39 protein-coding genes and 1 rRNA gene (2 of these 40 running past the window's edge) are annotated in these 42,386 nt (G+C 60.1%); 15 read left to right on the forward strand and 25 right to left on the reverse strand.

What is annotated here, in order from left to right; translation table 11 throughout:
- A protein-coding gene (locus tag J3D60_RS21740) for a homoserine kinase (RefSeq protein WP_253492721.1) crosses the window boundary here: on the reverse strand, window positions 1-62 show its 5' portion. The gene continues 892 nt to the left of window position 1, outside the view; 62 of the gene's 954 nt are visible here — the first part of the coding sequence; it begins with the start codon at window positions 60-62; the stop codon falls past the left edge of the window.
- Window positions 63-118: 56 nt separating this feature from the next.
- Window positions 119-409 carry a DUF2782 domain-containing protein gene (locus tag J3D60_RS21745; RefSeq protein WP_060756492.1) on the reverse strand — a complete coding sequence of 97 codons (291 nt, stop codon included), beginning with the start codon at window positions 407-409 and terminating at the stop codon, window positions 119-121.
- A gap of 74 nt (window positions 410-483) precedes the next feature.
- Here J3D60_RS21745 and polA point away from each other — a divergent pair, with 74 nt between their 5' ends.
- Window positions 484-3,267: a DNA polymerase I gene (polA, locus tag J3D60_RS21750; RefSeq protein WP_065937863.1), complete on the forward strand. Its 2,784-nt coding sequence runs from the start codon at window positions 484-486 to the stop codon at window positions 3,265-3,267.
- A gap of 269 nt (window positions 3,268-3,536) precedes the next feature.
- On the opposite strand, the gene yihA is transcribed toward polA, so the two are convergent.
- Window positions 3,537-4,178 (reverse strand): ribosome biogenesis GTP-binding protein YihA/YsxC, encoded by a 642-nt coding sequence (gene yihA, locus J3D60_RS21755; protein ID WP_027608030.1) that lies wholly within the window; start codon window positions 4,176-4,178, stop codon window positions 3,537-3,539.
- A gap of 192 nt (window positions 4,179-4,370) precedes the next feature.
- Here yihA and J3D60_RS21760 point away from each other — a divergent pair, with 192 nt between their 5' ends.
- The 6 genes from J3D60_RS21760 to J3D60_RS21785 all read left to right on the forward strand — a co-directional run bounded on the left by J3D60_RS21760 (window position 4,371) and on the right by J3D60_RS21785 (window position 9,953).
- A complete protein-coding gene (locus tag J3D60_RS21760) occupies window positions 4,371-4,673 on the forward strand; it encodes a cytochrome c5 family protein (protein ID WP_027608029.1) in 303 nt (100 codons plus the stop codon).
- 33 nt (window positions 4,674-4,706) lie between these two features.
- The gene (locus tag J3D60_RS21765; protein WP_253492723.1) at window positions 4,707-5,333 is read left to right on the forward strand and encodes a cytochrome c4; all 627 of its coding nucleotides are present in this window, start codon (window positions 4,707-4,709) and stop codon (window positions 5,331-5,333) included.
- A 168-nt stretch (window positions 5,334-5,501) separates the two neighbouring features.
- Window positions 5,502-6,137, forward strand: coding sequence for a thiol:disulfide interchange protein DsbA (gene dsbA / locus J3D60_RS21770; protein WP_027608027.1), 636 nt, complete (start codon window positions 5,502-5,504; stop codon window positions 6,135-6,137).
- 10 nt (window positions 6,138-6,147) lie between these two features.
- Window positions 6,148-7,026: an endonuclease/exonuclease/phosphatase family protein gene (locus J3D60_RS21775; protein WP_027608026.1), complete on the forward strand. Its 879-nt coding sequence runs from the start codon at window positions 6,148-6,150 to the stop codon at window positions 7,024-7,026.
- Window positions 7,023-9,089 (forward strand): GGDEF domain-containing protein, encoded by a 2,067-nt coding sequence (locus tag J3D60_RS21780; RefSeq protein WP_253492725.1) that lies wholly within the window; start codon window positions 7,023-7,025, stop codon window positions 9,087-9,089. Before J3D60_RS21775 ends, J3D60_RS21780 begins: the two co-directional genes overlap by 4 nt.
- A gap of 87 nt (window positions 9,090-9,176) precedes the next feature.
- Entirely contained in the window at window positions 9,177-9,953 is a 777-nt protein-coding gene (locus J3D60_RS21785) for an N-acetylmuramoyl-L-alanine amidase (protein ID WP_027608024.1), read from the forward strand.
- Between the two features lie 8 nt (window positions 9,954-9,961).
- On the opposite strand, the gene J3D60_RS21790 is transcribed toward J3D60_RS21785, so the two are convergent.
- Both J3D60_RS21790 and algB read right to left on the reverse strand, forming a co-directional pair.
- Window positions 9,962-11,749 (reverse strand): KinB sensor domain-containing domain, encoded by a 1,788-nt coding sequence (locus tag J3D60_RS21790; protein ID WP_253492727.1) that lies wholly within the window; start codon window positions 11,747-11,749, stop codon window positions 9,962-9,964.
- Between the two features lie 10 nt (window positions 11,750-11,759).
- Window positions 11,760-13,106, reverse strand: a complete 1,347-nt coding sequence (gene algB / locus J3D60_RS21795; protein WP_065937857.1) for a sigma-54-dependent response regulator transcription factor AlgB — start codon at window positions 13,104-13,106, stop codon at window positions 11,760-11,762.
- A 378-nt stretch (window positions 13,107-13,484) separates the two neighbouring features.
- On the opposite strand from algB, the gene J3D60_RS21800 reads away from it, so the two are divergent.
- The 5 genes from J3D60_RS21800 (at window position 13,485) to J3D60_RS21820 (ending at window position 17,874) form a co-directional block, all read left to right on the forward strand.
- Complete coding sequence (locus J3D60_RS21800; RefSeq protein WP_065938050.1) at window positions 13,485-13,769, forward strand: hypothetical protein; 285 nt, start codon at window positions 13,485-13,487, stop codon at window positions 13,767-13,769.
- 83 nt (window positions 13,770-13,852) lie between these two features.
- Window positions 13,853-14,017: a DUF1328 domain-containing protein gene (locus J3D60_RS21805; RefSeq protein ID WP_003170804.1), complete on the forward strand. Its 165-nt coding sequence runs from the start codon at window positions 13,853-13,855 to the stop codon at window positions 14,015-14,017.
- 2 nt (window positions 14,018-14,019) lie between these two features.
- A complete protein-coding gene (locus J3D60_RS21810; RefSeq protein ID WP_027608020.1) occupies window positions 14,020-14,487 on the forward strand; it encodes an inhibitor of vertebrate lysozyme family protein in 468 nt (155 codons plus the stop codon).
- Between the two features lie 727 nt (window positions 14,488-15,214).
- On the forward strand, window positions 15,215-16,546 hold the full coding sequence (gene gltP, locus J3D60_RS21815; protein ID WP_253492730.1) for a glutamate/aspartate:proton symporter GltP: 1,332 nt from the start codon (window positions 15,215-15,217) through the stop codon (window positions 16,544-16,546).
- A 98-nt stretch (window positions 16,547-16,644) separates the two neighbouring features.
- Window positions 16,645-17,874 (forward strand): nucleoside recognition domain-containing protein, encoded by a 1,230-nt coding sequence (locus J3D60_RS21820; protein ID WP_027608018.1) that lies wholly within the window; start codon window positions 16,645-16,647, stop codon window positions 17,872-17,874.
- Between the two features lie 89 nt (window positions 17,875-17,963).
- Here the strand turns inward: J3D60_RS21820 and J3D60_RS21825 are convergent, their stop codons facing one another.
- The 20 genes from J3D60_RS21825 to J3D60_RS21920 all read right to left on the reverse strand — a co-directional run bounded on the left by J3D60_RS21825 (window position 17,964) and on the right by J3D60_RS21920 (window position 38,459).
- On the reverse strand, window positions 17,964-18,575 hold the full coding sequence (locus tag J3D60_RS21825; protein ID WP_253492733.1) for an ABC-type transport auxiliary lipoprotein family protein: 612 nt from the start codon (window positions 18,573-18,575) through the stop codon (window positions 17,964-17,966).
- Window positions 18,572-19,510 carry an MlaD family protein gene (locus J3D60_RS21830; protein WP_027608016.1) on the reverse strand — a complete coding sequence of 313 codons (939 nt, stop codon included), beginning with the start codon at window positions 19,508-19,510 and terminating at the stop codon, window positions 18,572-18,574. Before J3D60_RS21830 ends, J3D60_RS21825 begins: the two co-directional genes overlap by 4 nt.
- A gap of 1 nt (window position 19,511) precedes the next feature.
- Window positions 19,512-20,306, reverse strand: coding sequence for an ABC transporter ATP-binding protein (locus tag J3D60_RS21835; protein ID WP_162844280.1), 795 nt, complete (start codon window positions 20,304-20,306; stop codon window positions 19,512-19,514).
- 5 nt (window positions 20,307-20,311) lie between these two features.
- Entirely contained in the window at window positions 20,312-21,460 is a 1,149-nt protein-coding gene (locus J3D60_RS21840; protein ID WP_065937853.1) for an ABC transporter permease, read from the reverse strand.
- Window positions 21,461-21,513: 53 nt separating this feature from the next.
- Window positions 21,514-22,545 carry a DUF5924 family protein gene (locus J3D60_RS21845; protein ID WP_065937852.1) on the reverse strand — a complete coding sequence of 344 codons (1,032 nt, stop codon included), beginning with the start codon at window positions 22,543-22,545 and terminating at the stop codon, window positions 21,514-21,516.
- Between the two features lie 72 nt (window positions 22,546-22,617).
- Window positions 22,618-24,000 (reverse strand): pitrilysin family protein, encoded by a 1,383-nt coding sequence (locus tag J3D60_RS21850; RefSeq protein ID WP_115488285.1) that lies wholly within the window; start codon window positions 23,998-24,000, stop codon window positions 22,618-22,620.
- Between the two features lie 57 nt (window positions 24,001-24,057).
- Complete coding sequence (locus J3D60_RS21855) at window positions 24,058-25,716, reverse strand: Na/Pi cotransporter family protein (RefSeq protein WP_092356058.1); 1,659 nt, start codon at window positions 25,714-25,716, stop codon at window positions 24,058-24,060.
- 212 nt (window positions 25,717-25,928) lie between these two features.
- The gene (locus tag J3D60_RS21860; RefSeq protein ID WP_027608010.1) at window positions 25,929-26,696 is read right to left on the reverse strand and encodes a TerC family protein; all 768 of its coding nucleotides are present in this window, start codon (window positions 26,694-26,696) and stop codon (window positions 25,929-25,931) included.
- Window positions 26,697-26,764: 68 nt separating this feature from the next.
- Complete coding sequence (locus J3D60_RS21865; RefSeq protein WP_003170826.1) at window positions 26,765-28,072, reverse strand: CitMHS family transporter; 1,308 nt, start codon at window positions 28,070-28,072, stop codon at window positions 26,765-26,767.
- Window positions 28,073-28,385: 313 nt separating this feature from the next.
- Window positions 28,386-30,347 (reverse strand): DUF4105 domain-containing protein, encoded by a 1,962-nt coding sequence (locus tag J3D60_RS21870; RefSeq protein ID WP_065937849.1) that lies wholly within the window; start codon window positions 30,345-30,347, stop codon window positions 28,386-28,388.
- Window positions 30,344-30,664: a DUF2388 domain-containing protein gene (locus J3D60_RS21875; RefSeq protein ID WP_027608008.1), complete on the reverse strand. Its 321-nt coding sequence runs from the start codon at window positions 30,662-30,664 to the stop codon at window positions 30,344-30,346. Before J3D60_RS21875 ends, J3D60_RS21870 begins: the two co-directional genes overlap by 4 nt.
- Window positions 30,665-30,690: 26 nt before the next feature.
- Window positions 30,691-30,999 carry a DUF2388 domain-containing protein gene (locus tag J3D60_RS21880; RefSeq protein ID WP_027608007.1) on the reverse strand — a complete coding sequence of 103 codons (309 nt, stop codon included), beginning with the start codon at window positions 30,997-30,999 and terminating at the stop codon, window positions 30,691-30,693.
- A 105-nt stretch (window positions 31,000-31,104) separates the two neighbouring features.
- Window positions 31,105-31,425: a DUF2388 domain-containing protein gene (locus J3D60_RS21885; protein WP_027608006.1), complete on the reverse strand. Its 321-nt coding sequence runs from the start codon at window positions 31,423-31,425 to the stop codon at window positions 31,105-31,107.
- A 136-nt stretch (window positions 31,426-31,561) separates the two neighbouring features.
- Window positions 31,562-31,747, reverse strand: a complete 186-nt coding sequence (locus J3D60_RS21890; RefSeq protein ID WP_027608005.1) for a DUF1127 domain-containing protein — start codon at window positions 31,745-31,747, stop codon at window positions 31,562-31,564.
- Window positions 31,748-32,007: 260 nt separating this feature from the next.
- Complete coding sequence (locus J3D60_RS21895) at window positions 32,008-32,223, reverse strand: DUF1127 domain-containing protein (protein WP_003187413.1); 216 nt, start codon at window positions 32,221-32,223, stop codon at window positions 32,008-32,010.
- Window positions 32,224-32,541: 318 nt separating this feature from the next.
- Complete coding sequence (locus J3D60_RS21900; RefSeq protein WP_065937847.1) at window positions 32,542-34,035, reverse strand: acetyl-CoA hydrolase/transferase family protein; 1,494 nt, start codon at window positions 34,033-34,035, stop codon at window positions 32,542-32,544.
- Between the two features lie 179 nt (window positions 34,036-34,214).
- Window positions 34,215-35,651, reverse strand: a complete 1,437-nt coding sequence (locus J3D60_RS21905; protein WP_065937846.1) for an NAD(P)(+) transhydrogenase (Re/Si-specific) subunit beta — start codon at window positions 35,649-35,651, stop codon at window positions 34,215-34,217.
- Window positions 35,651-35,971, reverse strand: a complete 321-nt coding sequence (locus J3D60_RS21910) for an NAD(P) transhydrogenase subunit alpha (protein WP_003220416.1) — start codon at window positions 35,969-35,971, stop codon at window positions 35,651-35,653. Before J3D60_RS21910 ends, J3D60_RS21905 begins: the two co-directional genes overlap by 1 nt.
- A gap of 15 nt (window positions 35,972-35,986) precedes the next feature.
- On the reverse strand, window positions 35,987-37,108 hold the full coding sequence (locus J3D60_RS21915; RefSeq protein WP_065937845.1) for a Re/Si-specific NAD(P)(+) transhydrogenase subunit alpha: 1,122 nt from the start codon (window positions 37,106-37,108) through the stop codon (window positions 35,987-35,989).
- Between the two features lie 415 nt (window positions 37,109-37,523).
- On the reverse strand, window positions 37,524-38,459 hold the full coding sequence (locus J3D60_RS21920) for a LysR family transcriptional regulator (RefSeq protein ID WP_253492735.1): 936 nt from the start codon (window positions 38,457-38,459) through the stop codon (window positions 37,524-37,526).
- Between the two features lie 157 nt (window positions 38,460-38,616).
- Here J3D60_RS21920 and J3D60_RS21925 point away from each other — a divergent pair, with 157 nt between their 5' ends.
- From J3D60_RS21925 to J3D60_RS21935, 3 genes are all read left to right on the forward strand, one after another.
- Complete coding sequence (locus J3D60_RS21925) at window positions 38,617-39,798, forward strand: acyl-CoA dehydrogenase (protein WP_065937843.1); 1,182 nt, start codon at window positions 38,617-38,619, stop codon at window positions 39,796-39,798.
- Between the two features lie 12 nt (window positions 39,799-39,810).
- Complete coding sequence (locus J3D60_RS21930; RefSeq protein WP_092488064.1) at window positions 39,811-41,031, forward strand: CaiB/BaiF CoA-transferase family protein; 1,221 nt, start codon at window positions 39,811-39,813, stop codon at window positions 41,029-41,031.
- A gap of 641 nt (window positions 41,032-41,672) precedes the next feature.
- Window positions 41,673-42,386 (forward strand): 16S ribosomal RNA (locus J3D60_RS21935); it runs 823 nt beyond the window's last position.

The following is a 42,386-nucleotide window of genomic DNA, read 5'->3' on the forward strand; positions in this document are numbered from 1 at the left end:
AGCCCGTAGGGGGCGAGAAAGGTTTCCAGCTCGGGCCGAGCCAGGGGGGTGAACACAGACATGGTTAAAACTGCCAGTACGGGCGCCGCAGTGGGCGGCGCCAATTGAAGTTAAGAAATCATTTCCATTCGAAGATCTTCCATGACGGGATCAGCATATCCGGCTGGTCAGAGCGGATGAAGTTCGCGTCGGTTCCATCCGCGCGTACCAGGAAATACGGAGGCGCGCCTTTTACGGTCACCTTGATTGCATACAGGAAACCGTTCTGACGGTACTCCTGGATAGTCCGGTCGCCTTCCGTGCGAATGGTCACTTCCGGATCACCCGAAGGCGCGCTGTCTGCCGCCATGGCAGCCATCGGAGCGAGTGCAATCAGGCCGGTCAACAGCAGGCGATTGAATGTACGCATGATAACCTTGTCCCTTTGTTTTCATTGGTCCGGCTATTCTAGCGCCTGACCCGCCGAAAAGGTTGATCCTGCTCATGAGCCAAGCCCCCCTCGTCCTGGTGGACGGTTCGTCTTACCTGTACCGCGCGTTCCACGCGCTGCCACCGCTGACCACCTCCAAAGGCCTGCCGACCGGTGCGGTCAAGGGCGTGTTGAACATGCTCAAAAGCCTGCGCAAGCAGTACCCGGACAGCCCGTTCGCGGTAGTGTTCGACGCCAAGGGTGGGACGTTTCGCGATGACATGTACGCCGAATACAAGGCCAACCGCCCAAGCATGCCCGATGACATGCGCGTGCAAATCGAGCCCCTGCACCAGAGCGTGATCGCCCTGGGCTTCCCTTTGCTGTGCGTCGAAGGCGTCGAGGCCGATGACGTGATCGGCACCCTGGCCCGCAGCAGTGCCGCCGCTGACCGTCCGGTGGTGATTTCCACCGGCGATAAGGACATGGCGCAGTTGGTCGACGGGCACATTACCCTGGTCAACACCATGACCGGTAGCTCGATGGACATCGAGGGCGTAAAGGAGAAATTTGGCGTCGCTCCGGAGCAGATCATCGACTATCTGGCGTTGATGGGCGATTCGTCCGACAACATCCCGGGCGTTCCGGGCATTGGTCCGAAGACCGCTTCCGGCCTGCTGGTAGGCGTGAACGGCGGCCTCAAAGAGCTTTATGAACAGCTGGACATTGTGCCGAGCCTGCCGATCCGCGGTGCCAAGACGCTGCCGGCGAAGCTGGAAGAGCATAAGGAGATGGCATTCCTCTCCTATCAGTTGGCGACGATCAAGATCGATGTGCCGCTGGACGTGGGTCTGGACGATTTGCACCTGATTGAACCGGATCGCGAAAAGTTGCTGGAGCTTTACACCCTGCTGGAGTTCAAGAGCTGGTTCGATGAGATTCAGCGCGATGCCAAGCGAGTGGAGCTCAAGGCCGCGCCTGTTGCCGAAGAGGTTATTGAAGCTACGCCTGCGGCACCTGCAGAAACGACCTACACCACGATCCTCGACCAAGCCACATTCGATGCCTGGCTGAAGAAGCTCAACGGCGCGACGTTGTTCGCTTTCGACACCGAAACCACCGGGATCGACGCTCAACAGGCGCAACTGGTGGGGGTTTCCTTCGCCGTGCAGCCCCATGAAGCCGCCTACATCCCGCTGACCCATTCCTACATCGGTGCGCCGCAGCAGCTGGATCGCGACACCGTGCTGCTGGCCTTGAAGCCATTATTGGAAGACCCGAGCAAGCTCAAGGTCGGCCAGCACGCCAAGTTCGACATGAATATCCTGGCCAACTGTGCCATCGGCGGCGACCCGGCGAATGGCATCAGCGTGCGCGGTATCGCGTTCGACACCATGCTTGAATCCTACGTGTTGAATTCCACTGCGACCCGCCATGACATGGACAGCCTGGCCAAGAAGTACCTGGACTACCACACCGTCAGTTTCCAGGACATCGCCGGCAAAGGCGCCAAGCAGCTGACCTTCGACCAGATCCCGCTCGAGCAGGCTGGCCCTTATGCTGCCGAAGATGCGGACGTGACGCTGCGCCTGCATCAGGCATTGCACGCACAGCTCACCGCCATCCCGAGCCTGGCAAGTGTGCTGACGGACATCGAAATCCCCCTGGTACCGGTGCTGGCGCGTATCGAACGCCAGGGCGCCCTGGTGGATGCGCAGTTGCTCGGTGTCCAGAGCATCGAGTTGGGCAACAAGATGGTTGAGCTGGAGCGCCAGGCGTTCGAGATCGCCGGCGAAGAGTTCAACCTGGGTTCGCCCAAGCAGCTCGGCGCGATTCTCTACGAGAAACTCGGCCTGCCGGTGCTGAAAAAGACGGGCAAGGGCCAGGCATCCACGGCAGAGGAAGTGCTGGCCAAGCTGGCCGAAGATGACTATCCGCTGCCCAAGGTACTGATGCAGTACCGCAGCATGAGCAAGCTGAAAAGCACTTACACCGACCGCTTGCCGGAGCAGATCAACCCGCGGACCGGGCGTGTTCACACCTCTTACCATCAGGCGGTGGCGGCGACCGGGCGGCTGTCTTCCAGCGACCCGAACCTGCAGAACATCCCGGTGCGCACCGCCGAAGGGCGACGCATCCGCCAGGCATTTGTCGCGCCCAAGGGCTACAAACTGCTGGCGGCGGACTATTCGCAGATCGAGCTGCGGATCATGGCGCACCTGTCCAAGGACGAGGGGCTGATGAATGCGTTCCGCAACGACCTGGACGTGCATACCGCCACCGCGGCCGAGGTGTTCAAGGTCGAATTGGCTGAGGTCACCTCCAATCAGCGTCGCAGTGCCAAGGCGATCAACTTTGGCCTGATCTACGGCATGGGGGCACAGAAGCTCGGCAAGGACATCGGTGTCGATACCAAGACCGCAAAGGCTTACATCGATGTGTACTTCGCCCGCTACCCAGGGGTTCGCGAGTACATGGAGCGCACCCGCGCCCAGGCTGCCGATCAAGGCTACGTGGAAACCTTCTTCGGACGTCGGCTGTATTTGCCGGATATCAACTCCAACAAGCCCCAGGAGCGCGCGGCCGCAGAACGCACGGCGATCAACGCGCCCATGCAGGGCACGGCGGCGGATATCATCAAGAAAGCCATGGTGCTGGTGGATAACTGGCTGACCGCGTCGGGCCTGGATGCCAAGGTGATCCTGCAGGTACACGATGAACTGGTGCTGGAGGTGCGTGAGGATCTGGTGGCAGAGGTCAGCGAGAAGATTCGCGAGCACATGAGTGCGGCGGCGCAGTTGGATGTGCCGTTGGTGGTGGACGTTGGCGTTGGCGACAACTGGGACGAAGCGCACTGATTTGGCGGCGCCGCCACCACCGGGCGTGGTGGCGGAATGCTTTAGATCGGAAATCCGCTGCAGTTATTTCCAATAGTTTTTTGAACCTGCCGGAACTTAACCTGTGAACTGCTACTCAGAGTTACTGAATGGGTGGTGAAGCCCTTCAATGCTCCTATGTTGTGTTAAGTGTTGGCAGATATCCGGACCCCGCCCTAGCGGTCCGGTACTTGAACCCCGAACTTCCCCTCCCCATACGAAGTCCGGGGTTTTTTTTGCCCGCAGAAAAGTTACTCGGCGAGTTCCGCGCCTTTATCAGCCAACTCCATCCAGCCGGCCAGCACGGTATAGGCATCTTCCAGGCCCATGCGCTTGGGGGCCGAGAACAGCTGGATGGTGATTGTGTCACCCCAACCCTTGCGGATTTCGGACTGCACTTTAAGCAGGGTGTTCTTGGCGGCGCCGTAGGTGAGCTTGTCGGCCTTGGTCAGCAGGATATGCATCGGCATGCCGCTGGCGACCGCCCAATCAAGCATCAGCAGGTCGAAGTCGGTCATTGGATGACGGATATCCATCATCAGGATCAACCCCTTCAAACTCTCCCGGCCACCCAGGTAAGCCTCCAGGTGACGCTGCCAGTGCAGCTTCAGCGGGATAGGTACTTTTGCATAACCGTAGCCCGGCAGGTCGACCAGACGCCGATCATCGTCTAGCTTGAAGAAGTTGAGTAACTGCGTGCGGCCCGGGGTTTTCGAGGTGCGCGCGAGGCTGGCGTGGGTCAGGGTGTTCAGTGCGCTGGATTTACCGGCGTTGGAGCGACCGGCAAAGGCGACTTCAAAGCCTTCGTCATCGGGGCATTGGTCAACTTTGGCGGCGCTGAGCATGAAGGTGGACTGTTGGCACAGGCCGAGGATGGGGTTCTTGAGTTGCATGAGATTTCCGATGTGGGCGGTGCCGAAAAAGGGTGCGGCAAGCGGTGTCGTTTCCGTTTCAGTAGCGCCAGTATATAATGCCGCAGATTTTGTGTGTGCTTTGTCCCAGCGAAGGATGAAGTTCACGGGAGCGATAGACCTTTATTGCGCATTAGAACGCAAAACGCTCTCAAACCCTGAACAGGTCGATGTATGACCCGATGGTTGCTCGCTTTCGGTGCCCTGGTTCCGCTGTATGGCGCTCAGGCTACACAGGATCCGGAAGCGGTGTACAACCGAGTTTGCGTGGCTTGCCATGCCGGCCAACTGCCGAACGCCCCGAAACGGGGTGACCAGGCAGCCTGGGCGCCAAGACTGGCGCAGGGCATGGACACGCTGGTGCAACACGTGACCCAGGGTTTCAAGGCAATGCCGCCGCGTGGTTTGTGCATGGACTGCAGTACCGAGGATTACCAGGCCATCATTGAGTTGATGGTGAGTAAACCCGGTAGATAACTCTTAAACCCTTAGCCGTAGTTGGATTAGCTGATGAACAAACTGATCGTGAGTCTGCTGTTGACCTTGGGCATCACCGGTGTTGCCGTCGCCGCAGAGGGCCCCCTTAAAGGTGATGCCACTGCCGGTCAAGCGAAAGCCGCCGTATGTGGTGCCTGCCATGGGCCGGATGGTAACAGCCCGGCGCCGAACTTCCCCAAATTGGCCGGCCAGGGTGAGCGTTACCTGACCAAGCAGATGCACGACATCAAGGATGGCAAGCGCACGGTCCTGGAAATGACCGGCCTGCTGACCAACCTTAGTGACCAGGACCTGGCAGACATCGCGGCTTATTTTGCCAGCCAGAAAGGCAGTGTGGGAGCTGCTGATCCGAAACTGGTGGCCCGTGGTGAGAAACTGTTCCGCGGCGGTGACCTGGATAAAGGCCTGCCTGCCTGCACCGGTTGCCACTCGCCCAATGGCGCGGGCATAGCCGCCGCCGGCTTCCCGCACCTGAGCGGCCAGCACGCTACCTACATTGCCAAGCAGCTGACCGATTTCCGTAAGGAAGAGGCCGGGCGAGTTAATGATGGCGACGCGGCAATCATGCGCACCATCGCTCGCAAGCTGAGTGATGAAGACATTGCGGCGGTCTCCAGCTACATCCAGGGCCTGCACTAAGGTGCACGCAACGTTAACGCTCGATTAATCCATCGATGCAAGCATAAAAAGGGTGGCTTAGGCCGCCCTTTTTTGTGGCCGCTGCCGTTACACTAACGAACTCATGCCCGCGTAGACCTGTCACAACAAAGGTCGCGTGAGGCGACTTTATTTGTCCAGGAGTAAAGCATGCGTAATCTGATCCTCAGCGCCGCTCTCGTCACTGCCAGCCTCTTCGGCATGACCGCGCAAGCTGCCGATGTGCCGCTTGAAGCCGGTAAAACCTACGTTGAATTGGCCAACCCAGTGCCGGTTTCGGTACCGGGCAAGATCGAGGTGGTGGAGCTGTTCTGGTACGGCTGTCCGCATTGCTACGCTTTTGAGCCGGTCATCAACCCTTGGGTCGAGAAGCTGCCCAAGGACGTGAACTTCAAGCGCATCCCCGCCATGTTCGGCGGCCCATGGGATGCCCACGGCCAACTGTTCCTGACCCTGGAAGCCATGGGGGTGGAGCACAAGGTCCACAACGCGGTATTCGACGCCATCCAGAAACAAGGCAAGCGCCTGACCAAGCCGGACGAAATGGCTGACTTCATTGCCACCCAAGGCGTCGACAAGGACAAGTTCCTGGCCACCTTCAACTCCTTCGCCATCCAGGGCCAGATCAAGCAGGCCAAGGAGCTGGCGCAGAAGTACGGCGTGCAAGGCGTACCGACCATGATTGTCAACGGCAAGTACCGTTTCGACCTGGGCACCACCGGTGGTCCTGAAGCGACCCTCAACGTTGCCGACCAGTTGATCGCCAAAGAACGCGCAGCCAAGTAAGGGGCTCCTCATGCGCCGCTGGGGTACTGAACGTGTGGTTGGCCTGCGTGAACCGCAGGTCAACGAACATCACCTGGAGTCCACAGGTTTGCCGGCAGACAACCGCCTGCGCCTGCTCAGCTTCAATATCCAGGTGGGCAACAGCACCGAGAAGTACCGGCACTACCTCACCCGTGGCTGGCAGCATTTGCTGCCCCACAACGGCCGGGCCGGTAACCTGCAGAAGATCGGCGACCTCTTGAATGATTTCGACCTGGTCGCCCTGCAGGAAGCCGACGGCGGCAGCATGCGTTCCGGCTATATCAATCAGGTCGAACACCTGGCGCACCTCGGGGCCTTCCCCTACTGGTACCAGCAGCTCAATCGCAACCTCGGGCGCCTGGCGCAGCACAGTAATGGTGTGCTCAGCCGTTTGAAGCCCACCTCCATCGAAGATCACCCATTGCCGGGCCCCAAGGGGCGCGGGGCGATTCTCGTGCGGTTTGGCGAAGGCCCTGAGGCCTTGGTGGTGGTGATGATGCACCTGGCGCTCGGGGGGCGTACGCGCAACCTGCAGTTGGCCTACGTGCGCGACCTGATTGGCAACTACAAGCATCAGGTGTTGATGGGTGACATGAACACCCATGCGAACGACCTCCTGCTGAATTCCCCGTTGCGTGACCTCGGGCTACTGGCGCCGCAAGTCGAAGCCACGTTCCCCAGCTGGCGCCCGCAACGCTGTCTTGACCATATCCTGCTCAGCCCGACCCTCACACTCGAGAGTGTGCAGGTATTGGCGCAGCCCATCTCCGATCACCTGCCAGTCGCGGTAGAGATTCGTCTGCCGGGTTCGCTCACGGCTGATGCATTGCCCGCGTTGAGCCCCGGCCCTCGCGGACCCCTTGCATGAGCGACGACGCCCAGCGCTGGAAAGAAAAATACCTGTTAAGCATCGAGCAACAAGAAAAGCTTGAACGCCGTTGGGCTGCTCGCCTCGACCTGCTGCGTCGTGGGCTGGTGCGCAGCACACTGGCGGCGGAAGGCACCGACCGCGCGGTTGACCAATGCATGAAGGAAATGCGCGACGTCGTGCGTACCGACGACATGGATGCCGCCCTCGCCGCCTTGCTGCCGCGCCTGGAGAAGGCGGTACTGGATTCGGAGCAACGCCGCGAAACCCGGATCGAGCAGATGAGCACCGCACTGACCTCCCTGGTCACGCAGTTGCAAAAGCTGCCGCTGCCCCGTGAGGTCGCCCGTCCGCTGAAAACCTTTGCCAAGCAGTTGGATGGCCGCGTCAGCCAGGCGCGTGAGATTCCCTTGTTGCTCAGCGAGTTGAGCAGCCTGCAAGGGCAGGCGCTGGATAACCTGGAGCCGGACGGTGAAACCGTGCGTCCCGGGCCGGGTTTGTTGCAACGCCTGTTTGGTGCCAAGGACGCTTCGAGCGAGGCGCCGGCCAGCGAGCCCATCCCCAGTCCGCCGCCGGCCCCTGTTGCCCCCAAGCCCGCCGCCGAGCCCCAGGAGCCCGAACAGTCCGACGAATTGACGCAAGCGTTGCGAGCCTTTGCGCCGCAGCCTCAGGCGCCGGTTTCCGCGCAGCCCGAAGCCGCAGCGCCCGCCAAGGCTGCCGATGTCGCCAGTGAAAAGTTTGTGTACGAGGCGCCTGCCCAAAGGGCCGCAGTAGCTGCGCCTGCCGACCTATCTCCAGCACCTGTCGAGCCCTGGGAGCCTGAGCCGCAGGTGGAAGAGCCCGCCTCTGAAAACGCGCTCGCCGCCTTTATCGAAACGCCGCAGGTTGCCGTCGAGGCGCCGCAGGAGACGGTGATCGGCAGCCTCTCGTTCCCTCCGGTTCTTGACGTCGAAGAACCGGACCCCGACGAACTTCAATCGGATGGCCTCTACTCCCTGCCGGATTCACCAGAGCCATCGTACAGCTCCGTGGCCAAGCACATCGAAGACACCCTGATCGGTCTGCTTGAGGAGTTGGCCTTGCCCGAGCGCCATCGGCCCCAGGCCGAAGCCATGCGTGAGCGCTTGGCCCACGGCTTGAATTGGTACGAATTGCTGCCGATCCTCGATGACCTGGCGGTGCTGATGCTGGCGATCACCGACAGCGGCCAGCACGAGTTTGAGGCTTACCTCAAACAGCTCAACGAACGCCTTGAAGCCTTCCAGGGCCATCTGCAGGTGGCCAGCGACGGCCATGCCGACAGCCGCTCCGCGGCCAGGGAGCTGGACACACAGATTCGCGAACAGGTCGACGGCCTGCAAAGCAGTGTCCAGGAAGCGGCGGACCTGGACAGCCTCAAGCAGGTGCTCGAAAGCCATCTGGAGGGTTTGCTCGGGACCATGGACGAGCACCAGCAACAACGTGACCAGCGCGAGCAGGAAGTGGCGGCGCGTCTGAAAGGCCTGGCCGAGCGGGTCGCCAATATGGAGCAGGAAGCCCAGGGTTACCGTGAGCACCTGGAGGTGCAACGCCAGAAGGCCCTGGTCGATCCGCTCACCGGTTTGCCTAACCGTGCGGCCTGGAGCGAGCGTCTGGACCATGAGGTCAATGCCTGGCACCAGCGTGGCAATAGCCTGTCGCTGGCGATGTTGGACCTGGATCACTTCAAGCGCATCAACGATGGCTACGGCCATCTGGCGGGTGACAAGGTGCTGAAAATCATCGCCAACGTCCTGCGCAAGCGCCTGCGCCCCAATGACTTTATCGCGCGTTTTGGCGGTGAGGAGTTTGTGTTGCTGATGCCTGACTCGTCCCTCTCGGACGCCCTGGCAGTGGGTGAAGTACTGCGTGCTGCGATTGCCGCCTGCCCGTTCCACTTCAAGGGCGAGCCGGTGACGATTACCGTGTCCATGGGCGTGGCGCAACTGCAGCCGGGTGAGCGCAGTGAGCTGGCGCTCAAGCGGGCCGACGAAGCGTTGTATCGGGCCAAGGCGGCTGGGCGTAATCAGGTGCAGGCCGCGTAAAAGGCGTTCCATCGTGTAATTTGACCGCTGGCCACAAACGGTACGTTACACTGTTGCATTATCGTCTTCAGCGTACTGTCTTCCGCCATGAAATCCTTGTACTTCGCCTGTGTATTTCTTCTGCTCGCCGGCTGCGCCAGTGGTCCGCGCCTGGACACCCGCCACCCTTCGGCGAATCACGACAACCGCGTGCAGTTCGTGGTCGTGCACTACACCTCCACTAACCTTGAGCGTTCCCTCGCCCTGCTGACCCACGGCCAGGTCAGCGCTCACTACCTGATCGGTGACGATGCCGGCGCCACCATCTACAAGCTGGTGGATGAGAGCCAACGTGCCTGGCATGCGGGAGAAAGCGAGTGGATGGGGCGTACCTGGCTCAACTCCAGCTCCATCGGCATCGAGATCGTAAACCCTGGCTACAAGGACACCCCCACAGGCCGCTTGTGGTACCCGTACTCGGAGGCCCAAGTGAAATCATTGGTGGTGTTGCTCAAGGACATCAGCAAGCGCAATGGCATCGACCCCAGGAACATCATCGGCCATAGCGATATCGCACCCCTGCGCAAGCTCGACCCGGGGCCGCTGTTCCCCTGGAAGCGCCTGGCCGATGAAGGCCTGAGTGTGTGGCCGGATGCCCAGGCCGTCGCCCGTTTCCAGGTGCAGTACGCCGCTGAATTGCCGAGCATTACCTGGTTCCAGGAAGAATTGGCGCTCCTCGGTTACCCGACACCCCAGACGGGTGAGTTGGATGTCGCCACGCGCCATGTGATCGCGGCGTTCCAGATGCGCTTCCGGCCATCCCGGTTCGATGGCGTGCCGGATGCCGAAAGTGCTGCCATCCTGCGTGCCCTGAACCGGCGCTAAGCTGGCGCCTACAAGGGCAGCGCCATATAGAACTGGGTGCCCTGCCCCGGCCGCGAATACACCCCCATGCGGCCGCCGTGCAATTGCACGATCTCCTTGCACAGCGCCAGCCCCAGGCCGGCGCCGCCCTTCTTGCGCCCAACCTGGACAAAGGGTTCGAAGATACGCCCTTGCTGGCCATAAGCGATACCTTCGCCGTTGTCTTCGACGCTGATAATCACCCGCTCGCCATGACGTCGCGCTTGCAGGCGAATCTGCCCGCCGTCGGCGGTATGACGCAGGGCATTGCCCAACAGGTTGTCGAGCACCCGTTCCAATTGCGCCTGGTCGGCATACAGCCGTGGCAGGTCGGATTGCACTTCTACCAGCAGTTCGATGTGTTGCGCATTGGCGGGCTCCGCAAAGCGCGCGCGGGCGTGTTCGAGCAGATCGGTCACGTCGCAGGGGCCCAAGGTGAGTTTCTGCAGGCCATTCTGGTAGCGCGAGAAATTGAGCAGGTCGTTGATCAACTGCATCAGGCGCTGCATTTCTTCATTGACCGTATCCAGCAGGTCCGCTTCACGGGAGTCCGGCGGGAACTTCGCGCGTTCACGGAACAGGCCGAACGCCATATGCATGCCGGTCACCGGCGTGCGCAGTTCATGGGAGGCGCGCAAGACGAATTCGCTGCGTACCCGCTCGAAGGCGCGCTGTTCGGTGACGTCGTGCAGCACCATCACCGCCCCAAGGATATGTCCCTGGGTATGGCTGACGGGGGTGAGGCTGTAGGTCAGCAGACGCAGTTCGCCCTCGACTTCGACTTCCAGATCCTCCGGCGCGCGCTCCAAATTGCCGCCGCGCAACACCAGTTGCAGTTGTTCATCCAGCTCCGGGCGCACCAGGGCTTCGCCAAGGCCTTGGCCGAGGCGTTCCTCGTCCCAGCCCAATTGGCGCTGTGCAACGGGATTGAGATGCTCCAGGCGGCCTTGGCGGTCGATCATCAGCAGGCCGTCGTCGATGCTGTCGAGCACGGCTTGCAGGCGTTGCTGGCCGGCCAGCAGTTCGTCAACGTTAGTCGCCTGATGCTGGCGCACAGCCTCGGCCATAAGGCCGAAGCGGCGGGTCAACAGGTTCATTTCCGCTGCCGAAGAAAGCGGCAGCGTCACTTCAAAATCGCCCTGGCCGATCTTGTCCGCTGCTTTTGCCAGCGCTTCGATCGGGCCGCCAAATCGCCGGGCGATGCCATGGGCCGTGACAAATCCGATGATCAGCACTGCAAGGCCCACCAACCCCAGCAAACCGGCGATCAGCAAGGCGCGTGCGCGGGATTTGTGTTCGCTGGTGCTGATGTTTTCCAAGGCCTGCTTATGTTCGGCAATCAGCCCGTTACGCAGCACATTGAAGGTTTCGGTGAGTTTTTCCTTGCTGCCCGGTGGTGGCGAAGCCTGCTGGGATTGCTCGAAGGCGTCCAGCAGGTCCTGGTATTGGGCTCGCGCCTGGCTGAAGCCGTGGCTACGGCCGTCGCGTTGCTCATGGGCGATGCCTTGGTCCAGCAGGTCGAAGTAATGCTGCTTGGAGCTTTGCAATGCCTGCGGATCGGGGCGATGTTCCAGCATCATGATCAGCTGGTCGCCCAGGCTTTGGCGCAGTTTGAGCCCCAGGTCCAGCGTGACGAAGTTGCTGCGAATCAGAGACTCCTGGGTCTTGGCCATTTGCATGACGCTGACCAGACCCAGGATCAGACCCAGCAGGGCGACGGTGATCAGCGCTGAGATACTCAGGAACAATCGAGTGCGCAGTTTCATCGCGAGCTTCATAGGGTGCAGCTCACAGGTTGTACTGTTTGCGTTTGCGGTACAGGGTCGACGCGTCGATGCCGAGGGTGCGGGCGGCCTGGTCCAGGGTATCGCTGGTGGCCAGTACGGCGCCGATATGGGCTTTCTCCAGCTCGTCCAGGCTCAGCGCCGCGCCAATGCGCGGGGCGTTATTGGTCGGTTGTTCGGCCATGCCGAGGTGGATGATTTCGACCTTTTCCTGTGGGCAGATGATGCTGGCGCGTTCCACCACGTTGCGCAGTTCGCGGATATTGCCTGGCCAGCGATAGTTGAGCAGCGCTTCGCGCGCCTGATCACTGAAGCCTCGTGCCGGGCGGGCGTATTCCTTGACGAAGCGCGCCAGGAAACGGTCTGCCAGGGTGAGGATGTCTTCACTGCGCTCGCGCAGCGGGGGCAGGTGCAAGGTGATGACATTGAGTCGATACAGCAAGTCTTCACGGAAGCGGCCGTCGCGCACCATGTCTTCCAGGTTCAGGTTGGTGGCGGCCAGGATACGCACATCGGCGCGACGGGTGACCGGGTCGCCCACGCGCTCATACTCCTTGTCCTGGATAAATCGCAGCAACTTGGGTTGCAGAGTGAGGGGAAAGTCGCCGATCTCGTCGAGAAACAGCGTACCGCCGTCCGCCTGGTTGACTCGGCCCAACGTGCTCTCACTGGCGCCGGTAAAGGCACCACGGCTATGGCCAAACAGCTCGCTTTCCATCAGTTCTGCCGTCAGCGACGGACAGTTGATGGTCACGCAGGATTTCTTCGCGCGCTTGCTCCAGCCGTGAATGGCCCGGGCCAGTTCGCCTTTACCCGTGCCGGACTCGCCGAGGATCAGGATGTTGGCATCGGTGCCCGCCACCTGGCGTGCGGTTTCCAGCACAACCATCATTGACGGGCTGTGGGAGTCGAGGCCGTCTTTCTGCTGGCGTACCGCGCCTTCCAATGCTTCCAGGCGCGCAGAAAGTTGGCGTACTTCCAGCTGTTTGGCGGTGGCCAGGCGAAGTTGGTCAGGGCTGCAAGGCTTGACCAGGTAGTCGGCGGCACCGGCCTGGATCGCGTCCACGGCGGTATCCACGGCGGAATGGGCGGTCACGATCACCACGCGCATCCACGGCGCCTGGATACGCATCTGGGCCAATACCACCAGGCCATCGTCTTCACCCAGGCGCAGGTCCAGGAAGCACAGGTCGAACACCTGGCGTTGCATCAAGGCATCGGCTTGGGCGGCGCTGTTGGCGGTGGCGACGGTGTAGCCTTCATCTTCCAGGCAATAACGGAAGGTGCGGAGGATCGCGGACTCGTCATCCACTAAAAGAATGCGGCCTTGAAGTTCCTTGGCTGATTCCATCTGTCCCGCGCTCCTTAACTATATAAATGATGGTGTTTAGTCCCGGAATAATCGGGCAAGTTGCATGGTTTATTCTGATCGATAAAAGGCGATGTCGTGCAGCTATCTGCGCGGCTTCCTACGAAGTCCCGCCGGATAGCGTTTTGATGCTGCCTTCCCCTTCGGCACCACCCTCTGTGCTTTCTATCCCTTCATCCGACCACTGACCATCGTGCATTTCGCACGGCGTAGTGGGGGGCATCGTGCAGGATGCTGGGCGATTGACCTAACGCATATATTTAACGTCTTGATTTTATTGGTTTTTATTTTATAAAAAAGCTGGCATGCGCTCTGCAATAGCTATCCCAACGAATAATCAGAATGTGGGAGAAATGCAGCATGACTCGCCAAAGCCTCAGCCAACTGCGTGTATCGCCACTGCGCTTGCAACAAGGGCTGTTTGCCAGCTTGGCCCTGATGGTCACGCTGATTGCAGGCCAGCAGTTGCAGCAATGGCAGCAGAGTCAGCAGCAAGCCCCATCGTTCGACCGTCCGGTAACGACCCAGACCCATTTCAGTTCCATTGGCACCCGTAGCGCCGATGTAACCGCCCCGCAATTGCGTGTGGCCGACCAGGATTCCACCCTGGGCGAGCTGCCGACTCAAGAGCGTTGGGTGTTTTAAGCAAGAACGTCGGTCGCTTGATGTCGAGCGCCCGTCCGGCACTACCGCTGTTACCTCTTAAAAGAAGCGTAAGGAGAATCACCATGTTGAGTTGGGCAATCACATTTCTGATCATCGCCATTGTGGCTGCAGTCCTGGGCTTCGGTGGTATCGCGGGCACCGCCACGGGTATCGCCAAGATTCTCTTTGTCGTCTTCCTGGTGATGTTCATAGCTTCGTTCTTCTTTGGTCGTCGCGGCCGAGGCTGAATATGACCACTTTGTCCCTCAAAGCCATTGCTGCCGCCCTGCTCTTGGGCGGCAGCGGCTTGGCGATGGCCGCCAATGATGGCCAATCCCGAGCCAACGAATTGCTCAGTGCGGACCCGCAATACCGCGAGACCTGGCAAGGCGTGGTGAAGAAAGAAGAGCGCCTGCCGGAATGGGTGATGAACCTGTCGGGCACGGCCGAGCAAATGAATGCCGTGGAAGAAGATGGCGACAAGTACCTGGTGGGGCCGCTCTGCGAGACTGCGGATACATGCCTCCAAAAGCGCCTGATCGTCGCCTTCAGCCTCGACAAGGAAGATGCCTACGCCATGTTGGTGGAAGTCCCGGCCGGTTTGCCGGCGGACAAGTCTCCGACCCGGCACGCCGATTATCGGTTTATCGGTAAGCCGGACGAAGGCATGCAAAAGCTGCTCATGGAGCAGCTGAAGAAAGATCCGAATTGGTACTAGGTTGCGTCTGACGCGTCTGTCGTCTGCGCAATCAGCGTCCATGGAAAGAAGCCCCGCGCTTCTTTCTGTCTGCATTGCCCGCCAAGGGTGATGCATGACCAGGGGGCCGGGTTGCTCTGATCAATCGGGATCGGCGTGACCTACGGGCACAGGGAGTGCCTGCGCAAGGGCCGGGTCAGGCGAAAAGCTGCGACGCAGGTTCACAAGCCCACGGCTTGCTGAACTTGCGGCGGGCTTGTGACTCTTATTCCCGCTTCATATGCCGCCCATAGCCGCAAATCCTGATTTTGCTTTCGACCAACCATTTCTGGGTGTGTCGGGGCGACCATCTATCGAGAAAGTTTTGCCCGCGCCATAGGACGTTTCCGACGCTCGACCGCAGAGTTCTCGGGCATTTCTGCCAACCTTTCGAAGACGTGCTGAATCTCTGCGCGAGCCTGAATTGGCCGGTTCACGGCATATTCACCGGACAAAATGTCACATTTGAACTGACCGTTCGGACAGTTATTATGAAAAAAAGTCATGCCGATTTGGCATGGGGTAGGCGTTTACGGCATTAGACGTCGTCCCCTTGCATGGGAATAGTTGCGCCTTTTTTCGCCTGCCAGTAAGCCATTTCGGCCATGCTGCGGTGACCTTCCATGGAGGCAGATGCACACACTTTTTCGCTCTCGAGCGTTGCAGCTGGCGCATTTGCCTTAAGTTCACTTGAAGTAAGGGTAATGACATGAAGAAGGCAAAGCTAAGCCTCGCCTGGCAGATCCTCATCGGTTTGGTATTGGGGATCGCAATCGGCGCAGTGCTCAACCATTTCAGTGCTGAAAAGGCCTGGTGGATCAGCAATGTGTTGCAGCCAGCGGGCGATATCTTTATCCGCCTGATCAAGATGATCGTGATCCCGATTGTGATTTCCTCGTTGATCGTCGGCATTGCCGGTGTCGGTGACGCGAAAAAACTCGGGCGCATCGGCGTCAAAACCATCCTTTACTTCGAAGTGGTCACCACCATCGCCATCGTGGTCGGCCTGCTGCTGGCCAACCTGTTCCACCCGGGTGCAGGCATCGACATGAGTACCCTGGGTACCGTCGATATTTCCAAGTACCAGGCGACCGCCGCCGAGGTGCAGCATGAGCATGCGTTCATCCAGACCATCCTCAACCTGATCCCGTCTAACATCTTCGCCGCTGTAGCCCGTGGCGAGATGCTGCCGATCATCTTCTTCTCCGTGCTGTTCGGCCTGGGCCTGTCGAGCCTCAAGCCTGATCTGCGCGAGCCGCTGGTGACCATGTTCCAGGGCGTGTCCGAGAGCATGTTCAAAGTCACCCACATGATCATGAAGTACGCCCCCATCGGCGTATTCGCGCTGATCGCGGTGACGGTGGCGAACTTCGGCTTCGCTTCGTTGCTGCCATTGGCCAAGCTGGTGATCCTGGTTTACGTCGCCATCCTGTTCTTCGCCTTTGCAGTGCTGGGCCTGATCGCTCGCCTGTTCGGCTTCTCGATCCTCAAGCTGATCCGCATCTTCAAGGACGAGTTGGTGCTGGCCTACTCCACCGCCAGTTCCGAAACCGTGCTGCCGCGTGTGATCGAGAAAATGGAAGCCTACGGCGCGCCGAAGGCCATCTGCAGCTTCGTGGTACCGACCGGCTACTCGTTCAATCTCGACGGTTCGACCCTGTACCAGAGCATCGCGGCGATCTTTATCGCCCAGTTGTATGGCATCGACTTGTCGATCGGCCAGCAACTGATGCTGGTATTGACCCTGATGGTTACCTCCAAAGGCATCGCGGGTGTACCGGGCGTATCCTTCGTGGTGCTGCTGGCCACCCTGGGGAGCGTGGGCATCCCATTGGAAGGCCTGGCGTTCATCGCCGGTGTCGACCGCATCATGGACATGGCCCGCACCGCCCTGAACGTGATCGGCAACGCCCTGGCCGTGCTGGTCATCTCCCGTTGGGAAGGCATGTACGACGACGCCAAGGGCGAGCGCTACTGGAACTCCCTGCCGCACTGGCGCAGCAAGGAAGCGCTGCCGGCCGGCGAGATCACTCGCGGCTGATCGTACGATTGCGCTGACACAAGCCTCGGATAATTCCGGGGTTTGTCGTTTCTGCCAGCCCCGCTATCATTCGCCCCATCTTTCGGGGGATTCAACTGATGCTCAATGGCCTGTGGCTTGGCTTCTTTGTCGTGGCAATGGTGTCAGCACTGGCGCAATGGCTGGTGGGCGGTAACGCCGGGATTTTCGCGGCGATGGTCGAAAGCATTTTTGCCATGGCCAAATTGTCGGTGGAAGTGATGGTGCTGTTGTTCGGCACCCTGACGTTATGGCTGGGCTTCTTGCGCATCGCCGAAAAAGCCGGGATTGTCGAATGGCTGGCCAAGGCCCTGGGTCCGCTGTTTCTGCGCTTGATGCCGGAGGTGCCGGCCGGTCACCCGGCCATTGGCCTGATCACCCTCAACTTCGCCGCCAACGGCTTGGGCCTGGATAACGCAGCAACACCTATCGGCCTGAAGGCCATGAAGGCGCTGCAAGAGCTCAATCCCATCCCTAACACGGCGACTAACGCGCAGATCCTGTTCCTGGTGCTCAATGCATCCTCCCTGACCCTGTTGCCGGTGACGATCTTCATGTATCGCGCCCAGCAAGGTGCGCCCGATCCGACCCTGGTATTCCTGCCGATCCTGCTGGCCACCAGCGCTTCCACATTGGTGGGCCTGCTGTCGGTGGCGGTGATGCAGCGCCTGCGGCTGTGGGACCCGGTGGTGCTGGCCTACCTGGTTCCAGGCGCATTGGTACTGGGTGGGTTCATGGCCCTGCTGGCGACCCTCTCGGCCACCGCATTGGCCGGGTTGTCGTCAATCCTCGGCAACCTGACGTTGTTCGGCCTGATCATGCTGTTCCTGCTGATCGGCGCGCTGCGCAAGGTGAAGGTCTACGAAGCATTCGTCGAAGGCGCCAAGGAAGGCTTCGACGTCGCGAAGAACCTGCTGCCATACCTGGTGGCGATGCTCTGTGCAGTGGGCGTGTTGCGTGCCTCCGGCGCGCTGGACCTGGGCCTCGAAGGCATTCGCCATGTGGTGGCCTGGACGGGCATGGACACGCGCTTTGTCGACGCCTTGCCGACGGCGATGGTCAAGCCCTTCTCCGGCAGCGCGGCCCGGGCGATGTTGATCGAGACCATGCAGACCCAGGGGGTGGACAGCTTCCCGGCGTTGGTGGCGGCGACGATTCAGGGCAGCACGGAAACCACCTTTTATGTGTTGGCGGTGTACTTCGGTTCGGTGGGCATCCAGCGGGCGCGGCATGCCGTAGGGTGCGCGTTGCTGGCTGAGTTTGCTGGTGTGGTGGCGGCGATTGCGGTGTGCTACTGGTTCTTTGGCTGAGGCTTAAATAGCTATCGGGAGCAAGCCCCCTCCCACATTCTGAATGTGTTCACAGATCCACATGTGGGAGGGGGCCCCCGATGAGGCCCTCAGCGTTTCCCCGCACCATTGCCCTGCTGAACAACCCACTCCACCACCTGCCTGTTCAACTGATCTCCCGCCAACCCAAACCCGGCCACCACCGCCGGTACTTTGGTGTCAGTCACCGCCTGCTGCACTTCAAACCGCCGGCTGGCAATAATCCGCTGATCACTCCCACGCACCAGGCGTGCGTCGAGGCGGATCACCACCGCCACCGCACTGCCCCGGTACTCGCTCTGAAACGCCTGCAACTGCCCGCCCAACTCATAGTCGGCCTGCAGGTTGGTGTCGTCGGTGCTCAACAGCGTCACGCGTCCATCGCGCTGGAACCCGTCCATCAGGCGATTTCGCAGCAGCACCGGCACCGGGTCGCTCCAGCGTGAGTTCGCATAGCTGCTGATCAAATCGCCATTGGGCACCACGGCGATGCGTGGGCTGTCGAGGAACTCACTGGTCTGTGGCTTGGCCAGGCGCAGCGACCAATTGACTGGCGTGCCCTGGGTCGTGCCCTGGGCCGCAGGCAGTCGATAGACGTCCGATGGATCCGCCTTGGGCAGGATCGAACACGCACTGATCAGCGCCAAGGCCACAGGGGCGATCATTTGGTAAGCACGCTTCATGGCGTGAACTCCTTGTTCTTGTCACTGCCCAGCAGGTAACCGCTGGGGTTGGCTTCCAGGCGGCGGGAGATGGCGCGCAGTGAACCGAGGGTTTCGCGCAGTTCGCGCACGGCCGGCGCCAGTTCGTTGAGGCCCTGCATGCCGCTGTTCACCGAGTCCTTGTTGTTGGTCAGCAAGGTATTGATGGTGGCGGTGCTTTGTTCAAGGGATTTCATCGCCTGTTCGGCGCTGCCGAAGACCTGCTTGCCTTGATCACTGAGCAGGCCATTGGCGTTGCGCATCAGCGCCGTGGTTTGCTCCAGGGCGGCCCCGGCCTGCTTGCTTACCTGCATCAATTGCTGCATCACCACCTTGATATCCCCGCGCTGGTCGGCAATCGCGCCGGTGGTTTGTTCCAGATGGTCCAGGGTGTTGCTGAGGCGCTCGACATTCTGCGCGGAGAACATGTCGTTGGCGTTGTGCAGCAGCAGGTTGATGCTGGTCATCAGGTCGTTGCTGTTATTGAGTAGTCGCGCGATCGGCGATGGCGAGGCGATGATTTCCGGCAGGTTGCCGTCCTTGCCCTTGAGCTCCGGGCTTTGCGGCGTGCCGCCGCTGAGTTGGATGATCGAGGTGCCGGTGATGCCGGTCAGCGCGAGTTTGGCCTGGGTGTCTTCCTTGATCGGCGTCTGGCCGGCCAGGCGAATGCGCGCGAGTACGCGGCGCGGATCCTTGGGATCCAGGCGCAGGCTGATGACATCGCCCACCTTGATCCCGCTGTATTGCACCGAGCTGCCCTGGGACAGGCCGCTGACCGCTTCGTTGAAGATCACTTCGTAATCCTGGAAGGCGCTGTCGACGCTGGATTTGGCCAGCCACAGGCCAAACAGCATCGCGCCGACCACCACGATCACGCTGAACAGACCGATCATCACATGATGGGCTCGGGTTTCCATGTCATACCTCGTTGAGCGGTTGAGCGGCATCCAATGCCGCGCGGCCACGGGGGCCGTGGAAATATTCGTGAATCCAGGCGTCGTCCGTTTCCGAGACGATATCGATGGCATCGGCCACCAGCACCTTCTTCTGCGCCAGCACCGCCACACGGTCGGTGATGGTGTAGAGCGTGTCCAGGTCATGGGTGACCAGGAACACGCTCAGGCCCAGCGCATCACGCAGGGTCAGGATCAGTTGGTCGAATTGCGCCGCACCAATCGGGTCGAGGCCGGCGGTGGGTTCGTCGAGGAACAGGATGTCCGGGTCCAGTGCCAGGGCGCGTGCCAGGGCCGCGCGCTTGATCATGCCGCCGGACAGCGAGGCCGGGTATTTGTCGGCCGCCGACAGCGGCAGTCCGGCCAAGGCCAGCTTGACCGCAGCCAAGTGCTCGGCATCACGGCGGCTGAGCCCGGCATGTTCGATCAGCGGCAGCGCGACGTTCTCGGTCACCGTCAGCGAGGAGAACAGCGCGCCCTTCTGGAACAGTACGCCAAAGCGCCGTTCCACCAGCGAGCGTTCATGTTCCGGCAGGCTCGGCAGGTTCTTACCGAACACCCGCACTTCGCCTTCACTGGGCCGGCGCAGGCCGACGATGCTGCGCAGCAGCACCGACTTGCCGCTGCCGGATCCGCCGACCACCGCAAGGATTTCGCCTTTGTACAGATCCAGGTCGAGATGCTCGTGCACGCGTTGGCTGCCAAAGCGATTGCACAGGCCACGCACTTCAATCACCGCCTCGGTGGGCGCACGGTGCAGACGACTCACCAGCCCATCTCCATGAAGAACAACGCGGCCACCGCATCCAGCACGATCACCACAAAGATCGATTGCACCACGCTGGAGGTGGTGTGGGCGCCGACCGATTCGGCGCTGCCGCTGACCTTGAAGCCTTCCAGGCAGCCGATGGCGGCGATCAGGAAGGCGAAGAAAGGGGCTTTTACCATGCCCACCAGGAAGTGCTGCACGCCAATGTCCGATTGCAGCAGCGAAAGGAACATCGCCGGCGAGATGTCCAGGGCCACGGCGCACACCACGCCACCGCCGACGATCCCCGCCAGCATCGCCATGAACGTCAGCATCGGCAGTGCCACCAGCAACGCCAGCACGCGCGGCAATACCAGCAACTCCATCGGGTCCAGGCCCAGGGTGCGGATGGCGTCGATTTCTTCATTGGCCTTCATCGAGCCGATTTGCGCGGTAAAGGCGCTGGCGGTGCGACCGGCAATCAGGATGGCGGTGAGCAATACGCCGAATTCCCGTAGGAAAGAGAACGCCACCAGGTCCACGGTAAAGATCGTTGCGCCAAAGCTCTTGAGCACTGTAGCGCCGAGGAATGCCACGACGGCACCGACCAGAAAGGTCAGCAACGCGACGATGGGCGCGGCGTCGAGGCCGACCTGCTCAAGATGGGCGACCATCGGCGTCAGGCGCCAGCGCTTGGGCCGGAAAATGCCCCGGGCGAAGGTTTCGAGGATCAGGCCGATAAAGCCCAGCAGTTGCTTGCTGTCTTGCCAGACCTTGTCCACGGCCGCGCCGATACGCGCCAGCACCTGAATGCCAGTGGCTTCTTCCGGCGCTTTGTCCGGCACGCAAAAATCGTTGAGGGAGCGGTAGACGGTCTTGAGCAGCGCGCGGTCGGCGGCGGACAGGCTACAGTCGGTCTGCTCGGCGGTTTGCTCGATCCGGGCAGGCCCCAGCAGCTCCACCAGCAGCGAGGCGCCGGCGGTATCCAGGGCGCCGAGGCCATTGAGGTCGATGCGCGCGCCGGCGTCGTATTGGCCGTCGAGCTTGTCTGAAAGCTTCTTCAGGTTTGCGTAGTGGGCAAGCGTCCAATCCCCGGTAATCCGCAGTAACGGGGGAGCGGTGGACGTATCGAGGTGGGCTGTGCCGGCCGTGGTGCTACTGGTCATAAGCTCCGAGCTTGTTTGCTATCCACAATTCCTACGTAATAGCACGATCCTGCCTACTTTGGGTTGTCCGTTTGTGCTGCGTCAGTCACTTTGAAGCGCAGCACACCGATGACCTGCCCGTCTTCGGTCAGCACCCTCACCTGCCAGCGGCCGACCGCATCGGGCGGGAAGTTCTGCTTGTGGGTCCAGGCGCGATAGCCTTCCTTGCGCCCGCCGTGGATATCCAACGCGATGCGGTCCACCTCTTTGCCGTTGAGTTTCCACACGTGGTAGATCCGCTCATCCAGCCCGCGCGGCGCGTTGATTGCGGTGTAGGCATAGAGCCCGCCGCTGCGCAGTTGGGCGGCGCTGACTTCCTTGAGGTCGTCACCCGGCGTGCGGTCTTGCAGTTGGGTACTGATCGCCACTTCTGTCATCCACAACGTGGCCGGCGGCACCCAACTGCGCAGGAACCAGCCCGCGCAGCCAATGATGGCCGTTACCCCCAGCAGCATCGCCCAGCCCTTGAGGCTGCGCAGCGGCAGGCTCACCGCCAGGCTTGGAATCGACAAGGCCATGGCGACGCCGAGGGCGAGCTTGTAACTTTCGGCGGTGGTCAGGTGCAGGATGATCGGCAGCGCAGTGAGCAGCGCGGCGAACAGGGTCAGGGTGTGCAACGCGAGGAACAACGAACGCTTGGGCGCCAGCCATTTGTAGTACAGCGGGTCGATGATCGACACCAGCGCGGCCGCGCCGAGCAGGCCGGTGAACACCGATTGGCCGCTGTTCCAGGCGGTGGTGACGAAAAAGAACGGCAGCACGAAGAACAGACTTTCCTGGTGGATCATCTGGGTCGCGTAGCGCAGCAGGGGTTCGGGTATTTCGCGCTTGAAGACTTTGGTGAACAGCTGGGTAAAGCTGTTTTCCAGCATCAGCCACAGCCAGCTCACCAGCATGATCACCGCGATCCAACTGGCCATGCCCTGCTGGCGATCTACCAGGATGAAGCTGCATACACCCGAGATAAAACCGCCGAGTGCAATCACCCCTGGGTAGCGCTTCATCAGTTCGAGGACGCGGGTGATTAAGCGGGTCAGGTTTTGCATTCGGCGGTTCGCAGTCTTTGTAGGAAAAAATCCCAGACAGAATAACGTCTTAGGCCAGGGTTCGGTGCCTCATTACGCGATCCGTTTGCGATAACGGCGCACGCCGATCAACGCAATGGCGATCAGCCCGAGGACGCCGGCGCCGATCCAGTTGAGCATGTCGTAGCTCAGCAGTGGTTTCTCGATGCGCCAGTAACCCGGTTGCTTGAGCAACTCGCGCATGGCCTGGCTGGTCTGCTCCAGGCTCACGGCCTTGATGCGTTTGACCGGGTCGCTGAAGTGGCCGTTGTCGTAATCGCCCGAGGCGCTCCAATAATAGTCGGCCAGCGCGCTGTTGCCCTGCACGGCCCAGGCCTGGCGGGCGATGGCGGCCTGTTTGAGGCGCGCGAATACCGTTGGGTCCAGGCCGTCCTTGAGCAGTTGCGCCTTGAGGTCTTGCAGCACCTGCTCGGCTTCGGGGAGGTTGTCCCGCTCGAGGTCGGCATTCAGGCTGAGGAAGCCAACGCCACCCAACACCTCGCGCTCGCTCCAGGGGCCGTAGGACAACCCATGCTTGAGGCGCAGTTGGCGGTACAGCGCCCAGTCCAGGTAATCCTTGAGCAGGTCGTAGGTTTCATCATGCTGGTCGTCCAGCACCGGCTCGGGGAACAGCCAGTGCAGTTTGGCACTGTCACCCACCCAGCCGTGGATCAGGTCGCGGTGGCTGGCGGCGGCGTGCTGGATCTGCGGCAGCGCCGGGTGCTCGCTGGGTTCGATCGGGTCGAGTTGACCGTAGGTGCGCTCCAGGTAGGCCGGCAGCAGTTTGTCGAGGTCGCCGACGATGATCAGGGTCATGTTGTTGGGGGCGTACCAATTTTTGCGCAGCGTCTCCAGTTGGTCGCGGGTCAGGTGATCGACCTCGGCACGCTCGGCGCATTTGAGCCCCAGCTCGATGGCCAGTTGATTGCTGGCGGTGTGACCCAGGTCCTGGCGGTCGAGCAGGCGTTGCAGGTGGGAGTAATGACCGCCGTCTTCGCGCTCGACTACCTGTTTGGCCGCGTTGATATTGGCGTCGGTCAACTGGGTGCGGGTGATGATCGCCAGCAGCAGGTCGAGCACCTTGCGCTGGTTTTGCGCGGGTGCCTCGATCACAAAGGTCGTATCGGCGTTGCTGGTGTAGGCGTTCCACTCGCCACCCAGGGCTTGCATGCGGTCTTCCAGCTCGCCTTCGCCGCCGCCGTCGATACCGCTGAACAGCAAGTGCTCAAGGAGGTGCGGCAGTTCCTTGTCTTCGCAACTGAAGTCGTCCAGGCCGACGCCGACCACCAGGCGAATCGCCACATGGCCGCGCTCGGTGCCCGGTTTAAGCAGCAATTGCAGGCCGTTGGGCAAGGTGTAGCCCTCAACCTGCAAGCGGTCAAAGGCAAAGACGTGGGCAGAACCCATGAGCAGGCAAGCGAACAACAGGCGACGCATAACAAGCTTCCTGGCGAGTGAGGTCAGCTTTAACTGACTTCACGGGCCATCGTACGTTCAGGGTGAATGTGTGATGTCGGCAATATCTTCGGCGGAGAGTGCGCCGGTGTCGGACGTTTCCAAGACTACATAAGCACTGCTGCAAAACAACGAGTTCAAGCGTTTCATGTCGGCAATCAGCTCCAGGTGCAGGGAACTGGTCTCCAGGCTCTGCACGATCTTGCGTTGCAGGCGACTGACGTGGGCGTGGGCCAGGCGGCGTTCCTGGGCGCGAAAGCGGCGTTTTTCGCGCAGCAGTTGGCGCGCGCTTTCCGGGTCGGCACTGAGGAACACCGACAAGCCCAGGCGCAGGTTGGCGATCAATTGGCTGTGCAGGCCTGTGAGTTCTTCCAGGCCCACTTCGGAAAACTGGCGGCGTTGGGAGGTTTTCTGCTGCTGGACTTTACGCAGCATGCGTTCGATCAGGTCGCCGGCCAGTTTCAGGTTGATCGACAGCTCGATGATTTCGGCCCAGCGCCGACTGTCTTGCTCGCTGAGGTCTTCGCGGGGCATTTGCGCCAGGTAGAGTTTGATCGCGCTGTAGAGTGCCTCGACGTCGTCGCTGAGGCTGCGTATTTCCTGGGTAATGGCTGTCTGTTTGCCGCGCAGCACTTCCTGCATGGCGGTGAGCATGTTGTCGATCAGATCACCCAGGCGCAGGGTTTCGCGCGCGGCGTTGGCCAGGGCCAGGCTCGGTGTGGTCAGGGCCGTGGGGTCCAGGTGGCGCGGTTGAGCCTTGCCGTTGACCTCGTCCCGCTCCGGCAGCAACCAGGCGCACAGCCTGGCCATGGGGCCGATGGTGGGCAGCAGGATCAGGCAACGGCTCACGTTGTAGAGCAGGTGGAAGGTGATGACCATGCCTTGGGCGCTGTAGTCCAGCCCGTCCATCCACAGCACCAGCGGGTCGAGGACCGGAATAATCAGCAGCAGGCCGATCAGTTTGTACAGCAGGCTGCCCAAGGCGACCTGGCGACCGGCGGCGTTCTGCATGCTGGTGCTGAGAAAGGCCAGCACGCCGCTGCCGATGTTGGCGCCGATCACCAGACCGATGGCCACGTGCAAGCCGATCACCCCGGCGCCGGCCAGGGTGGCGGTCAGCAGGACAGCGGCGAGGCTGGAGTAGGAAATCATCGCGAACAGGGCGCCGACCAGGGCATCGAGCAAAATATCGCCGGTCAGCGAGGCGAACAGCACTTTCACGCCCTGGGCGTGGGTAATCGGCCCGGCGGCTTCGACGATCAATTGCAGCGCGAGGATGATCAGGCCGAGGCCGATCCCGACCCGGCCCAACTGCCCGGCCCGCGTCTGTTTGCGCGACAGGAAGAAAATCACCCCGAGAAAGATCAGCAGCGGCGACAGCCAGGACAGGTCGAAGGTCAGCACCCGCGCCATCAGCGCGGTGCCGACGTCGGCGCCGAGCATGGTCGCCAGGGCGGGCACCAGCCCCATCAGGCCCTGGCCGACAAAGGAGGTCACCAGCATCGCCGTGGCGTTGCTGCTCTGCACCATGGCGGTCACCAGGATGCCGGCGACAAATGCCAGCCAGCGCTTGGACATGTTCTGCCCGATGACTTGACGCAGGTTGGAACCGTAGACCCGCAGGATGCCGGTACGGACGATGTGCGTGCCCCAGATAAGCAGGGTCACGGCGGAAAGCAGATTGAGCAAGGTCAGCATGCTCGGCCCCCCGTGTGGGTGCGCTCCAAGAGGAGCGAAGGAAAGTTGCCGCGTGCCGTTCTACGTCTTGTAGTTAAGCTGTAGTTGGCGAATGGGCTCGGCGCCAGCATCGCATAGCTAAAGTGGGGATTGAAACAAAACTGTCATGAAATCAGCTTTTTATGCATGAAAAAAAGGGGCTTATAAAAGCCCCTTTTTTGTCTGGCTCGGGTTTATTGACCCGGAATGTCCTTGCGCAGTTTCACAGGGTCCTGCTGTTTCTTCTTTTTCGCGATGGCGGTGCGCATCTTGATGTTCACCGCTTCCACCGCCAGCGAGAACGCCATGGCGAAGTAGACGTAGCCTTTTGGCACGTGCACGTCGAAGGATTCGGCGATCAGTACGGTACCCACCACCAGCAGGAACGACAGTGCCAGCATTTTCAGCGACGGGTGCTTGTCGATGAAGTCGCTGATGGTGCCGGCGGCCAGCATCATCACCAATACGGCAACAATGATCGCGGCAACCATGACCGGCACATGGGAGACCATGCCCACGGCGGTGATCACCGAGTCCAGGGAGAACACGATGTCGATGATCGCGATCTGGATGATGGTGTAGATGAACTTGCCACCGGCGCCCTTGGGTTCGTCGTGGGTTTCGTCTTCACCTTCCAGGGCGTGGTACATCTCCTGGGAGCTTTTCCACAGCAGGAACAGGCCACCGAAGAACAGGATCAGGTCGCGGCCGGAAATGCCTTGGCCGAAGACCACGAACAGGTCGTCGGTCAGGCGCATGACCCAGGTGATCGACAGCAGCAACAGGATTCGCGTGACCATGGCCAATGCCAGGCCGAAGATCCGGGTGCGTGCCTGCATATGCTTGGGCATGCGGCTGACCAGGATCGAAATCATGATGATGTTATCGATGCCCAGGACGATCTCGAGGGCCGTCAGGGTGAAGAAGGCAATCCAGATTTCCGGATTGGTCAGCCATTCCATGTGTATTCCTTTGAGCAAGTGTTAAACCGCGCAAGCTGCAGCGCCGCGCGGTGAGTGAGTCGGTACGATTATAGAGTGCTGAACAGCGGAAAAATCCCCATCAGCAATGCGGCGAACATTATGCACAGGCATACCAGTACTGCCCACTTCAAGGTGAAGCGTTGGTGATCGCCAAATTCGATACCGGCCAGGGCCACCAACAGGTAGGTCGACGGTACCAGCGGGCTGAGCAAGTGCACGGGCTGGCCAACGATCGAGGCGCGAGCCATTTCCACCGCGGTGATGCCGTAGTGGCTGGCGGCTTCGGCGAGTACTGGCAGTACGCCGTAGTAGAACGCATCGTTGGACATGAAGAAGGTGAACGGCATGCTCACCAGTGCGGTGATCACCGCCAGGTAAGGGCCCATGGCTTCCGGAATGACGGCCAGCAGGCTCTTGGACATGGCATCGACCATGCCGGTGCCCGACAGGATGCCGGTGAAGATCCCTGCGGCGAAGATCAACCCTACCACCGCCAATACGCTGCCGGCGTGGGCGGCGACGCGGTCTTTCTGCTGTTGCAGGCACGGGTAGTTGACGATCATCGCGATACTGAATGCCACCATGAACAGCACCGGCAGCGGCAACAGGCCGGCGATCAGGGTGCACATCAGGGCCAGGGTCAGGGCACCGTTGAACCAGATCAGCTTCGGACGGCGGGCGTCCGGGTATTGCGACACGCTGATCTCGCTGTGGTCGATCTCGTCGCCTTGCAGGTGCAGTTCACCCAGGCGCGCCCGTTCGCGCTTGCCGTACATGTAGGCAATCACCAGGATCGCCACCACACCGGCGGCCATCGCCGGGATCATCGGGACGAAAATATCCGAGGGGTCCACGTGCAGCGCACTGGCGGCGCGGGCGGTCGGGCCGCCCCAGGGGGTCATGTTCATCACGCCACCGGCGAGGATGATCAGGCCGGCCATGATCCGCGGGCTCATGCCGATGCGCTGGTACAGCGGCAGCATGGCGGCCACGCAGATCATGTAGGTGGTGGCGCCGTCACCGTCGAGGGACACCACCAGGGCCAGCACGGCGGTGCCGACCGACACCTTCAGCGGGTCGCCCTTGACCATCTTGAGGATCTTGCGCACGGCCGGGTCGAACAGGCCGGAGTCGATCATCAGGGCAAAATAGAGGATGGCGAACATCAGCATCACGCCGGTGGGCGCGAGCTTGGTAATGCCTTCGAGCATCATCGGGCCGATCTTCGGTGCGAAACCGCCGAACAGCGCGAACAGGATAGGCACGATGATCAGGGCGATCAGCGCGGACAGGCGCTTGGTCATGATCAGGAACATGAACGTGATGACCATGGCAAAGCCAAGGAAAGTCAGCATAGGAATACTCCAGGCGTAGCGCGGCTAGGGAATGGCAAACCGGGGTGGGGTCAGCGCAGAACGAAAGGCACTAGGCGTACGGGTGGAGTTGGGGCGAACAGGCGGGTACGGACGGACATCGGGAATCACCATTGTTGTTGTGTACAGCCGGTCTGTTGCCGGCAGTTGGGGGCGATCCTAGACGCGTTAGCTTTCAGCCAGCTTTCGTTGGCAAAACAGTTGGTGGTGGGAAGATGTACGGTCTTCAGGTGTACACATTGCAAATGTGGGAGGGGGCTCGCTCCCACATTGGAATGTGTTTATCCCGTGTACTTCAGGGCAGCTCGAGACCGCCCGCTGCTTTGTGCAGTTTGCGCAGATGTTCACCCACCTGCTTTAGGTTGGCTTCACACGCGGCAATTTCGGCCGCGCGGGACGGATCCAGCAGCGCCCTCACCTCTTTATCCAGCTCGCCGGTGAGCGATTGCAGCTGCTTCTGGCGCTCGGCGCTTTCCGATTCCAGGCGCTTGGCTTCCGACGGTTGCGGCAGGCCATAGCCACCGCTGCCCAGCAGTTCTGCCGGACGGCTGAGGAAGCCACTGTTGGCGAGGATCTGCTGCAGTGTGGCGTTAGCTTTCTCCATGCCGCCGTTTTTCAGCTCGCGTGCACCGAGGTAGCGTTGCTTGACTTCGTCCTGGGCCAGCATCAGCTGTTTGCGAAAGCTCGCCTGTTCCAGCAGCAGCAGTGCGGCGCTGGTGCGCAGGTCGGCCTGGTCAAACCACTGGCGGCGCTCTTCGGCGCTGAGGGACAGCCAGTCTTCAACCTGGGTCTGTTTGATCGGCAGGTGTTTGCGCAGCACGTCGAACATGGCCTGGTAGCGTTCGCGGAAGGAGTCGAAGTGATACCCCAGGCGCATGGCCTCGCGTTTGTCGTTGAGTACGCTGGTATCCGCCAGGCCGCGGGCTTGCAGCACTTCCAGCAGGCCATTCGGCGTGATGTTGTCCAGGCCAGTCAGCTGCGGGTTGGCGCTGCCGCTGCGCAGCAGTTTCAGGCTTTCGACCGCGCAATTGTTGGACAGGAAGTAATAGTTGCCGTCATAGCTCCAATGCATTTCAGCGGCGTGCTCGACGGTGTCGTTGATCTCCTGGCGCGACAGTTTCAGCGGCACGGACGCCAGGCCGCGCAGTTCGGTCTTGGTGTATTCGTCAATCACTTGGGCCAGCGGCAACACGAACAGCCGTGACGGGTACTTGCCCACCAGGCCGTCCCAGCTGGACAGCTGTACATCGCCGACGAAGGCGCGATAGGAAAGCACCAGGTGCTGGTCCAGGTCGAGCCGGCAGTCCGGCCCACGGGGGCGGCCCGGCGCGCAGATCACCAGGCGCAACATACTGTGGCCCCAGCGGCTGACCAGGTTCTGGTTGGCTTCGGCCAGCAGGTAGTCGATTTCGTAGACCCGCTCGGGGTCGACGTGGCCCAGGGGTGTCTTGGCGAAATCGTTGCCGGCGTTGAGGAACGCGTAGGTCTTGGCGCAGGTGTCTTGTTCCGGAGGGGCCCAGCCGAAGTGTTCCTTGTAATAGCGGAACAGCGCGGGGCGCCGGCAGGCATAGCTTGGGTCGAGGAGGAAGTACTCCATATTGACGGCTACGAATTCCAGCGGGCTGGTGGTTTCGTAGATATCCGGGCTGCGCGCGACCTGACGGTTGTGTTGTTCGCGCTCACCGCGACGGCCGACATATTGCGGCCAACCCGCCAGGTCCAGCAGGCGCGGGTCATCGCTGAGGGTGAAGCGCCGGTCATTCTGGCCACGGCATTGATCGGGCAGGCCGATCAGGCCGGTGATGTTGTTCTGGCGGCTGCAACGCTGGATCAGCGCGCGTTCGTCCTTGGGCCACAGGCGCGCACGGTCATAGATGTGGGTCAGTTCATGCAGCACGGTCGCGAGCATTTCCCGTCGCACGGTGCCGTGGGGGCGATTGGTTTTCTGCGTGGCGGCGCTGCCGTCGGTCAGGCTGTCGAGCAGGTTGCGGTTGAGGTCCAGCTCGGCCACCAACGAAGCCTGGCCATAGGCATTTTCGGGCATCTTGTCGGTCCAGCCGACATCGATGCGCCGGTCCAACTGCTCGACGAAGCGCGGTGGCAGCGAGCGCATCGCCTCATCGAGCAATGCCTGGCTGGCCTGCTGTTCGGCCGGGCTCAAGCCATCTGTCTTGAGCCGCAGTTGCAGGCTGGCCTGGGCTGTACTGGCACACAGCAGCACAGTCCCGGCCAGGAGCCAGGCGACAAGGCGCCTCACAGAGCGAGGATAGCTTCGGCGAGGGTCTGATCGCTGGCATCGCGCGCTTCCGGCAGGCGGGTGCGCAGGGTGTCGAAGGCGGCTTCCAACTGTGCGCCGCGGATCTCGCCGTTGGTGGCGACGAAACTGGCCGCGTCATCGTGGGCTTCGCGCACGACTTTGGAGTCGCGGATGGAGGTGGTGGTGTCCGAAGTGAAATCAATGGTGCGGCCAGAGGCGCGAACAATGATGTTACTGGTGGCCACCAGGGTATGTGCCTGGGCAACGTCGGCCAACAACAGCAGGCCAAGGGTGGCGGCGATCAGCGGGCTACGCATGGAATGACTCCGAAATACAAAGATGATTATTGGACGAGAATTGCCTGCGCCAGTTCAAGGTCGCTGGCGTTAAGTTTTGGTTGGGTACGGCGCAGGTAATCCAGCGCGGATTCGAGCCGTGCGCCCCGCCATTGGCCGTCAGTGGCGATAAACGCAGCGGCATCATCCTGGGCCGCCACGACTACTTTCCGGTCGAAAGGCGCGGAGGTCACCTTGCTGGTGGCGTACGCACTCGCGACGGTACCTTGGATGGTCAGGTCGAAGGCCGAAGCCAATGGCGACCAACTGGCACACAAACACACAGGCACAATTAGCAGGCGGTATGAAAAAGCCATGGGACTCGACAACTGAAAACGAGCGCCAAGGCTAGCGTAATGCCCGGGCGAGAGCCAGTGCGGCGGCATCGGGGAGCGACGGGCGCTCCCTTTGTGTCAACTCATTCAAATAGCCAGGATGGCTTGGGCCAGCTGTGCGTCAGTCGCGGTGTTCAGTTGCGGCGCCTGTTGGCGGATCTGGGCCAGGGCGCTTTCCAGCTTCACACCACGAATGGCGCCTTCGCTTGCGACGAAGCTGGCTGCGTCGTCACGGGCGGCGCGCACGACCTTGTTATCCCGCAGTGACGAAGTGGCATCGGAGGTGGCGTCGGAAGTAGCCTTCAGTGCGCCGACGATGGAGTCGGTGGTCACGATGAAGCTGGATGCGCTGGCGTTGGTGGCCAGGGCCAGCAGGGCAGCAGCACTCAGCAGGCGAATACGGGACATGGGGTGACTCCTGTAGGTGAACGAATAAGGTGGCGCAGGGCGGCCATTGGGAATCAGACGCCTGTCCTAAACGGTTCGCCACGTTGTGCATGGATATTAAGCCGCTGTTTATCCGTTCGGAAAGCTTCTTGACTGCCTAGTCTCGCCAGAACGGCTTGGACAACTCGGCCATTCGGTCTCCCGGGCTGATGCCGACATCGGAGAGTTCTCGAAGATCGAGCTGCGCCAGTTGGCGGCGTTCGTAGGCGTGGCGGAGCCACTTGGCCAGCGTGGAAGCTGTCCTGTGTAACAGCCGTTTATAGAGAGAGGGTTGGGTGTCCATGGTGAGCGCCTTTCGTGAGGTCCTGGAACGCCATGGTGGGCGAGTGGCTCTGACCGTTACAGATACACCAATGTTTAATTGTACTGCTTAACTGTTATATTTTTTTAACTGTACTGGTTTGGATGAATGGCTTCTGTTTGGACGGAAAGAAGGCTCTCCCGGAAAACAACAAAGCCCGCCTCCGGTCTCCCGGGGCGGGCTTTGTTTTGACAAATCAGTGCTGGCAGTGGACCCGGTAGGTCAGGGCCAGCGGGCGTCAATTAACGCCAGAACGGCTTGCTCAGCTCTTCATAGCGTTGAGCTTCGCTGATACCGGCATCAGCCAGCAGACGCGAATCCAGACGAGCCAGTTGATGGCGGCTGGAGATGCGGCGCTGCCACAACATCAGGTTGGCGAGAACGCGCAAAGGCAGGGAAGCCTGGGTGTTTACAGCTTTTTCTTCGAAGAACAGTTCGGAACTGAGTGTACGTTCCATGATGACATCCTTCCGCTTGTGGCGGGATTAGGTAGTGGTTTAACTGATGCCAATGATCCTCCTCCGGCGCAAGACTCTCTAGATACAGTTCACCTGTATTGTGAGGGGCCAGTTAACTGTTTATAGGTGCTGTACTGTACGGAAATGGGGCAACTGTACCTGTCTGCACTGAAACAGTGCGAAATAAGCATTTTGTGAGGTGAGTGTGGGAATTTTCGGTAGGAAATGACCGGTACAGCAGTACAGTTTTTTCAAGAAGCGAGGGGTGTGGCATCGAGCTGACGAAACTGTGTTTGCGTCAGCTCGAATCTGTATCAATCAAGCCTTGAGCATATGCCCGGTTTCTTCCAGGTTAATGTGCCAACTCAGTGCTTCGCGCAGGATGTGTGGGGTGTGGCCACCGATGGCGCAGGCTGTGTTGAAGTAAGTGTTCAGCGCATCGCGGTATGCCGGATGCACACAGTTGTCGATGATCACCCGGGCCCGCTCCCGTGGCGCCAGGCCCCGCAGGTCCGCGAGGCCTACTTCGGTGACCAGGATGTCGACGTCGTGCTCGGTGTGGTCCACATGGCTGACCATCGGCACCACGCTGGAAATCGCGCCGCCCTTGGCAATCGACTTGGTGACGAAGATCGCCAGGTGCGCGTTGCGCGCAAAGTCGCCGGAACCGCCGATGCCGTTCATCATCCGCGTGCCGCAGATGTGGGTGGAGTTGACGTTGCCGTAGATGTCGAACTCCAGCGCCGTGTTGATGCCGATAATGCCCAGGCGCCGCACTACTTCAGGGTGATTGGAAATTTCCTGCGGGCGCAGCACCAGCTTGTCTTTGTAGTGCTCCAGGTTGCCGAACACGTCGGCATTGCGCCGCTCCGACAAGGTGATCGAGCTGCCTGAGGCAAAGCTCAGTTTGCCGGCGTCGATCAGGTCGAACGTCGAGTCCTGCAACACTTCCGAATACATGGTCAGGTCTTCGAACGGCGAATCGATCAGGCCGCACATCACTGCGTTGGCAATGTTGCCGATCCCGGCCTGCAGCGGACCAAGCTTGTTGGTCATGCGCCCGGCGTCCACTTCCTGCTTGAGGAAGTTGATCAGGTGGTTGGCAATGCCCTGGGTGTCGCTGTCGGGTGGTGTCACGGTGGAGGCTGAGTCGGCCTGATTGGTGATCACGATGGCGACGATCTTCTCCGGCGGGATCGGGATCGCGGTGCTGCCGATGCGGTCGTCGACCTTTACCAGCGGGATCGGCGTACGGGTTGGCCGGTAGGTCGGGATATAGATGTCGTGCAGCCCTTCCAGATTCGGGTTGTGTGCCAGGTTGATCTCGACGATCACTTGCTTGGCGAAAATCGCGAAGCTGGCGGAGTTACCCACAGACGTGGTGGGCACGATATGGCCTTGTTCGGTGATCGCAACGGCCTCGATGACGGCTATGTCCGGCAGCTTGAGCTGGTTGTTGCGCAGTTGCTCGACGGTTTCCGACAGGTGCTGATCGATAAACATCACTTCGCCGGCGTTGATCGCCTTGCGCAACGTGCTATCGACCTGGAACGGCATGCGGCGGGACAGCACGCCGGCTTCGGTCAACTGCTTATCCAGGTCGTTACCCAGGCTGGCGCCGGTCATCAGGGTGATTTTCAGCGGGGACGTCTTGGCGCGTTCGGCCAGGGCGTGGGGCACGGCCTTGGCTTCACCGGCACGGGTGAAGCCGCTCATGCCGACGGTCATGCCGTCCTCGATCAGTGCGGCGGCGTCTGCCGCGCTCATGACCTTGTTCAACAACGAAGGCAAGCGGATACGATCACGGTACATGAATTGTTATCTCAGGCTACGGAAGCAAGGTGGGCAGTGTAGTGATTTCAAAAAAATTCGGCCCGCTACCATGGTCGAATGCGGGGCAGCGATTTAGAGCCTTTGGTCGGGTTTCATGGGGTAATAAAAAACCCCAGCCTACTGGAGGCCAGGGTTTCGGGTATTGCTCTGGCGCAGTGTTACTCGACGGCCTTGACCATGTCTTCGATGACCTTCTTGGCATCACCGAAGACCATCATGGTCTTGTCCAGGTAGAACAGTTCGTTATCCAGCCCGGCATAACCACTGGCCATCGAGCGCTTGTTGACGATGATGGTCTTGGCCTTGAACGCTTCCAGGATCGGCATGCCGGCAATCGGCGAGTTGGGGTCGTTCTTGGCGGCCGGGTTGACCACGTCGTTCGCGCCCAGCACCAGCACCACGTCAGCCTGGCCGAATTCGGAGTTGATATCCTCCATCTCGAACACCTGGTCGTAAGGCACTTCCGCCTCGGCCAGCAGGACGTTCATATGCCCAGGCATACGGCCGGCCACCGGGTGGATCGCGTATTTCACGGTCACGCCACGGTGGGTCAACTTCTCGGTCAGTTCCTTCAGGGCATGCTGTGCCCGTGCCACTGCCAGGCCATAGCCTGGAACGATGATCACGGTGTCGGCGTTGGTCAGCAGGAACGTGGCGTCGTCGGCCGAGCCGGATTTTACCGGGCGTGCTTCTTTAGAGCCGGCTGCGGCACCGGCATCCGGCGCATTGCCGAAACCGCCGAGCAGTACATTAAAGAAGGAGCGGTTCATCGCCTTGCACATGATGTACGACAGGATCGCACCGCTTGAACCCACCAGCGAACCGGCAATGATCAGCATCGAGTTGTTCAGCGAGAAGCCGATGCCCGCCGCGGCCCAGCCGGAGTAGCTGTTGAGCATCGACACAACAACCGGCATATCGGCGCCGCCGATTGGGATGATGATCAGCACGCCGAGCACGAACGCCAATGCCAGCATCAGCGCAAAGGCGGTGAGGTTGCCGGTGAACATGAACGCCAGCCCCAGGCCGAGTGTTGCAAGGCCGAGCACCAGGTTGATCTTGTGCTGGCCGCCAAACTGTACCGGTGCGCCTTGGAACAGGCGGAACTTGTACTTGCCCGACAGCTTGCCGAACGCGATCACCGAACCGGAGAAGGTAATCGCACCGATGGCCGCGCCGAGGAACAGCTCCAGGCGGTTGCCCGCCGGGATCGCATCGCCCAGGTGTTTGACGATGCCCAGGGACTGCGGCTCGACCACGGCGGCAATCGCGATAAACACCGCGGCCAGGCCGATCATGCTGTGCATGAAGGCGACCAGTTCGGGCATCTTGGTCATTTCTACGCGCTTGGCCATGACCGAGCCGGCGGTGCCGCCGACCAGCAGGCCGACGATCACGTAGCCGATACCGGCGGTGGCCAGCTCAGCGCCGAGCTTATAGATGAGGCCTACGGTCGTGAGTACCGCCAGCGCCATGCCGAGCATGCCGAACAGGTTGCCGCGTCGCGACGTAGTGGGATGCGACAGGCCTTTGAGGGCCTGGATAAAGCAGATCGACGCGATCAGGTACAGCGTCGTCACCAGATTCATGCTCATTACTTCGGCGCCTCTTCTTTTGCTTTCGGGGCTTTCTTCTTGAACATCTCCAGCATCCTGCGAGTTACCAGGAAACCGCCGAACACGTTTACGGCTGCGAGGGCCACAGCCAGGGTGCCCATGGTCTTGCCCAGCGGGGTCACGGTGAGGGCGGCAGCCAGCATGGCGCCTACGATCACGATCGCGGAAATCGCGTTGGTCACTGCCATCAGCGGCGTGTGCAGCGCGGGCGTCACGTTCCAGACCACGTGGTAACCGACATAAATCGCCAGCACAAAGATGATCAGGTTGTAGATACCGGGGGAGATAAGCTCTTCCATCGTCTGAATCCCTGCTTAGGCGTTTTTGCGGATGACTTGGCCGTCGCGGCACATGAGGCACGCGGCGACGATGTCGTCTTCGAGGTTGATTTCAAACTGCCCTTCCTTGTTGAAGACCAGCTTCAGGAAGTCCAGCAGGTTGCGCGCATATAAAGCTGAGGCGTCGGCGGCGACGGCACCGGCCAGGTTGGTTGGGCCGCAGATGATCACGCCGTTCTCCACCACCACCTGGTCGGCGACGGTCAGCGGGCAGTTGCCACCCTGGGCGGCGGCGAGGTCGATCACCACCGAGCCGGGCTTCATCTGCGCGACGGTGTCGGCGCTGAGCAGCGTCGGCGCCTTGCGGCCGGGGATCAGGGCGGTGGTGATGACAATGTCTGCCTGCTTGGCGCGCTCGTGCACGGCTTGGGCCTGGCGTTGCATCCAACTGCTGGGCATCGGGCGTGCGTAGCCGCCAACACCGACGGCGCATTCACGTTCTTCGTCGGTTTCGTAGGGGACATCGACGAACTTGGCGCCAAGGGATTCGATCTGCTCTTTTACCGCAGGGCGCACGTCGGATGCTTCGATCACGGCGCCCAGGCGTTTCGCCGTGGCGATCGCCTGCAGGCCCGCGACGCCGGCGCCGAGGATCAGCACGCGCGCGGCTTTGACCGTACCGGCGGCGGTCATCAGCATCGGCATGAAACGCGGGTAGTGATGGGCGGCCAGCAACACGGCTTTATAGCCGGCGATGTTGGCCTGGGAAGACAGCACGTCGAGGCTCTGGGCCCGCGAGGTACGTGGCGCAGCTTCCAGCGCAAAGGCAGTGATGCCCTGCTCGGCCAGCTTGGCAATGGTTTCGTTGCTGAACGGATTGAGCATGCCCACCAACACAGTGCCGCTTTTGATCAGCGCCAGTTCGCTGTCGCTGGGGGCGACCACCTTGAGAATCAGCTCGGCGCCAAACGCATCGCCGGCACTGCCAATGGTCGCGCCTGCTGCTTCATAGGCACTGTCGACGATGCTGGCCTTGAGGCCGGCGCCGCTTTGAACAGTGACCTTATGGCCCTGGCCGATCAGCTTCTTGATGGTTTCCGGGGTGGCAGCCACCCGCGTTTCACCGGTCTGGGTTTCGAGAGGAACACCAATGTGCACGTCAAATCTCCTGCATGATCTTTTTGCTTTTGATCTTTTTGTAAAAAGGCCAGTGCACCGCGAGTGGCGCAGCTGGGGCGGCCGATCAGCACGATCCCGCTGAAATGACAGCGGGGCGCGGCATTTTGCAGGCGAACTTTACGGCCTTCAAGGGATTATGACGGGTGACGAAAAATTAACTACAAGTCACCCTGTGACTGATTGTCGCAACGGTCTGAAATAACCTCTTTAAATACAGGTGCTTAAAGGGCTTCAGCTGGTTCGTGTGTTTTTTTCCATCGTTGATGTGAATAGTCGGGCATTGGCTGATAGGAGTCGCTACAAGCCACGAAAATCATGGCTTTAAGCCTTGTTTCAGGCTGACAGGTACAGTCTGCTTAAATGCGACATATACGTACATCTGTAGGCTTTAAATTTAGCTGACTACAAAGTCAGCATGTGAGGCTTGTCCTTTAAGTGCTGGGCTGTAGCGCTGCGATTGGTCTATCAACCAGTCTCTGAACGCGTGCAGTGAAGCTGATTCGACTTTTCTGTCAGGAATCATCAGGTAATAAGCCTTCGAACTGGTCAGTGCCTGCGGGCTTGCGATCACCAGTCGCTGCTCGTCCAGTTCTCGCTGGATAAGGAATGGCGGGATCAGTGCAATACCCATGTCATGCATGGCGGCTTGAGACAACATCGAGAATAGCTCGTAACGTGGGCCTGTCATGTCGCGGGGCACGTTCAGTTGCTGGGCGTTGAACCATTGGCGCCAGGCGTAAGGGCGGGTGGTCTGTTGAAGCAATGGCAGTTCTGCAATCTCCTGGGGGGTGAATCGCTCAAGTTCGCCCAATAGTCGCGGGCTGCACACGGGGACAGGATTTTCTCCCATTAGCCTGTGGGATTCGGTGCCGGACCAATCTGCGTCGCCGAAGTAGATTGCTGCGTCAAATTCTGTATCGGCAAAGAGGAAGGGGCGCGTGCGGTTAGTCAGGTTTACCGTCACCTCCGGATGCTCTCGTTGAAAGTCCTTGAGGCGAGGGATCAACCATTGCGTACCAAAAGTGGGTACCACGGCCAGTTCAATGGTGTTTGCGCCTTGCTGTCCCATGACGGACAGGGTATCGCGCTCCACAGCGTCCAGCTGGGTGGCCACGCGACGGCTGTATGAAAGTCCCGCCTCCGTCAGCTTTACCCCGCGCCGTGAGCGCCGAAACAGCTCGACACTTAAAAACTCCTCCAGGCTGGCGATCTGTCGGCAAATGGCGCCTTGGGTGATGGAAAGCTCATGCGCCGCCTTGGTAAAGCTCTCGTGGCGGGCTGCCGCTTCAAAACTGACAAGGGCGGTGGTGCTGGGAATTTTCCTGCGCATATACCTTGTCCTCACATAAAAAGTGCAGTTGCACCGCTTGTAGGCGTTACGAAGTGAGAAATTATCACAAGCCTATGCAAAAACCTCGTTTGCTCTCCCTGCCTGCCCGGCCTAGGCTCCATGCACGACTTCTGATTTTCTTTGCGAGGACTCATTCATGGCTGGCAAGGCAAGCTTCAACTGGATCGATCCACTGCTGCTGGATCAACAGCTCACCGAAGAGGAGCGCATGGTGCGCGACAGTGCTGAGCAATTCGCCCAGGACAAGCTGGCGCCGCGTGTGCTCGAAGCTTTTCGCCATGAAAAGACCGATCCGGCGATTTTCCGTGAAATGGGTGAGACCGGTTTGCTGGGGGCAATGATTCCTGAGCAGTACGGGGGCAGTGGTTTGAACTACGTCAGCTACGGCCTGATTGCGCGTGAGGTTGAGCGCGTCGACTCCGGTTATCGCTCGATGATGAGTGTGCAGTCGTCACTGGTGATGGTGCCTATCAATGAGTTTGGCACCGAAGCGCAAAAGCAGAAGTACTTGCCGAAATTGGCCTCGGGCGAATGGATTGGCTGCTTTGGTTTGACCGAGCCTGATCACGGTTCCGATCCCGGCGCGATGGTTACTCGTGCACGCAAAGTGGATGGCGGCTACAGCCTGAGCGGCGCAAAAATGTGGATCACCAATAGCCCGATTGCGGACGTGTTTGTGGTGTGGGCCAAGGACGACGCTGGGGATATTCGTGGGTTTGTCCTGGAGAAAGGCTGGAAGGGCCTGAGTGCGCCAGCGATTCACGGCAAGGTCGGCCTGCGCGCCTCCATCACCGGTGAGATCGTGATGGATAACGTGTTTGTGCCGGAAGAGAACATTTTCCCGGATGTGCGCGGCTTGAAGGGTCCTTTCACCTGCCTTAACTCGGCGCGTTATGGCATTTCCTGGGGGGCTTTGGGGGCCGCGGAGTTTTGCTGGCACACCGCTCGCCAGTACACCTTGGATCGTCAGCAGTTCGGCCGGCCATTGGCGGCAACTCAATTGATCCAGAAGAAGCTGGCCGATATGCAGACCGAGATCACCCTGGCGCTGCAAGGCTGCCTGCGTCTGGGGCGTATGAAGGATGAGGGAACGGCTGCGGTTGAAATCACATCGATCATGAAGCGCAACTCGTGCGGCAAGTCCTTGGACATCGCGCGTATGGCGCGGGACATGTTGGGGGGCAATGGCATCTCCGATGAGTTCGGGGTGGCGCGTCATCTGGTGAACCTGGAGGTGGTTAACACTTATGAGGGCACCCATGACGTGCATGCCCTGATTCTGGGGCGCGCGCAAACCGGTCTTCAGGCGTTCTATTAATAGGAGAACTGCATGGGCGCGCTTTCGCATCTGCGGGTATTGGATTTATCGCGAGTGTTGGCAGGCCCCTGGTCCGGGCAGATCCTTGCGGACCTTGGGGCTGAGGTGATCAAGGTTGAGCGACCTGGTAGCGGGGACGATACGCGCGCCTGGGGGCCGCCCTTCCTTAAGGACGTGGATGGCGAGAACACGAGTGAAGCGGCGTACTACTTGTCGGCTAATCGCAACAAAGAGTCGGTGACTATCGATTTTACGCGGCCGGAGGGGCAGCAACTTGTGAGAGATCTGGCGGCCAAGTCCGACATCTTGATCGAAAACTTCAAGGTGGGTGGACTGGCGGCGTATGGGTTGGACTACGAGTCGCTCAAGAAGGTGAATCCGGAGTTGATCTACTGCTCGATTACTGGCTTCGGGCAGACGGGGCCATATGCCGCTCGCGCGGGGTATGACTTCATGATCCAGGGGTTGGGTGGGCTGATGAGTCTTACCGGCCGGCCGGAAGGTGAGGAGGGCGCCGGACCGGTGAAGGTAGGGGTGGCGCTGACTGACATTCTCACTGGGCTCTACTCGACAGTGGCGATCCTGGCTGCGCTGGCGCATCGGGATCATGACGGTGGTGGGCAGCATATCGATATGGCGTTGCTTGATGTGCAGGTGGCTTGTCTGGCTAACCAGGCGATGAATTACCTGGCCACGGGAGCGGCGCCAAAACGACTGGGTAATGCTCATCCGAATATCGTGCCTTATCAGGATTTCCCTACGGCCGATGGCGATTTCATATTGACCGTGGGTAATGACGGGCAATTTCGCAAGTTCGCCGAAGTGGCTGGGCAGCCGCAGTGGGCGGATGACCCACGGTTCTCTACTAATAAGGTGCGGGTAGCCAACCGCGCTGAGCTGATTCCATTGATTCGCCAGGTTACGGTCTTCAAGACGACGGCTGAGTGGGTGTCACAACTGGAGCGGGTTGGTGTGCCTTGCGGGCCGATCAATGACCTGGCCCAGGTGTTTGCCGATCCTCAGGTGAAGGCACGAGGGTTGGCGATACAGCTGCCACATGCGTTGTCAGGGGTGGTGCCACTGGTGGCCAGTCCGATTCGGTTATCCAAGACGCCTGTGGAATACCGTACTGCGCCTCCTCTATTGGGGCAGCATACGGCCAAGGTGCTGCAGGATGTGTTGGGGTTGGGCTTGGCGAATGTGAAGGCTTTAAAAGAAGCGGGAGTCATCTAGGGGGAGCTCTTCTATATATAGAGGAGCATGTTTTATATAGAGGAGCATGTTTTGGTGGTTTTTTAATCAACTTCAGTAGATTGATAGGAAAACCAAATTAATGGTTGACGGCAGATTCTGGACGTCTATAATTCGCCCCACTTCCGGCGCAGTCGAAACGTAAAACTCCTTGGTAAACAATGAGTTATGCAGGATAAGGCAGCGGTTTGCTTCAGTTCATCGAAGCCCAGAAGGAGTTGGTAGAGTCGTGTTGTTTGACGCTATTAACGATTCGATCTTCTCGGTCGAAAGCGGAGAAAAAGAGGTGTTGACAGCAGCGTGTAACGCTGTAGAATTCGCCTCCCGCTAACGAGAGATCGCAAGCGCAAGTGGTTGAAGTTGTTGAAGAAATCTTCGAAAGCTTCTGAAAATAATCACTTGACAGCAAATGAGGCTGCTGTAGAATGCGCGCCTCGGTTGAGACGAAAGCTCTTAACCAACCGCTCTTTAACAACTGAATCAAGCAATTCGTGTGGGTGCTTGTGGAGTCAGACTGATAGTCAACAAGATTATCAGCATCACAAGTTACTCCGCGAGAAATCAAAGAATAACCAACGATTGCTGAGCCAAGTTTAGGGTTTCTTAAAAACCCAAAGATGTTTGAACTGAAGAGTTTGATCATGGCTCAGATTGAACGCTGGCGGCAGGCCTAACACATGCAAGTCGAGCGGTAGAGAGAAGCTTGCTTCTCTTGAGAGCGGCGGACGGGTGAGTAATGCCTAGGAATCTGCCTGGTAGTGGGGGATAACGTTCGGAAACGGACGCTAATACCGCATACGTCCTACGGGAGAAAGCAGGGGACCTTCGGGCCTTGCGCTATCAGATGAGCCTAGGTCGGATTAGCTAGTTGGTGGGGTAATGGCTCACCAAGGCGACGATCCGTAACTGGTCTGAGAGGATGATCAGTCACACTGGAACTGAGACACGGTCCAGACTCCTACGGGAGGCAGCAGTGGGGAATATTGGACAATGGGCGAAAGCCTGATCCAGCCATGCCGCGTGTGTGAAGAAGGTCTTCGGATTGTAAAGCACTTTAAGTTGGGAGGAAGGGCCATTACCTAATACGTGGTGGTTTTGACGTTACCGACAGAATAAGCACCGGCTAACTCTGTGCCAGCAGCCGCGGTAATACAGAGGGTGCAAGCGTTAATCGGAATTACTGGGCGTAAAGCGCGCGTAGGTGGTTTGTTAAGTTGGATGTGAAATCCCCGGGCTCAACCTGGGAACTGCATTCAAAACTGACTGACTAGAGTATGGTAGAGGGTGGTGGAATTTCCTGTGTAGCGGTGAAATGCGTAGATATAGGAAGGAACACC

It is taken from the genome of Pseudomonas sp. S3E17, assembly GCF_024168685.1.
In the GTDB taxonomy this organism is placed as follows: Bacteria; Pseudomonadota; Gammaproteobacteria; order Pseudomonadales; family Pseudomonadaceae; genus Aquipseudomonas; species Aquipseudomonas marginalis.

What these genes read in the sequence shown, in the direction of transcription:
- dsbA (WP_027608027.1), top strand. Translation starts at nt 5,502, where the DNA reads ATGCGTAATCTGATCCTCAGCGCCGCTCTCGTCACTGCCAGCCTCTTC.
- polA (WP_065937863.1), top strand. Translation starts at nt 484, where the DNA reads ATGAGCCAAGCCCCCCTCGTCCTGGTGGACGGTTCGTCTTACCTGTAC.
- J3D60_RS21760 (WP_027608029.1), top strand. Translation starts at nt 4,371, where the DNA reads ATGACCCGATGGTTGCTCGCTTTCGGTGCCCTGGTTCCGCTGTATGGC.
- J3D60_RS21855 (WP_092356058.1), bottom strand. Translation starts at nt 25,716, where the DNA reads ATGCTGACCTTGCTCAATCTGCTTTCCGCCGTGACCCTGCTTATCTGG.
- J3D60_RS21880 (WP_027608007.1), bottom strand. Translation starts at nt 30,999, where the DNA reads ATGGCTTTTTCATACCGCCTGCTAATTGTGCCTGTGTGTTTGTGTGCC.
- J3D60_RS21765 (WP_253492723.1), top strand. Translation starts at nt 4,707, where the DNA reads ATGAACAAACTGATCGTGAGTCTGCTGTTGACCTTGGGCATCACCGGT.
- J3D60_RS21825 (WP_253492733.1), bottom strand. Translation starts at nt 18,575, where the DNA reads ATGAAGCGTGCTTACCAAATGATCGCCCCTGTGGCCTTGGCGCTGATC.
- J3D60_RS21895 (WP_003187413.1), bottom strand. Translation starts at nt 32,223, where the DNA reads ATGGAACGTACACTCAGTTCCGAACTGTTCTTCGAAGAAAAAGCTGTA.
- J3D60_RS21905 (WP_065937846.1), bottom strand. Translation starts at nt 35,651, where the DNA reads ATGAGCATGAATCTGGTGACGACGCTGTACCTGATCGCGTCGATCTGC.
- gltP (WP_253492730.1), top strand. Translation starts at nt 15,215, where the DNA reads ATGAAGAAGGCAAAGCTAAGCCTCGCCTGGCAGATCCTCATCGGTTTG.
- J3D60_RS21790 (WP_253492727.1), bottom strand. Translation starts at nt 11,749, where the DNA reads ATGAAGCTCGCGATGAAACTGCGCACTCGATTGTTCCTGAGTATCTCA.
- J3D60_RS21900 (WP_065937847.1), bottom strand. Translation starts at nt 34,035, where the DNA reads ATGTACCGTGATCGTATCCGCTTGCCTTCGTTGTTGAACAAGGTCATG.
- J3D60_RS21775 (WP_027608026.1), top strand. Translation starts at nt 6,148, where the DNA reads ATGCGCCGCTGGGGTACTGAACGTGTGGTTGGCCTGCGTGAACCGCAG.
- J3D60_RS21850 (WP_115488285.1), bottom strand. Translation starts at nt 24,000, where the DNA reads ATGCGTCGCCTGTTGTTCGCTTGCCTGCTCATGGGTTCTGCCCACGTC.
- J3D60_RS21920 (WP_253492735.1), bottom strand. Translation starts at nt 38,459, where the DNA reads ATGCGCAGGAAAATTCCCAGCACCACCGCCCTTGTCAGTTTTGAAGCG.
- J3D60_RS21930 (WP_092488064.1), top strand. Translation starts at nt 39,811, where the DNA reads ATGGGCGCGCTTTCGCATCTGCGGGTATTGGATTTATCGCGAGTGTTG.
- J3D60_RS21805 (WP_003170804.1), top strand. Translation starts at nt 13,853, where the DNA reads ATGTTGAGTTGGGCAATCACATTTCTGATCATCGCCATTGTGGCTGCA.
- yihA (WP_027608030.1), bottom strand. Translation starts at nt 4,178, where the DNA reads ATGCAACTCAAGAACCCCATCCTCGGCCTGTGCCAACAGTCCACCTTC.
- J3D60_RS21910 (WP_003220416.1), bottom strand. Translation starts at nt 35,971, where the DNA reads ATGGAAGAGCTTATCTCCCCCGGTATCTACAACCTGATCATCTTTGTG.
- J3D60_RS21845 (WP_065937852.1), bottom strand. Translation starts at nt 22,545, where the DNA reads ATGCAAAACCTGACCCGCTTAATCACCCGCGTCCTCGAACTGATGAAG.
- J3D60_RS21785 (WP_027608024.1), top strand. Translation starts at nt 9,177, where the DNA reads ATGAAATCCTTGTACTTCGCCTGTGTATTTCTTCTGCTCGCCGGCTGC.
- J3D60_RS21840 (WP_065937853.1), bottom strand. Translation starts at nt 21,460, where the DNA reads ATGACCAGTAGCACCACGGCCGGCACAGCCCACCTCGATACGTCCACC.
- J3D60_RS21865 (WP_003170826.1), bottom strand. Translation starts at nt 28,072, where the DNA reads ATGCTGACTTTCCTTGGCTTTGCCATGGTCATCACGTTCATGTTCCTG.
- J3D60_RS21820 (WP_027608018.1), top strand. Translation starts at nt 16,645, where the DNA reads ATGCTCAATGGCCTGTGGCTTGGCTTCTTTGTCGTGGCAATGGTGTCA.
- J3D60_RS21885 (WP_027608006.1), bottom strand. Translation starts at nt 31,425, where the DNA reads ATGTCCCGTATTCGCCTGCTGAGTGCTGCTGCCCTGCTGGCCCTGGCC.
- algB (WP_065937857.1), bottom strand. Translation starts at nt 13,106, where the DNA reads ATGGAATCAGCCAAGGAACTTCAAGGCCGCATTCTTTTAGTGGATGAC.
- J3D60_RS21860 (WP_027608010.1), bottom strand. Translation starts at nt 26,696, where the DNA reads ATGGAATGGCTGACCAATCCGGAAATCTGGATTGCCTTCTTCACCCTG.
- J3D60_RS21875 (WP_027608008.1), bottom strand. Translation starts at nt 30,664, where the DNA reads ATGCGTAGCCCGCTGATCGCCGCCACCCTTGGCCTGCTGTTGTTGGCC.
- J3D60_RS21925 (WP_065937843.1), top strand. Translation starts at nt 38,617, where the DNA reads ATGGCTGGCAAGGCAAGCTTCAACTGGATCGATCCACTGCTGCTGGAT.
- J3D60_RS21800 (WP_065938050.1), top strand. Translation starts at nt 13,485, where the DNA reads ATGACTCGCCAAAGCCTCAGCCAACTGCGTGTATCGCCACTGCGCTTG.
- J3D60_RS21780 (WP_253492725.1), top strand. Translation starts at nt 7,023, where the DNA reads ATGAGCGACGACGCCCAGCGCTGGAAAGAAAAATACCTGTTAAGCATC.
- J3D60_RS21810 (WP_027608020.1), top strand. Translation starts at nt 14,020, where the DNA reads ATGACCACTTTGTCCCTCAAAGCCATTGCTGCCGCCCTGCTCTTGGGC.
- J3D60_RS21745 (WP_060756492.1), bottom strand. Translation starts at nt 409, where the DNA reads ATGCGTACATTCAATCGCCTGCTGTTGACCGGCCTGATTGCACTCGCT.
- J3D60_RS21890 (WP_027608005.1), bottom strand. Translation starts at nt 31,747, where the DNA reads ATGGACACCCAACCCTCTCTCTATAAACGGCTGTTACACAGGACAGCT.
- J3D60_RS21830 (WP_027608016.1), bottom strand. Translation starts at nt 19,510, where the DNA reads ATGGAAACCCGAGCCCATCATGTGATGATCGGTCTGTTCAGCGTGATC.